39 protein-coding genes, 2 tRNA genes and 2 pseudogenes (1 of these 43 running past the window's edge) are annotated in these 57,671 nt (G+C 71.8%); 24 read left to right on the top strand and 19 right to left on the bottom strand.

All coding sequences use genetic code 11. The annotated features are described in order from the left end of the window. The 8 genes from JGS22_RS08455 to JGS22_RS08420 form a co-directional block, all read left to right on the top strand. On the top strand, positions 1-557 hold the 3' portion of the coding sequence (locus JGS22_RS08455) for a TIGR03084 family metal-binding protein (protein ID WP_211042206.1). The gene continues 217 nt to the left of window position 1, outside the view; the window shows 557 of its 774 coding nt (coding positions 218-774); its start codon lies off the left edge, out of view; it ends in the stop codon at positions 555-557. A gap of 112 nt (positions 558-669) precedes the next feature. Then, complete coding sequence (locus JGS22_RS08450) at positions 670-1,404, top strand: response regulator (RefSeq protein WP_211042200.1); 735 nt, start codon at positions 670-672, stop codon at positions 1,402-1,404. Positions 1,405-1,597: 193 nt separating this feature from the next. Beyond that, on the top strand, positions 1,598-2,524 hold the full coding sequence (locus JGS22_RS08445) for an ATP-binding cassette domain-containing protein (RefSeq protein WP_211042201.1): 927 nt from the start codon (positions 1,598-1,600) through the stop codon (positions 2,522-2,524). Beyond that, positions 2,521-3,333, top strand: a complete 813-nt coding sequence (locus JGS22_RS08440; protein ID WP_211042202.1) for an ABC transporter permease subunit — start codon at positions 2,521-2,523, stop codon at positions 3,331-3,333. Before JGS22_RS08445 ends, JGS22_RS08440 begins: the two co-directional genes overlap by 4 nt. Before the next feature lie 351 nt (positions 3,334-3,684). Next, positions 3,685-6,177: an HAD-IC family P-type ATPase gene (locus JGS22_RS08435; RefSeq protein WP_211042203.1), complete on the top strand. Its 2,493-nt coding sequence runs from the start codon at positions 3,685-3,687 to the stop codon at positions 6,175-6,177. 433 nt (positions 6,178-6,610) lie between these two features. Beyond that, entirely contained in the window at positions 6,611-9,274 is a 2,664-nt protein-coding gene (locus JGS22_RS08430; RefSeq protein ID WP_211042204.1) for a sensor histidine kinase, read from the top strand. Beyond that, positions 9,271-9,963, top strand: a complete 693-nt coding sequence (locus tag JGS22_RS08425; protein WP_211042205.1) for a response regulator — start codon at positions 9,271-9,273, stop codon at positions 9,961-9,963. Before JGS22_RS08430 ends, JGS22_RS08425 begins: the two co-directional genes overlap by 4 nt. 252 nt (positions 9,964-10,215) lie before the next feature. Next, on the top strand, positions 10,216-10,512 hold the full coding sequence (locus JGS22_RS08420; protein WP_236073082.1) for an SCO4225 family membrane protein: 297 nt from the start codon (positions 10,216-10,218) through the stop codon (positions 10,510-10,512). Between the two features lie 53 nt (positions 10,513-10,565). Here JGS22_RS08420 and JGS22_RS08415 read toward each other — a convergent pair whose 3' ends face one another. Then, complete coding sequence (locus tag JGS22_RS08415) at positions 10,566-11,045, bottom strand: SRPBCC family protein (RefSeq protein WP_211041515.1); 480 nt, start codon at positions 11,043-11,045, stop codon at positions 10,566-10,568. A 32-nt stretch (positions 11,046-11,077) separates the two neighbouring features. Further along, on the bottom strand, positions 11,078-13,471 hold the full coding sequence (locus JGS22_RS08410) for an ATP-binding cassette domain-containing protein (RefSeq protein WP_211041516.1): 2,394 nt from the start codon (positions 13,469-13,471) through the stop codon (positions 11,078-11,080). Between the two features lie 472 nt (positions 13,472-13,943). On the opposite strand from JGS22_RS08410, the gene JGS22_RS08405 reads away from it, so the two are divergent. After that, entirely contained in the window at positions 13,944-14,573 is a 630-nt protein-coding gene (locus tag JGS22_RS08405; protein WP_211041517.1) for a TetR/AcrR family transcriptional regulator, read from the top strand. A 592-nt stretch (positions 14,574-15,165) separates the two neighbouring features. On the opposite strand, the gene JGS22_RS08400 is transcribed toward JGS22_RS08405, so the two are convergent. Beyond that, positions 15,166-15,699 carry a hypothetical protein gene (locus JGS22_RS08400; protein ID WP_211041518.1) on the bottom strand — a complete coding sequence of 178 codons (534 nt, stop codon included), beginning with the start codon at positions 15,697-15,699 and terminating at the stop codon, positions 15,166-15,168. A 374-nt stretch (positions 15,700-16,073) separates the two neighbouring features. Then, a complete protein-coding gene (locus JGS22_RS08395) occupies positions 16,074-16,733 on the bottom strand; it encodes a Tat pathway signal sequence domain protein (RefSeq protein WP_211041519.1) in 660 nt (219 codons plus the stop codon). A 277-nt stretch (positions 16,734-17,010) separates the two neighbouring features. Here JGS22_RS08395 and JGS22_RS08390 point away from each other — a divergent pair, with 277 nt between their 5' ends. Beyond that, complete coding sequence (locus tag JGS22_RS08390; RefSeq protein WP_211041520.1) at positions 17,011-17,829, top strand: TetR/AcrR family transcriptional regulator; 819 nt, start codon at positions 17,011-17,013, stop codon at positions 17,827-17,829. Positions 17,830-18,090: 261 nt separating this feature from the next. Here the strand turns inward: JGS22_RS08390 and JGS22_RS08385 are convergent, their stop codons facing one another. Beyond that, complete coding sequence (locus JGS22_RS08385) at positions 18,091-19,077, bottom strand: peptidoglycan DD-metalloendopeptidase family protein (RefSeq protein ID WP_211041521.1); 987 nt, start codon at positions 19,075-19,077, stop codon at positions 18,091-18,093. Between the two features lie 445 nt (positions 19,078-19,522). Next, positions 19,523-20,797, bottom strand: a complete 1,275-nt coding sequence (locus JGS22_RS08380) for a hypothetical protein (protein ID WP_211041522.1) — start codon at positions 20,795-20,797, stop codon at positions 19,523-19,525. Positions 20,798-21,707: 910 nt separating this feature from the next. Between JGS22_RS08380 and JGS22_RS08375 the strand changes: the two genes are divergently transcribed. Together JGS22_RS08375 and JGS22_RS08370 are read left to right on the top strand one after the other, a co-directional pair. After that, positions 21,708-23,711, top strand: coding sequence for a serine/threonine-protein kinase (locus JGS22_RS08375; protein ID WP_211041523.1), 2,004 nt, complete (start codon positions 21,708-21,710; stop codon positions 23,709-23,711). A 103-nt stretch (positions 23,712-23,814) separates the two neighbouring features. Beyond that, positions 23,815-23,994, top strand: coding sequence for a hypothetical protein (locus JGS22_RS08370; RefSeq protein ID WP_211041524.1), 180 nt, complete (start codon positions 23,815-23,817; stop codon positions 23,992-23,994). Positions 23,995-24,797: 803 nt separating this feature from the next. On the opposite strand, the gene JGS22_RS08365 is transcribed toward JGS22_RS08370, so the two are convergent. Together JGS22_RS08365 and JGS22_RS08360 are read right to left on the bottom strand one after the other, a co-directional pair. Beyond that, positions 24,798-24,870: transfer RNA gene (locus JGS22_RS08365), tRNA-Arg, on the bottom strand. Between the two features lie 279 nt (positions 24,871-25,149). Then, positions 25,150-25,241: transfer RNA gene (locus JGS22_RS08360), tRNA-Ser, on the bottom strand. Positions 25,242-25,470: 229 nt separating this feature from the next. Here JGS22_RS08360 and JGS22_RS08355 point away from each other — a divergent pair. Both JGS22_RS08355 and JGS22_RS08350 read left to right on the top strand, forming a co-directional pair. Then, a complete protein-coding gene (locus JGS22_RS08355) occupies positions 25,471-25,962 on the top strand; it encodes an SSI family serine proteinase inhibitor (protein WP_308405574.1) in 492 nt (163 codons plus the stop codon). Positions 25,963-26,812: 850 nt separating this feature from the next. Continuing rightward, positions 26,813-31,123, top strand: coding sequence for a PAS domain-containing protein (locus tag JGS22_RS08350; RefSeq protein WP_216814895.1), 4,311 nt, complete (start codon positions 26,813-26,815; stop codon positions 31,121-31,123). Between the two features lie 309 nt (positions 31,124-31,432). On the opposite strand, the gene JGS22_RS08345 is transcribed toward JGS22_RS08350, so the two are convergent. Both JGS22_RS08345 and JGS22_RS08340 read right to left on the bottom strand, forming a co-directional pair. Beyond that, positions 31,433-33,085, bottom strand: coding sequence for a long-chain fatty acid--CoA ligase (locus tag JGS22_RS08345; RefSeq protein ID WP_211041081.1), 1,653 nt, complete (start codon positions 33,083-33,085; stop codon positions 31,433-31,435). Positions 33,086-33,145: 60 nt separating this feature from the next. Then, positions 33,146-33,754: a hypothetical protein gene (locus tag JGS22_RS08340; RefSeq protein ID WP_211041080.1), complete on the bottom strand. Its 609-nt coding sequence runs from the start codon at positions 33,752-33,754 to the stop codon at positions 33,146-33,148. Between the two features lie 290 nt (positions 33,755-34,044). Between JGS22_RS08340 and JGS22_RS08335 the strand changes: the two genes are divergently transcribed. Next, the gene (locus tag JGS22_RS08335; RefSeq protein ID WP_308405573.1) at positions 34,045-34,278 is read left to right on the top strand and encodes a hypothetical protein; all 234 of its coding nucleotides are present in this window, start codon (positions 34,045-34,047) and stop codon (positions 34,276-34,278) included. A 60-nt stretch (positions 34,279-34,338) separates the two neighbouring features. On the opposite strand, the gene JGS22_RS08330 is transcribed toward JGS22_RS08335, so the two are convergent. Together JGS22_RS08330 and JGS22_RS08325 are read right to left on the bottom strand one after the other, a co-directional pair. Continuing rightward, positions 34,339-34,539: a DUF397 domain-containing protein gene (locus tag JGS22_RS08330; RefSeq protein WP_211041079.1), complete on the bottom strand. Its 201-nt coding sequence runs from the start codon at positions 34,537-34,539 to the stop codon at positions 34,339-34,341. Next, a complete protein-coding gene (locus JGS22_RS08325) occupies positions 34,526-35,410 on the bottom strand; it encodes a helix-turn-helix domain-containing protein (RefSeq protein ID WP_211041078.1) in 885 nt (294 codons plus the stop codon). Before JGS22_RS08325 ends, JGS22_RS08330 begins: the two co-directional genes overlap by 14 nt. Before the next feature lie 1,151 nt (positions 35,411-36,561). Between JGS22_RS08325 and JGS22_RS08320 the strand changes: the two genes are divergently transcribed. The 3 genes from JGS22_RS08320 (at position 36,562) to JGS22_RS08310 (ending at position 38,701) form a co-directional block, all read left to right on the top strand. Next, a complete protein-coding gene (locus tag JGS22_RS08320; RefSeq protein WP_211041077.1) occupies positions 36,562-37,674 on the top strand; it encodes a radical SAM protein in 1,113 nt (370 codons plus the stop codon). A 6-nt stretch (positions 37,675-37,680) separates the two neighbouring features. After that, entirely contained in the window at positions 37,681-37,821 is a 141-nt protein-coding gene (locus JGS22_RS08315) for a hypothetical protein (protein ID WP_211041076.1), read from the top strand. Positions 37,822-37,897: 76 nt separating this feature from the next. Next, entirely contained in the window at positions 37,898-38,701 is an 804-nt protein-coding gene (locus JGS22_RS08310) for an aminoglycoside phosphotransferase (protein ID WP_211041075.1), read from the top strand. Positions 38,702-38,786: 85 nt separating this feature from the next. Here the strand turns inward: JGS22_RS08310 and JGS22_RS08305 are convergent. The 5 genes and pseudogenes from JGS22_RS08305 to JGS22_RS08285 all read right to left on the bottom strand — a co-directional run. Then, a pseudogene (locus JGS22_RS08305) lies at positions 38,787-39,011 on the bottom strand (AMP-binding protein); the annotation flags it as partial. A 382-nt stretch (positions 39,012-39,393) separates the two neighbouring features. Beyond that, on the bottom strand, positions 39,394-39,960 hold the full coding sequence (locus JGS22_RS08300; RefSeq protein ID WP_211041074.1) for a SigE family RNA polymerase sigma factor: 567 nt from the start codon (positions 39,958-39,960) through the stop codon (positions 39,394-39,396). 527 nt (positions 39,961-40,487) lie between these two features. Next, positions 40,488-40,805, bottom strand: a complete 318-nt coding sequence (locus JGS22_RS08295) for a hypothetical protein (RefSeq protein WP_211041073.1) — start codon at positions 40,803-40,805, stop codon at positions 40,488-40,490. Positions 40,806-41,053: 248 nt separating this feature from the next. Continuing rightward, a complete protein-coding gene (locus tag JGS22_RS08290; protein ID WP_211041072.1) occupies positions 41,054-42,232 on the bottom strand; it encodes a Cmx/CmrA family chloramphenicol efflux MFS transporter in 1,179 nt (392 codons plus the stop codon). 486 nt (positions 42,233-42,718) lie between these two features. After that, a complete protein-coding gene (locus JGS22_RS08285) occupies positions 42,719-43,693 on the bottom strand; it encodes a hypothetical protein (RefSeq protein WP_211041071.1) in 975 nt (324 codons plus the stop codon). Positions 43,694-45,162: 1,469 nt separating this feature from the next. Here JGS22_RS08285 and JGS22_RS08280 point away from each other — a divergent pair. Beyond that, entirely contained in the window at positions 45,163-46,758 is a 1,596-nt protein-coding gene (locus JGS22_RS08280) for an NsdA family TPR-like regulatory protein (RefSeq protein WP_216814894.1), read from the top strand. A 62-nt stretch (positions 46,759-46,820) separates the two neighbouring features. On the opposite strand, the pseudogene JGS22_RS27345 reads toward JGS22_RS08280, so the two are convergent. Further along, a pseudogene (locus JGS22_RS27345) lies at positions 46,821-47,018 on the bottom strand (MFS transporter); the annotation flags it as partial. Positions 47,019-47,214: 196 nt separating this feature from the next. On the opposite strand from JGS22_RS27345, the gene lhgD reads away from it, so the two are divergent. Next, on the top strand, positions 47,215-48,507 hold the full coding sequence (lhgD, locus tag JGS22_RS08270; protein WP_211042194.1) for an L-2-hydroxyglutarate dehydrogenase: 1,293 nt from the start codon (positions 47,215-47,217) through the stop codon (positions 48,505-48,507). Positions 48,508-48,868: 361 nt separating this feature from the next. On the opposite strand, the gene JGS22_RS08265 is transcribed toward lhgD, so the two are convergent. Next, positions 48,869-49,990 carry a multicopper oxidase domain-containing protein gene (locus tag JGS22_RS08265; RefSeq protein WP_211042195.1) on the bottom strand — a complete coding sequence of 374 codons (1,122 nt, stop codon included), beginning with the start codon at positions 49,988-49,990 and terminating at the stop codon, positions 48,869-48,871. Between the two features lie 355 nt (positions 49,991-50,345). Here JGS22_RS08265 and JGS22_RS08260 point away from each other — a divergent pair, with 355 nt between their 5' ends. From JGS22_RS08260 to JGS22_RS08245, 4 genes are all read left to right on the top strand, one after another. Continuing rightward, the gene (locus tag JGS22_RS08260) at positions 50,346-52,802 is read left to right on the top strand and encodes a ThuA domain-containing protein (protein ID WP_211042196.1); all 2,457 of its coding nucleotides are present in this window, start codon (positions 50,346-50,348) and stop codon (positions 52,800-52,802) included. Next, a complete protein-coding gene (locus JGS22_RS08255) occupies positions 52,802-55,078 on the top strand; it encodes an OmpL47-type beta-barrel domain-containing protein (RefSeq protein ID WP_211042197.1) in 2,277 nt (758 codons plus the stop codon). Before JGS22_RS08260 ends, JGS22_RS08255 begins: the two co-directional genes overlap by 1 nt. Positions 55,079-55,384: 306 nt before the next feature. Beyond that, the gene (gene trmB, locus JGS22_RS08250; RefSeq protein ID WP_211042198.1) at positions 55,385-56,116 is read left to right on the top strand and encodes a tRNA (guanosine(46)-N7)-methyltransferase TrmB; all 732 of its coding nucleotides are present in this window, start codon (positions 55,385-55,387) and stop codon (positions 56,114-56,116) included. Between the two features lie 208 nt (positions 56,117-56,324). After that, positions 56,325-57,671: PrsW family intramembrane metalloprotease (locus JGS22_RS08245; protein ID WP_308405571.1), on the top strand; the 1,347-nt coding region annotated here is incomplete at its 3' end.

The raw sequence follows: 57,671 nt of genomic DNA, 5'->3' as shown, positions 1-57,671 counted from the left end.
TGGAGGGGTACGTCGACCGTGCCGCTGCGGAGGCTGCCGAGCGCGCGGATCTCGCCGACCACTGGCGCGCGACCAGATCGGCGCTGGCGGAGGCACTCGCCGGGGTGCCTTCCGGCACCAAACTGCCGTGGTTCGGGCCGCCGATGAGCGCGATGTCGATGGCGACGGCGCGGCTGATGGAGACCTGGGCGCACGGCCAGGACGTGGCGGACGCACTGGGTGTGGTCCGCACACCGACCAACCGGCTGCGCAATGTCGCCCACCTCGGCGTCCGGACAAGGGACTTCGCGCACACGGTCAACGGCCGGACTGCCCCCGATGAGCCGTTCCGGGTCGAACTGCTGGGTCCCGACGGGCAGTTGTGGACCTGGGGCCCGGAGGAGGCCGGCCAGAGGGTGACCGGACCGGCGCTCGACTTCTGCCTGCTGGTCACCCGCAGGCGTCACCGCGACGACCTCGCGATGGTCGCACACGGCGAACAGGCCGACGCCTGGCTCGACTTCGCGCAGGCGTTCGCCGGCCCGCCGGGCGAGGGACGCAAGCCGTCGGCGCCCTGAAGGAGAGGCACCGCGACGCCTGCCCGGGAGCATGTACGGCCGCCGCCGACCCGCAGCCCGCGTCCCCGCGATCCCCCGTGTGCGGGGTCGGTCGCGCCGTACGCTGTGCCGCATGACCGAGCAGGAGCCGCCGGGGCCCGAGGCCGCCGAGGCTGTCGAGGCGAAACGCGTGCGGATCGTACTGGCCGACGACCAGACGGTGGTGCGGGCCGGCTTCCGGGCGTTGCTCGAACTGACCGAGGACCTGGTGGTCGTCGCCGAGGCCGCGGACGGCGTGCAGTCCGTCGAGGCGGTACGGATGACCCGGCCCGATCTGGTGCTGATGGACATCCGGATGCCCGGTATCGACGGGTTGGAAGCGACCCGCAGAATCGCCGCGGACCCCGCGCTGGACGGGGTCCGGGTGCTGATACTGACCACCTTCGAGATCGACTCGTACGTCTTCGAGGCGCTGCGGAGCGGGGCGGCGGGCTTTCTGCTCAAGGATGTCGAGCCCGACGAGCTGCGTGCGGCGATCCGTACGGTCTCGGCCGGTCAGGGGCTGCTGGCGCCGGCGGTGACGCGCAGAACGATCGAGGAGTTCGCCAGGCTCGCGGCGCCGGAAGCGGCCGGCGCCGAACGGCTCGGTGCGCTCACCGACCGTGAACGCGAGGTGATGGCGCTGGTGGCGGCCGGGCTGACCAACGAGGAGATCGGCCGTGAGCTGCTGATGAGCCAGTACACCGCCAAGACCCATGTCCACCGGGCGATGACCAAGCTCGGCGCCCGGGACCGTGCGCAGCTGGTGGTGTTCGCGTACGAGACGGGGCTGGTACGGGCCGGAGGACGGGGCGGCGCACCCGCCTGAGGCGGGCGTCGTGGCCGCCGCCGCAGAGCCGGACCGCCGGCCGCGCCACCGACCGCCACTGGTCGCCACCGGCCGCCTCCGGTCGCCGCCGGCCGCCTCCCGTGCCGGGCCGGGCCGAGGTACGTCGTGGGGTGTAGTGCTCGACTCCCGTTGGCGGATGGCAGGAGCGGCGGGCGCTTCTAGCTTCGGAAGCATGATCGAAGCAAGAGAACTCACCAAACGCTACGGCGACCACGTCGCCGTCGACCGACTGACGTTCCACGTGAAACCAGGCCGCGTCACCGGCTTCCTCGGCCCGAACGGAGCCGGGAAGACGACCACGATGCGGCTGATCCTGGGCCTGGACGCTCCCACTTCCGGCGGCGTGACGGTCGGCGGGGTGCCGTACTCCGGGCTGCCCTCGCCGCTGCGTACGGTCGGTTCGCTGCTGGGCGCCGGAGAGGTGCACGGCGGACGGTCCGCCCAGCGGCATCTGCTCGGCCTCGCGGTCAGCAACGGCATCGCGCGCGACCGGGTCGACGAGGTGCTGGAGCTGGTGGGGCTGCCCGCCGACACCGCCCGTCGGCGGGTCCGCGGCTTCTCGCTCGGCATGGGGCAGCGGCTCGGCATCGCCGCCGCGCTCCTCGGCGACCCCGAGGTGCTGATCCTCGACGAACCGGTCAACGGACTGGACACCGAGGGCATCCGCTGGATGCGCGATCTGCTGAAGTCCCTTGCCGCGCAGGGCCGTACGGTCTTCCTCTCCAGCCACCTCATGAGCGAGATGGAGCTCACCGCGGACCATCTGATCGTCGTCGGCCGGGGACGGCTGTTGGCGGACACCACGATGCGGGACTTCATCGAGACGCATTCGCAGGGCCATGTGCTGGTCCGAACGCCCGAGCCGGAGGGTCTGCGCTCGCTGGTGGAGGGGCGGGGCGCGCGGTGGCGGCCGGAGCCGCGCGGCGGCTGGCGCGTCGAGGGGCTGAGCGCGGACGTCATCGGCGATCTCGCCCGCCGGCACGGCCACGCGATCCATGAACTCACCCCGCGCCACTCCTCGTTGGAGGACGTCTACACGGAGCTGGCCCAACCCGCCGCGCGCTACCGCGCCCGGCCCGAGAAGGAGGTTGCCCGATGAGAGGGGACACCAGGACGGACAGGACGGAGCTGAGGGCCGAGCCCCGGCCGCCCGCGGGGAGAGCCGGTTTCCGGCAGGCGATCGGCCATGAGTGGATCAAGTTCACCAGTGTCCGTTCGACGCTGTGGACCGCGGTGGCTGCCGGCACGGTGACCGCCCTCGGCGCGGTGTTCGTCGCTCTCAGCGAGAGCCTGCAGCCCGACGACACCGTGCTGGGCGGCAGTCTCACGCTGGCCGTCGTCGGACAGATGCTGGCGGCCGTGTTCGGTGTGCTCGTCGTCAGCGGCGAGTACGCCAGCGGCACGATCCGTACGACGCTCACCGCCTGTCCGCGCCGCGGCACGGTGGTGGCGGCCAAGACGACGCTGGTGGCGTCGGTGCTGTACGCGGTGGGGCTGATCTCGTGCACGGCCGCATATCTGCTGGGAGACGCACTGCTGCCGAGCGGGACGTACGCGCAGGGCGAGCCGCTGCCCGCGCTCTTCGGCGCTGCGGCGTCGTTCGCCGTCTCCGGGCTGCTGGGGCTGGCGATCGGCCTGCTGGTGCGTCACTCGGCGGGTGCGGTGACCGCGGCCGTGGCGGTGCTGCTCCTGCCGTCGCTCCTCGGCCCGCTCTTCGGCGACTTCCAGGGCTGGGTGGCGGGCGTCTCGCCGACCGCCGCGCTGGAGAAGGTGATCCAGACCTCCGACGCCGGCGCGGAGGTGGTCGGCAGTCTCGGCGCCGGCGCGTCGCTCCTGCTGGTCGCCGGTTACACGGTGGGCGTACTGCTGGTGGCCGGTACGGCGTTCCGGCTGCGCGACGTGCACTGAGCCGCACGGGCCTGCACCGAGGTCGCGGGTGTGCGCTGAGCCGCACGCCCCTGGTCCGGGCTTCACGGGGCGTTCCGCGACGGACGTGGGCGCCCCGGCGTCGCGCCTGTCACCGGCGTCGCGCCCGTCACAGGTCGCACGTCGCGCGCGGGGTGCGCAACCGTTGCCGCCCGTGCCGCGTCCCCAGCCGGGAGCGGGCCGGAGCCCGCCGGAGCGGGTGTTCTCACTTTCGTCAGACCCGACGGGCGACGAAGGTGAATGGTGCGATCGGCCCCGCACGCTCTACGGTCAGCCGGGTGGGTCCTCCCGGGGCCCTACAGGACGGTTGCGCGAGCGCGGAGGGCATCACGCATGAGTGAACGGTTGGACACGATCGACGAGTCGGCGGACTCGTCGGCCGGACAGGAGTCCGGGGGTGCCCATCACGCCTCGCGAGGAGTCGGTCTGACCTCCGCGGAAGTCGCCGCACGGGTCGCCGCCGGGCAGGTCAACGACGTACCGCCGCGGTCCAGCCGCAGCGTCGGCGAGATCGTGCGGGCGAACGTCTTCACCCGTATCAACGCGATCATCGGCGTCCTCTTCGTCATCATCATGATCGTCGGCCCGATCCAGGACGGCCTCTTCGGCGGTGTGATCGTCGCCAACATCCTGATCGGCATCTTCCAGGAGGTGCGCGCCAAGCGGACCCTGGACGAGTTGGCCATCGTCGGCGAGACCCGTCCGTCGGTCCGGCGCGACGGGGAGGTCGTCGAGATCAGCCCGTCCGAGGTGGTGCTCGGCGACGTCATCGAGCTCGGGCCGGGCGACAAGATCGTCGTCGACGGTCAGGCGGTCTTCACCGACAACCTGGAGGTCGACGAGTCGCTGCTGACCGGCGAGGCCGATCCGGTCGTCAAGGAGCCCGGCGACCCGGTGATGTCCGGCAGCTTCGTCGTCGCCGGTGGGGGCGCGTTCGCCGCGACCCGGGTGGGCAAGGACGCGTACGCCGCGCAGCTCGCCGAGGAGGCCAAGCGCTTCACGCTGGTCAACTCCGAGCTGCGGCAGGGCATCAGCACGATCCTGAAGTACGTCACGTACGTCATCATTCCGGCCGGAATCGCCCTGATCATCAGCCAGTTGGCGATCAACGACGGCGATCTGCCGGAGGCCGTGCGCCGGATGGTCGCGGGTCTGGTGCCGATGGTGCCCGAGGGCCTGGTGCTGCTCACCTCGATCGCCTTCGCGGTCGGAGTCGTACGGCTGGGCCGCAAGCAGTGCCTGGTCCAGGAGCTGCCGGCGATCGAGGGCCTGGCCCGGGTCGACACCGTCTGCCTGGACAAGACCGGCACGCTCACCGAGGCCTCGATGGACGTCGAGACCGTGCACCGGCTGGGCGACGCGCCCGCCGACATCGACGTGGACGCGGTGCTCGGCGCGCTCGGCAGCGCGGACGAGCGTCCCAACGCCAGCCTCCAGGCCATCATCGACCGCTACCCGGCCCCTGCCGGCTGGTCGGTGGTCGGCGGCGCCCCGTTCTCCTCGGCGCGCAAGTGGAGCGGCGCCACCGTGCGCACCGCCGCGGGCGGGACCGAGACCTGGCTGCTGGGCGCACCCGACGTGCTGCTGCCCGCCGGCCACGCCTCGCTGGCCGAGGTCGACGAGTACGGCGCCAAGGGGCTGCGGGTCCTGCTGCTGGCCCGCTGCTCCGCCGAGCTGGACGCGCTGCTCGCCGAGCCGGCGACCGCGACGGCGGCGGCCACCCCGGTCGCGCTGGTCGTGATCAAGCAGCGCATCCGCCCCGAGGCCTCGGAGACGCTGCGGTACTTCGCCGACCAGGGCGTGGACACCAAGGTCATCTCCGGGGACAACGCGCTCTCCGTCGGCGCCGTCGCCCGCGGCCTCGAGCTCCCCGGCGCCGAGCACCCGGTGGACGCCCGCGGCCTGCCCGACGGTGCGCGCGAGCCGGACCGGCTCGCCGACGAGGTCGAGGGCAACACGATCTTCGGCCGCGTCGGTCCGCAGCAGAAGCGGGACATGGTGCACGCGCTCCAGTCGCGCGGCCACACGGTGGCGATGACCGGTGACGGCGTCAACGACGTGCTTGCGCTCAAGGACGCGGACATCGCGGTCGCGATGGGCTCCGGCAGTCCGGCCTCGCGCGGCGTCGCCCAGATCGTGCTGCTGAACAACAGCTTCGCCACCCTCCCGTCGGTGGTCGCCGAGGGCCGCCGGGTGATCGGCAACATCGAGCGGGTCGCCAACCTCTTCCTCACCAAGACGGTGTACGGAGCGCTGCTCGCGATCATCGTGGTGTTCGCGCAGACCCCGTACCCCTTCCTGCCGCGGCATCTGACCCTGATCGGTTCGCTGACGATCGGGATTCCGGCCTTCTTCCTGGCGCTCGCCCCGAACAAGGAGCGGGCGAAGTCCAACTTCGTGGGCCGGGTGCTGAGGTTCGCGATCCCCGCGGGCAGCCTCGCGGCCGTCGCCACCACCGTGTCGTATCTGATGGCGCGGTCGGTGTACGACGACAACCTGGAGGCGGAGACCTCCATCGCCTGTCTGACGCTGTTCCTGGTCGCGCTCTGGGCGCTGGCGATCATCTCCCGCCCGTACACCTGGTGGCGGGTGCTGCTGGTCGGCACCATGGCGCTGTCGTTCGCGACCGTGCTCACCGTGCCGTTCCTCCAGGACTTCTTCCAGATCAGCCTGGTCGGCACCCAGGCGCCCTGGACCGCGGTCGGTGTCGCCGTCGTGGCCGGTGTGACCCTGGAGGTCTTCTGGTACGTACTGCGTCGCCGGGCCCGGTCCGAGGAGTCCGCGGCCGGGACCTCGGCGGGGGAGAAGCTCGGCGCGGCGGCGTAACACGCGGTGCCGACAGGGCGGTTGACGCCCGTCGGCCCCGTCGGCCCCGTCGGCCCCGTCGGGCCGACGGGCGCAGCGCGGGGCGGGTCTTCGGGCCCGCCCCGCCGCCGTCCCCGCCGTCCCCTGCGTCCCCGGCGTCCCCGGCGTACACGGCGTACACGGCGGGGCGGTGGGCGTACGGGCGGTCGAGGCGTATGGGGACAAGGGCGTACGGGAGCCGAGGCGTACGGGCGTCGAGGTGTCAGCCACACCGGCGTCGGGTGGCGGCAGGCCGGCTGCCGCGGTGGCGGCGCGGCCGGCGACGGGCGCTGTCCCGCGCGGTGCTTCGGCCTGTCGGACGAGGCCGGCCTCGAACCAGCGATAGAGAGCCGCCGCCCCGATATCGCCCCACAGCCCGAGCCGTACGGAGCGGGCCCGGACCTAGCCTGGCCACGTGAAACGCGACGACGACCGGTTGCTGCCGGCTCTCCTGCTCTGCCTCCAGGCCCTGGTGTGGCCGGGCGGATCGCTGCTGCGCGGAACGGCGCCGTCCGCCTCGGCGCTGCTGGTGGCGCTGCTGGTCGCGGCAACCGTGACGGCCGCGCTCACGGTGCGCCGCTCTCGGCCCGTGCTCGCGCTGCTGCCGGCCGTCGCCGCCTGTGCGCTGGGCGCCGGGGCGCTGCCCACCGGTGGCACCGCGGTACTGGGCACGGCCGGACTCGCGCTCGCGCTGTTCACCGTGGCGACGGAACGGGACACCTTCACCGCGGTGCTGTGCGCAGCCGCGCTCTCCGGCTGGCAGTTCGTCCACGGCGTGAGTCTGCACGGGATCAGCGACCGCCACGGGCTCGACCTCGTCCTGACCGCGCTGCTCCACGCCGGCGCCTGCGGCACCGGTCTGCTGGTACGACGCAACCGGCGGGCCCGCGCGGCGGCCGAACTCCGTCTGGAACAAGCCGAGTCGGAGCGCCACCGGCTCCCGGCAGCCGAACGACGGCGGATGGAACGGGAGTTGCACGACGTCAGCGCGCACCATCTGACCGCTGTCGTCGTCACTGCCGGCGCGGCGCTCAGCCTGGGCGACCGACGCCCCGAACTCGCCGGTGAGGCACTGGAGTTCGCCGCCGGTACGGGTCGTACGGTCACCGCCGCCCTCACGGCCGTACGCTCGCCCGCGGCGTCGGCGGACGAACTCCCCACCCCGCGCGAGCGGTTGCTCGACCTCGTCACGGGCTTCGGCCGGCTGGGCGGGATCATCGAGCACGAGATCGACGCACTGCCCGCCGGCGCGGTCGCCGACGCGGCGTACGGCATCGTCCGCGAGGCGCTGACCAACGTGGCCCGCCACGCACCCGGCGCCCCCACCACGGTGGTCTGCCGGTACGGCGAGGCGCAGACCGAGGTGCGGATCACCAACGCCGCACCGCCCGCCGGCGCAACCGCGCACGCGGCGGGGCTGGGCGGCGGACGCGGGCAGGGATCGCTGCGTTCGCGGGCGCGGGAGGCCGGCGGCACGCTGCGGACCGGGCCCGGCCCGGACGGCGGTTGGGAGGTCCGCGCCGAACTCCCGGGCCACGAGGCCGCGTTGGTGGAGCGGACGGAACCCGTCGGCCACCGGGTCGCGCAGCTGGTCGCGGCCCTCGGCCTGTGCACCCAGCCGCTGCTGTCGACGCTGGTGCTCAGCACGGCGCGGACGCCGGCCGAGCCGAGCGGCGGCTGGCAGGTTCCGGCCGGGGTGCTGTTCGCGCTGCTCGCAGCCGCGCAGGCGGTCGCCCTGCTGTGGCTGCGCCGTTCGCCGCGCACGGCGCTCCTCGCGCTCCTCGCGCTGGTGCCGCTGTGGCCGGTCGCGATGGCCTTGGGGCACTGGTCCGGGCCGGTGCTGCTGCCGCCGCTGCTCAGCGCCGTCGCCACCTGTGCGGCGCTCGTCGGCCGGGAACGCCCCCGCCCCGACGGCACCGCCGCGGGGCCCGGCGGCCGGTTCGGTGTCGCCGGTGTCGCCGAACCGGACGGGCTGATCGCGCCGGCGGGCTGCGCGGCGGTGCACGCCGCGGCGGCGGTCGCCGCGGTGCTCGGACGCGGTACGGCGCTGCCGCTCTGGGCGGTGGTCGCGGGGTGCGTGGCCGGAGCCGTGCTGCTTGTCGGCGCCGCCGAGACGGCGGGTCTGTGGCGCGGTAGACGGACACACGACGCCGAGGACGCGCGCGCGGCGCGTATCGACGACTGGACCGAGGCGGCCGTACGCGACGCCTGGGCCGAACGCCGCCGCATCACCGCCGGATTGGAGACGACCGTGCTCGCACGCACCGCCGACATGGCCGCCGAGGCCGAAGCCGGGCGGCTCGAAGCGACCGCCGAACGGGCCCGCGAGGCGCTGGCGGCGATGCGCGCCCTGCTCGACTCCGTCCACGGCGACGACACCCCCGGCGACGCCCGCCCCTCGGGCGAAGCACGCCCCTTGAGTGCGGCCCGCCCCTTGGGTGACGCCCCCACAGCTCGCGACGCGCCCTCGGGCGGGGACGCGCACGACGGTGATACGACCCCGGCCGGCGATACGCATGCGCCCGGCGAAACGCGAGACGGCTCCGGCGCGACGCAGAGCAGTGCTGACGCGCACCTCTCCGGCGGCGCGCGGGGCTCCGGCGGCGTCGCCGCGCCGTGCCGCGAGGGCGCGGCGGACGCCGGTGCTCCCCGCCGTCCGCAGCCGACGGTCGACGCCCTCGATCTGCTCGCCCGGCAGACCCGCGCCACCGGCCGCGACGTACGGATCCGGCTGACGCCGCGCGTACCGCAGCGCCTGCCCGCAGCCGTCGACCTCGCGGCGTACCACCTCACCGAGACGCTGCTCTCGGCCACTGCGGCGCAGCGGCCGGCCGCCGTCACTACGGTCGAACTCGACGCGGACGAAGCAGAGTTGACGATCACGGCGACCGGAGCGGCGGGTGCCGACCGGCCCGCGGCGGCAGCGCGGCTGGCGGCCCGTGTCGACGCGCTCGGTGGCACACTGACGGCCGGATTCGACGGCTCACCGGGAGCGTTCCGCATCTCGCTGCCGCTCGGCGACGGCGCGGCGGGCCGCGAGCCGGGCACGGAGCGGGACGACGACAGGAGGAACCGGTGAGTCTGAGGGTGCTGGTAGTCGACGACCAGGGCGTGGTCCGGGCGGGGTTCGCCGCGGTGATCGACGCCGAGGAGGACATGTGCGTCGTGGGCGAGGCCGCCGACGGTGCCGCGGCGGTGCACCTCGCGCGCGAACTCGCGCCCGACGTGGTCGTCATGGACGTCCGGATGCCGGAGGTCGACGGGATCGCCGCCACCCGCATCATCACCGCCGTGCCGAACGGCCCCCGCGTACTGGTGCTGACCACGTTCGACCTCGACTCGTACGTCTTCGACGCACTGCGCGCGGGAGCCTCCGGCTTTCTGCTGAAGGACGTCCACGCGGCCGAACTCCTGCGCGGGATCCGGGTGGTGGCGGTCGGCGAGAGCGTACTGGCGCCGTCCGCCACCCGTCGGCTGATCGGCCACTATGCGGCGCAGCCGGAGTCCGGGCGCTCCCGCCCGTACGAGCGGACGCGTCCCGAGTCGGCGAACCTCACCGAACGCGAACGCCATGTGCTCGGCCTGCTCGCCACCGGACTGAGCAACGCCGAGATCGGTGGTCGGCTCGGCATCGCCGTCGGCACCGTGAAAACCCATGTCAACGCACTGCTGCGCAAGCTCGGGGTGCGCGACCGGGTCCAGGCGACGATCCACGCCTACGACCTGGGCCTCGTGCGCCCCAACCCGCCCGGCCCGCACGCCACTTGACCGCGCCGCCCCCGTACGGCACCTGCGCCGCCCCCGTACGGGTGCCGCACCGCCCCCGTACGGCACCTGCGCCGCCCCTGTACGGGTGCCGCACCGCCCCTGTACGGCGGAGTGGTGTGCGGTACGGCGACCGGATCCCGTACGGCACACGGCAGTTGGACGGTTGCTCGGGCCGCCCATCCCGAGCCGCCCGGCTCAGAACCGCCCGGCTCGGATCCGCCGGACGTGACCCGACCAATGAGGAGTTCCGCCATGAACCGCATCGCCACCCGAGTACGCCAGTTCCTCACCGACCCGGTGGCGCTCGGCTATCTGGCCCTGGTCGCCGCCCTGGTGGTCTGGGCGCTGACGGTGACCGGTCTCGACGACTCCGGGGAATCGATGGCGGGGGTCGTGCCCGTCCTGGCGACCGCGCCCTTCGGTTTCGTCCTGGTCGTGCTGCCCGATCACGCCGCGTCGTTCCTGGTGGCAGTGGCGATCGGCGGGGTCGTCAACGCCCTTGTCATCGGCTGGTGTTCGCAGACCCTGCGCAACAGGCGCAACGGCTGACAAGCGCTGAAGTCCCGACGCACCGCCCGCCCGGCCAGACGCGGGCCCCCCGGTCACTCGCCCGGCTGGGCGTCCCGCGCGAGGTACGCGGCGAGGTGCGACAGCGACGAGGAGAGCCCGGCCGCGTGGTCCTCCGCGGAGATGCCGGACGGCACGTTCTCGGCGCGGATCTCCATCAGGGCGCCGCCGTCGACGGGCGTCAGCTCCCAGGTCATCGTCATCGTGCCGCTGTACGCGGGGTCGTCCGAGACGAAGTCGATCGCCTGCACCACCCGTCGGCCCGGCACGAGTTCGACGAACCGGGACTCCACCACGTCCTGGCCATCGCCGGACTTGGCGTTGCCCTCGTCGTCGCCCAGGTAGGTGAGGACCATCCGGAAGGAACCGCCCGGCCGCGGGTCGAAGTGCTCGAACCGTCCGTGCATCCCCTCCGGCGGCAGCCACTGTGTCAGCGCGTCCGCGTCCACCAGCGCCGCGTACACCCGCCCGCTGTCCGCCGGCACCCACTTCTGTGCCCGATCCGTCCGCTTCATGCTGTCACCCTCATTTCGTCATCGTGTGTCGGTCACTGCTCGTCCCGCCGGTCCACGTACTCGCGCAGATGCTGCGCGGTGAGCGTTTTGCCGTGGTCGACCAGGTCGGCCGGGGTGCCGGTGAAGACGACCTCGCCGCCATCGTGCCCGCCGCCGGGGCCGAGGTCGATGATCCAGTCGGCGTGCGCCATCACGGCCTGGTGGTGCTCGATGACGATGACCGAGTTGCCCGCGTCGACCAACTGGTCCATCAGCGCGAGGAGTTGGTCGACGTCGGCGAGGTGGAGGCCGGTCGTCGGCTCGTCCAGGACGTAGGTGGCCGCCTTCTCCGCCATGTGGATGGCGAGCTTGAGGCGCTGGCGCTCGCCGCCGGACAGGGTGGTGAGCGGCTGGCCGAGACGTATGTAGCCCAGACCCACGTCGACCAGCCGGCCGAGGATCTTGTGCGCCTGGCCGCCGGGGAAGAAGTCGTGCGCCTCGGCGGTCGACATCTCCAGCACCTCGTGGATGTTCCTGCCGCGCAGCCGGTGGGTCAGCACCTCCGGGGTGAAGCGCTTGCCCTCGCACTCCTCGCAGCGCGACGCCACACCGGCCGTCATCGCCAGATCGGTGTGGACGAGCCCGATACCGCCGCACTTCGCGCAGGCGCCCTCGGAATTGGCGCTGAAGAGGGACGCCTTGACGCCGTTCTCCTTGGCGAAGGCGTTGCGGATCGAGGTGAGCAGCCCGGTGTACGTGGCCGGGTTGCTGCGGCGCGAGCCGCGGATCGGTGTCTGGTCGGCGACCACCACACCCTCCCGGCCCGGCAGTGAGCCGTGTATCAGGGAGGACTTGCCCGAGCCGGCCACTCCGGTGACCACCGTGAGCACCCCCAGCGGGATGTCGACGTCGACGTTTCGCAGGTTGTGCCTGCTCGCTCCGGTGATCGAGAGCTTGCCGCGCGGCTCCCGCACGGTCTCCTTGGGCCGTACGCGGTGCTCCAGATGCTGACCGGTCAGGGTGCCGGAGGCGCGCAGGCCGGCGACGTCGCCGGTGTAGCAGATCTCGCCGCCGGCGGTCCCCGCGCCGGGTCCCAGGTCGACGACGTGGTCGGCGATCGTGATGACCTCCGGCTTGTGCTCCACGACCAGCACGGTGTTGCCCTTGTCGCGGATGCGCAGCAGCAGGTCGTTCATCTGCCGGATGTCGTGCGGGTGCAGACCGACGGTCGGCTCGTCGAAGACGTACGTGACGTCGGTGATGCTGGAACCGAGGTGCCGCACCATCTTCACGCGCTGTGCCTCGCCGCCGGAGAGGGTGCCCGACGGGCGGTCCAGGCTGAGGTAACCGAGCCCGATCTCGACCAGGGAGTCCAGCAGTTCGCGCAGGTTGGACAGGAGCGGGCCGGTGTCGCCCGGCTCGATGCCGCGCAGGAAGGCGGCGAGGTCGTTGATCTGCATCCGGGAGCAGTCGGCGATGTTGCGGCCGTCGATCCGCGCGGAGAGCGCGGCCGGGCTGAGTCGGCTGCCGCCGCAGCTGCCGCAGGTCGCGAAGACCACGGCCCGGTCGACGAAGGCGCGGATGTGCGCCTGCATCGCCTCCCGGTCCTTGCTCAGGTAGGTGCGCTGGATCTTGGGGACCAGGCCCTCGTAGCTCAGATTGCTCTTGCCGACCTTCACCTTGGTGGCGGGCAGATGCATCAGCGCGTGCCACTCCTCGGCCGTGAAGTCGGCGAGCCTGGTGTCGGGGTCGTAGAACCCCGAGCTCGCGCAGACCTGCCACTGCCAGGAGTCGACCGCGTAACCGGGAGCGGTGATCGCGCCCTGGTTCAGGGAGAGTTCGCGGTCGACGAGCTCGTCGAGGTCAATGGTGGAGACCTCGCCGATGCCCTCACAGTCCGGGCACATCCCGTCGGGGGTGTTGAAACTGAAGTGGAAGGAGGGGCCGACATACGGGCTGCCGAGGCGGCTGAAGATGATCCGCAGCATCGTGTAGGCGTCCGTCACCGTGCCGACCGTGGAACGGGAGTTGGGCGTCATCCGCTCCTGGTCGACGATGATCGCGGCGCTCAGGTTGTGCAGCCCGTCCACGTCGGGGCGGCCCAGGCTCGGCATGAACGACTGGATGAACGCGGTGTACGTCTCGTTGATCAGCCGCTGCGACTCGGCGGCGATGGTGCCGAAGACGAGCGAGGACTTGCCCGAGCCGGAGACCCCGGTGAAGACGGTGAGCCGACGCTTGGGCAGGTCGACGGAGACGTTGCGCAGGTTGTTCTCGCGCGCGCCGCGGACCTGGATGACGGCGTGCTGGTCGGCAGTGGTGGGGATCGCGAGCGCGGGTGGCAGCGCGGCGGGGGCCTCCACCGCGCTCCCGGCGGCTGGGGAGTCGTGGCCGGCGGCTGTGGGCCCGGCCGTGGTGCGGTCGGAAGCCGGAGGTTCGGCGGGCATGGGTACGTCCTTCTCTGCGGGGCCGAGCCGGTGCGCGAGGAGCGGTGACAGCGACCAATGCGGCGGGAGCGACAGCGGAAAACGACTGGGGAAGACGGACCTGGAGGACGACTGGGTGCGACGGCTGAACGGGATGGGGGAGGGTCGAACGAACCGTAGGACACAGCACTGACAATCGGGCCGGGCGCGGGGCGGCGGCGGTTCGCCGGACCACTCGGTCGGAGAGGGACCAGTTGGTCTGTTACGTTCGGTCGGGCCTCGGCGGCCTGTCGGCCCCGGTCGGGACACGGCTCCGGGGCGAGCGCCGCCGCCACCCGCCGGGTCACCGGTGACGGCAGTGATCACCACCCGCGTCGCCGGGTCCGGACCCGGACCCGGACCCGTACCGGACCCGTACCGGACACGGACACGGACACGGACCCGTACCGGACCCGGACCCGTACCGGCATCGGACTCACGACAGGAGAACGCCTTGCCCCGCCCCACCCGCGCCGAGGTCGATGCCGAGATCATCGAGGCCGCCGCCGAACTCTTCCGCGCCCAGGGCTACTTGGGCACCTCCGTCCAGCAGGTGGCCGACCGGGTCGGCTACTCGAAGACCGGTCTGCTGCACCGCTTCCCCTCCAAGGAACGGCTGCTCGCCGCCGTCCTCGCTCCTCCGCTGGCGGAGTTCGCGGCGCTCCGGGCGACCTGGGCGGCTCTGCCGCCGGGGCCCGAGCGGCGGATGCGGGCCTCTGCGGATCTGGTGGACCTCGCGCTGCGGCACCGCGCCAGCGTTGGCCTGGTGCTCGACTCCGGCCTGCCGATGCTGCGCACCGAACTGCGTGCGGAGAGCGGCGTACTGACCGAGCTGGACGACCACCGCACGGAGACGCTCGCCGAGTTCAGCACGTCAGGTGAATCGGCGGCCGGTTCCTCGGCGGACACCTCGGGCTCCGCGTCCGGCGCCGCCGCGCTGCCGGAGGACGGTTCGGTGGCGGCCCAGTTGGCCGTGATGGGGCTGGTGCACACCGTCGCCTGCCGCCAGGAGCCGGCCGAGGTGCTGCGGGCACCGCTGCTCCGGGCGTTCCGCGCCGCCTGCGGCGTACGACCGGCGGCCTGAACCCCCGGCCCGTACCGCCGTACCCATACCGCCGGGCCCGCCCCGAGACGTCCGGCCCCGTCGGCCCCGCGCAACCCTCCGCACGGGCCGACGCCCACGGCGCCAACGCAGCGTACGACGCCGCGACTTGCCGCGCCCGCCGGATCAACACGCGCTTCCGCGTGATGACTTGCGCTGCCCAGAGCTGGTCGCGGTCCGCCTGGCGTGTCGGCCGAACCCCACCCGTACGGGCGCGACTTGCCCCACATGTCGGCCCGACGCCGCTCGTGCAGGGGCGACTCGTCGCAGACGTCGGCTCAACGCCCAGCCCCGCGCGGCGACTTGCGCCTTCGGGCTGCCGCGCCGAGCTGTGGGCTGCTTGTACCTGCCGGCCCGGCCCCGCTCGGGCCGGGGCGATTTGCCGACACGGCTCAAGGCGGGCCGTCGCGCGATGACGTGCCGAGGCTCGACGCCGTGCACGCAGCCCCGACTTCGCCCGCACGTTGCCTCAACGGCACATGCTCCGAGCCGACTTGCCTCATGTGCCGACTCAACACGGCGTCAGACACCGGACTTCGACCCGGCCGGTGGCGGGGACACCGCCGCTTCGGGGCTACTTGACCGATGCCTTGCAGCTGCTGTCCCCGGGGTCGTTGTCCGCGTTGTCCGAGACCGTCTTCCCGTCGACCTTGATCACGCAGCGAGCGGGCACCAGCTTGCCGTCGGGCTCCTGGACCGAGGGCGGCGTCAGCGTGACCGCCCGGCCGACCTCGGTCTCCGCGCCCCTCAGCGCGAGCGTCTCGGTCTTCGTCCACGGCAGCTTCTTGACCGTCTCGGTCTTCATTTCGTTCGTCATGTAGATGACGGCGCCGAGGACCGTTCCCTCGCCGCTCACTTCGAGGGTGACCTCGCGGGTCTCCCCGTCCGCGTCCCCGGAGCCGTCGGAGCCCTTGTCCTGCGAAGCCCCGTCGTCCGAACTGCCGGAGTCCGAACTGCTGTCGTCCGAGCCGCCGTTCGGGTCGGACGACTCCGAGGACGCCGTGTCCTTCTTTGCGCCGTCCTCGCTGTCGCCCCCGTCGCTGCCGCAGCCGGTCAGTACCAGTGCGACCGCTGTCGCGAGGACGGCCCCGTTCGCGGTTCTCCGCATGTCGTGATCCCCCTTGGTGGTGCCCTTTCGCGGCGCTCGTGCCGCGTTCGTCCGTCGAGGATAGCCAGGCGCGTACTGCCCCCGACGCCGAGGCGTGTACGGGCCCGACTACCGGGCGAGCCGGCCTTGCGCCGGCGCCCGGGCGCACCGGCTGGCTCACCGGCCCGCGTGCGGACGTGGCGACGCCCGGTACACCTCGGCCCACCCGGGAGGGCCATGCGTACCGGGCGTCGCGCGTGCGCCGCCGGCGTCGGTTGCGTCGGTCACCGGTGGCCGCTCCTGGTCGTCGAACGCCCGACGGATACGGCGGTTCGGTGCCTTGTGCTCGGTGCGAACCGGTCAGCGGCTCCTCGTCAACCTGCCTGTGGCGCGGGTCAGTTGACGAAGACCGGGCTGCCGCCCGCGGTCTCGTTCTGGATCGGGCTGTAGGTGGCGGTGAAGTAGCCCGGCGAGAAGCAGTTGCTCGGGCCCTCGCTGCGGGTGAACTCCTGCTTGCTGAAGGCGATGCTGTTGTCGGCGTTGTCCGCGCTGCCGTTGATGCCGGTCGACTCGTACACGCAGGTGATCTTGCCGATGAGGGTGTCCAGTTCGGCGCTGATCTTCATCGGTTCGCCGCTGATGGTGACGGGGTTTCCCTCGCCGCTGTCGACGCCCAGGGTGTACGGCAGGTTGTCGATGGTGATGGCGACGCTGGTGACGCCGAGGATGTTGGCGGTGCAGTCGGTCAGCGTCAGCGAGTCGAGGGAGCCGGTGGCGGTGCCGGGGGCGGTGGGGTTGTCCCCGACGGTGGCCTTGAATCCGGAAGTCGCACAGGTGACGCCGGTGCTGCCGTCCGCGCTGTCGAAGAACGTCGCGTTGGTGCCCTCCGCGAGGCCGGCGGAGAGGACGTCACCGACCGCCACCGCGGTCCCGCCCGCGCTGTCGTTGGTCAGGACGGTGCCGTCCAGGGCGGTTGCGGAGCCCGCCGAGGCGAAGAGCGCGGCGGCGACGCCGACGCTGAGCGCCGCGGAACGGAGTGCGGTTGATCTGCGCATGACATGACCTCTCGTTGGGGGTGCCGAGGCTGGTTTCTCCGACGGAGGCTGACCGTCGGAGGTCGCACAGGGTGGCGCCGTACTGGAGGGTCCTGCAGTCGGGTCCCCGCGGATTCCGGCCGGAGGCTGGTCGTCGGGGGCGAACAGGTCTTGACTGTCAGGAGCGGTGGCCGGCTTGAGGGAGTCACCGGACGCACATCGGGATGTTGCCCGGGAGTAAAGAACTCCTGAGGTTTGTAACCCGGGGTGGGAGCGCCGTCAAGGGGGAGCGCAAGAAATGACTGCCGACCGAGAGGACCGCAACGAGCAGCCGCAGACCGGCGGTTGCGTGCTCGTACCGGGTGCCAGACCGGGGCGCGACCCCGCTCGGGCGATCAAACGCGGGCCCAGCGGACTGGCCCCCGAGTCCGTCGCCGCCACCCAGCGCGACCGCCTCTACGACGGCCTCGTCCACACCGTCGCTGCCAAGGGTTACGAGGGGGCCCGGGTCACCGACATCTGCCGGGCGGCGGGAGTCACCCGACCGGTGTTCTACGAGCTCTTCCCCGGCAAGGAGGACGCTTTCCTCGCCGCCTACCGCCACGGCACCGACCTGCTGCTGAACCATATGAGCGCCGCGTACGACGCCGCTTCCGACGCCGCCGCCCACCGTGACGGCACCACGGGTGACGGCGCCACGGGCGGCGGCACAGCCGGCGGCTGCGCCAACTCACCCTGGCAGGACGGGATCTGTGCCGCGCTCGCCGCGCTCCTCGACGTACTCGCCCAGGTGCCGGTCTTCGCGACGATGGCCATCGTGGAGATCGACGCCGCGGGGCCGGCCGCCCGCACGGCGCGTGCGCGACTGCTGCGCCGGTTCCACCGGTTCTTCCATCAGGCGCCCGTGCCACCGCCGCCGGTCGACGCCGGACAGCTGCGGTCGGCGGTCGTCGGCGGGGTCTACAGCACGGTGCACGAGTACGTCGCCGCTGGTCGGGCCGACCAACTCACTGATCAGCTCGGGCAGTTGAGCTACTGCGTGCTGGTGCCCCATCTCGGCCCGACGGAGACGGCGGACTACCTCCGCCGTCGCGGGACGCCGGGGTTCGCGCGGTAAAGCCGTGGCGAGGAACGGAGTTTCCACAGCCGGTGCAACGGTTGCGGAAACTCTCGGAAACCTCTTTCGGCAGGGCCCGGGAGTAGGGCACGGCACGGGGTGCGGCACCGGTTCCGTGTGCCCCGTCGGAACCCGAACCGTCACCGGCAACTCCGCCGGTACGGAGCCTCGCTCGCGCCCGTCTCACACCCGCCCATCCACACCACGCCCCTCGGTCGCGGCAGCCGCCGCGAACCGAGGGGCGTTGACCGATCCGGTGGCTCAGGCGACGAGGGCCTGCCAGGTGAGCGGCCCGGCCTCACCGTCGACCACCAACCGGTTCGCGCCCTGGAAGGTGCGAACCGCCGTGGTGCTCACGCCACCGAACTCGCCGTCGACCACCAGCCCCGCGCCGCGCTTGTTCAGCACGACCTGCAGGCCCTTCACATGGTCGCCCTTCGCGCCCTGCCGCAGGGTGTACACGAGCACCGGCCAGGTGAGCGGGCCGACCTGGCCGTCCGCCACCAGGCCCTTGCTCTTCTGGAACGCCTTCACCGCGTCGCTGGACACCTTCCCGTAGGCGCCGTCGACCACCAGCCCGGCACCGCGCTGGTTCATCAACGACTGGACCGCGCGCACCCGTTGGCCGGAGGCGCCGGGGTTGAGCCGGCACCAGCCGCCGCGCAGGTCCACCCCGCGCGCACTCATGAACGGCACCGGGTCGACGACCGCTCCCAGCCCGCCGGTGTGGGTCTCGAAGTGCAGGTGGGGGCCGGTGACGTTGCCGGTCGCCCCCATCGTGCCGATGGGTCGTCCCGCGACGACCTTGGCGCCCTGTGAGACCGAGAACGAGTTCAGGTGGCCGTAGTAGGTGTACGTGCCGCCGCCGTGGTCGATCACGATGCCGTTGCCGGTCCGGCCGGGCAGTACGCCCACGCCGCGCCGGATCACGGTGCCCGCGGCAGCCGCGTACAGCGCGGTGCCCACCGGGTTGGAGATGTCCTGTCCGGCGTGCTTGGCGTTGCCCCTGGGGGCGCCGAAGTGCCCGCCGTTGGGGAAGGAGCCGCGGGCAGGGTCGCACCAGGCGCCGTTCAGCGACAGCGTGCTCGCCGCCTGCGCCAAGCGCGGTGCCCCGACGAGGGCGAGGCCCAGCCCGGCGCCGGCACCCGCCAGCAACCCGCGTCTGGACAGGCGGCGCCCGGACGAGGTGCGTCCGGGAGGCTCGGCCTCGGGCTGGATGTCCGTGGGCTCTCCGTGGTGTTCACACATGGTTCGACTCCTGTGCCGGCGCGGGCTCTTGGGGTGCTGGGAACGAAGTACGCGCTGTGAACGGGGCGTTGGGCAGCGTGCTACGCGCGTCGACCCCGCGCTTCGCGCTCCTCGGGATGCTCGCTACCCCCAAGTCCCCGCTCTGCACCGCCGATCGGCGACGGAAGCGCATTTAAGTACCGCTGACCGTGCCGCTGACCGCTACCGCCATCGCCTGCCGTGAGCGCCACCGCTGCCGCGACAGCCGTCGCACACCCGTACGTTCTGCCGCCGCCCGAGGACCGCCCCCAGGCGGCGGGCGGGTGAAGCCCAGCCCGCCGAACGCCAGTTGGAGCCGGCCGCCCTCCGGCCGCCCACCCGTCGAGCCTCCCGGCCCGCCGCGGGCAACACCGGCCCGTCCGGCGCAAGCGGGCAGGCGCGCGCCCCAGTCGGCGGGCGGGTGTCACTACCCGCCCGGCAGCTCCAGGCGAACGACCGTTGCGCGCGTGGGAGTTGTACCGGCACTGCCGTTCGGTGCGAGCACCGCTCCCGCGGCCAGGATGGTGGTCGTGCCGGGCACCCGGCAGGCGACGTTCCAGTTCATCTGCTGCTTGCCGCGACGCCCGCCGGGGGAGGGAGAGCCGCCTTCGGCGGGTCCGGGCACCTCGGGCGGCCAGGCGACACGGTGGAGCTTGCCGTCCGCGGTGAGATGGCGCCCGTGGTCCAGGAGCAGACCGCCGCGACCGTCGGTGACGGTCGTCCTGGTGGCAACGGCGCGGTTCAGACGGGGCAGTTTGCTCTTGGACCAGCCCGTTCCGTCCCCCGTCAGGAGGATCGTCTCCGCCTCGGGCTCGTCCTCCGCCTCGCCGTGGTTGAAGTCGTGCCGCCCCAGTGCCCACAGCCGGTCGTCGTCGGCGACGACCGCGTCCAGCCCGGCGCTCGCCTCGGGCGGTACCGGATCGGGGAAGCGGTACGCGGGCATCTCCACGGGGCTCCACCCGCCGTCGCCCCAACGTGCGCTCGCGGGCTGGGGATAGCACTCGCCGTCCTCGCACTCGGGCGCCGTCCGCCCCACCGCCCACACCTTCGGGGTGCCGCCGTCGGACGAGGGGATCACGGCCAGGTCGGTGGCGGTGAACGTCAGCGCGGGGGCCTGCCAGCCCGAGCCGGACCAGTGCCGGACCTCGCCGTCGACCACCAGCCACAGGAGATCCGACTCCGCCGCGGCCAGTGGGATGTCGGCGCCGGAGAAGTCGGGGCGGGCCGGCTTGCCCGCGGCGGTCGGGGGCAGCGCCCGCCAGGCGTCGCCGTCCCACCGGTGCGCGTGCAGCTCGCCCTCCTTCGACCGGGCGACGAGCCACACCCCGTCGCCTCGGCCGGCCGCGGCCAGCCCGAAGTGCCCGTCGCCCGGCGGGAGTTCGTCGGGAAGCTCGTGCTCCCGCCACTTCCTGCCGTCCCAGTGGTCCAGGAAGAGACGCATGCGCGCCGGATTGTCGGAGGAGAGCCCGCGTACGCCCAGCGCCCAGATGTCCTCACGGGAGGTGGCGGCGAGTGAGACGTACTCACTGTCCCAGCCCTCGGTGAGGCGGAGGTGGTCCCAGGCTCTGCCCGGTTCGGCGGAGGGCTTGCTCGGAGGATCTTCTTCCTTGCCGCTGTCTCCCGCGCAACCCGCCAGCGAGGCGGTACCGGCGACAGCGGCCAGGCCCAGCAGGGCCCGGCGGGACACGTGGCCTTTACTCATGCGCGCCGACAGTAGCCGACCGACGAAACACCAAACTCCCAAATCGCGGCATACTGCCCGTCGTTCGTCACGAACGTCCACACCGCAGACACACCGGGCCGGGTGGCCACGGCACGAACCCGTGCGTGAGCAGACCTCACCGCGACCCCGCCGCACCGCCGCTCGGCCGTCGAACGCCGTGCCGCCGCCCGGCCCACCAGCACGCAAGCGGTCGTCTCCGTCGCCGTACGCGTACGCCGTCGTCTCCGTCAGCGCGCACGCAGCCCTCCGCTCCGTCACCGCGCACGCAGCTCGCCGCTCCGTCAGCGCGAGGGCGGAGCCGTTCGGCGTCAGACCCGGCGTCACGACTTTCACATCCTCGGCTACGCGGGGTACGCGGAAGGAGGACGGCGTTCGAGACGGGTGACGAACTCGCGGCGTAGGGTGAGCTCGCCGTCATCAGGTCGACGGCCCACGGGAGTTGGGGCGCGGGGGAGAATTCCGGCCGGTTCGGCGGACGCGCCTGACGGGGCGTCCGGTCGGCACGGTCCGGCGACGAGGCGTTCGAGGGCATACCCGCCGCGACGGCGGAGACGCCGCCCGAACGCGAGGAGAACGGTACGCGGGGGCCCGAGGGTTGCCCGCTCCGGGAAGTGGGGTGGGGACGAATGCAGGGCGATGACCGCTTCGACGGTTGGCGCGAGTACGGCAGCGGGTCGGACGGCCGGGTTCCGGCCGATGGACTCCCGGCCGATGGACTCCCTGACGCCGGAGCGCCGGACGTCGCGGCCACCACCGAGCCCGAATCGGAGAGCGGGCCGGACTCCGGGCCACCCCCGCGTGGCTCCGCCGAACCGCCGGAGGACCGCCCGCCCCACCCGCGGTCATCGACGACCGGTACGAGCTGCTGTCAATCATCGGCCGGGGCGGCATGGGGCAGGTCTGGCGCGCCTACGACCGACGGCTGCGCCGCTTCGTGGCGATCAAGGGACTCCTCCACCCGAGCGCGGTGACCGCGACCACGCGCTCGGCCGCGGTGCACCGGGCACGGCGCGAGGCGGAGGCGATCGCCAGGATCGACCACCGGAACGTGGTGACGGTGCACGACCAGGTCGAGACCGCGGACCAGGTCTGGATCGTCATGAAGCTGGTCGAAATGCGGTCCCTCGCCGACCTGTTGGCCGCAGAGGAGACCCTCGCCGTGCCGCGGGTGGCGAAAATCGGACTCCAGGTCCTCAACGGACTGTGCGCGGTGCACGGCGCCTCGGTCGTCCACCGGGACGTCAAGCCGGGCAACATCCTCATCGGGGACACCGGCCAGGTGATCCTGGTGGACTTCGGCATCGCCACCTTCGACGGCGCGTCCCGGGTGACGGGAAACCACGTCATCGGCACCCCTCCGTACCTCGCGCCCGAGCTCTACACCGCCGCCGCCACCGGCCACACCCGTGTCTCCGACCTGTGGGCGCTGGGCGTCACGCTGTACGAAGCCGCCGAGGGACGACGGCCGTTCGCGGGCCGCTCGGAGTGGGAGGTGCAGACCTCCGTCAGGGAGAACCCGAACCCGCCCTACCGTTACGCCGGCCCCCTCGCGCCAGTCATCCGGGGGCTGCTCGACCCGGACCCGGACCGGCGCCTGGACGCGCCGACGGCCCAACTGCTGCTGCGCGAGGTCCTCGGCGCCCCCGGCCCCTCCCCGCTGCCGATGAGCATCACCCCCGCGGCGCCGGACGCGCGGCGAGAGGAAGCGGCCACCACCTCCCCGCCCACGCCGCCCGCCGAGCCGGACCGTGCACCCGCCGAGGCACTCGAACCACCGGAATCGGTGGAGCCGGCGGATCCGTCCCGGGCCGAGGCGCGACCCCCGACACCGGCAACTCCCGTCCCCGCGTCATCGTCGCCCTCCCCGGGAGCGGACGCGGCTGCTTCCGACTCCGCGCCTCCCACACCGCCGAACGGCAGTCGACGAGGGCTGCGAATCGCGGCGATCGCACTCGCCGGTGTACTGCTCGCCGCGACCGGCTGGGTCGTCTCCAACCTGGACCAGTCCGACGGCCAAGGAGGTGCCGAGGATGCCGCCGCCGCCGACGACGCAAAGAGCCAGGAGAAACCAGAGAAGCCAGAGAAGCCAAAGAAGCCAAAGAAGCGCTTGATCGACACGACCGAGCGTCTGATCATCGGCGTCAAGAGCGACCAGCCCGGCCTGAGTGAATATATCGCCGCGCAAGGCAAATTCGAGGGGTTCGACGTTGACATCGGCTACGCGATCGCCGAGAAGATGGGCTACTCGAAGGACAAAGTCGATTTCAGCGAGGTAACGACCCGAAACCGGAGCAGCGAGCTCCATGCGAAGCGGGTGCACCTGGTCATTGCCTCCTACAGCATCCCCGAAGAGGGCTCCACCACCTCCTCCGAATCCGACAGGTACAAGGTTGATTTCGCGGGCCCCTATTACTCTGCCGGTCGCGCTTTCCTCGTTCAAAAAACGAGCAACTTCGGTGACCCCAGCGACCTGCAGAACAACCCCGACGCGAAGGTGTGCACCGCCCACGGCTCGACCTACCAGAATCTCTCCCAATTTGGCTACTCCATGGCCAAGCACCTGCCCGCCACCTACCAGACCTGCCTAAATAGGCTCGATGATCCCGCCTCCTCGGTCTCTGCGGTCGCATCCGACGACGTCATCCTCGCTGGGTACGAGAAGGATAATCCTGGGAAATTTCGTCGGCTGCCCAACCTTGATGGCACCGAGGACTACGGCGTGGCAGTGCGTAAAGGGGAGATGGAACTCAAGGAAGAAGTCTGCAGGGCCCTCGAGTCCATCCTGACGGAGAAGAATGGGGAAGAGTGGAAAGACATTTACGCTGACCACCTGGCCGGTTTGCTGCGTACAAAATCTGCGCCTGGCCGCCCCACTCTGACTGAGTGCCGCTGACCCCTCACGGATGCGGAGAGAGGCTTTCCTCCGACCGGGCCCCGACACCTTCCCCGGATACGGATGGGCGCCAACTCTCGGTGGCGCCCGGGAGCAACCCGCCGTGACCAACTCGCGATCGGCGGGCCGCATCGAACTGCGGCCCGCCGAACTGCCGGGCTCGCTCGGCTTCTTCGTCACGGCGCTCGAACGGCCCACCTCAACTCGCAGCGGGCAGGCAGCCGACGGTGCCCCCGACCTGACCGATCGGCAAGCTGATCAGTGCGACGGATGGCGGCGCTGAGTTCGAAGCTCCCGCCGACGCCCGCACGCAGGGTTCACAAAGCGGGAGGGGGACAGCAAGACGGCATGAGCTTCTTGGCAGACGCCTCGTTGCAGGCTTTCGGATCGCTTGCCGGGACTGTGGCGGGCGGGGCCATCACGATTCTCGTCGCGAGATGGCAGACGAAGAGGACGATCGAATCGCAGATGGCTCTGATGGCGACGGAGCAACGGGCCAACATCCAATGGGAGCTGACGAGTCGAAGCCGTGTGCGTTCCGCGGAAGCGGCACAGATTCTTCTGGAACGGCTGGCCGACCTCTACGCGTGGCTCCCCTCGCTTCCCGACGTCTCAGCGGAGAGGCCGCACCTGAGCGCACACGCACGCGATCGATGCTCGGGGGCGATGGAATCCGTGCGCCGCGGAATGACCACCGATCTCCTGGGTATCAGTGACGACGAAGTGCGTTGTCGGTACCGCGAGTTGGTGAGGCTGGTTTACGACGCAGGATGGCGTGCAGCGGGCAACGAAAATCGCGAACGCCGGATACGCGACGTGAAAGGGTACTTGGCTACGTACAGCACACCCTGGCGTCGGTCATCGACGAGCAGCCCCTCCCGGCGCACGCCGAGCCTCCGGATCTTGAACGTTCCGACGGCGAGCCGTGGCGCCCGCCCGCGGTACCTCCGCATTGGGGAGACCCGGCCGACAACAGCTGACGCCACGGCGGCGCACCAAAATCCCCCGGTCGGCTGTCGCACCTCGCTGCTGTGTGGCACGAGAGAGGCCCCTTGGGGGCAATTCCAAGGGGCCTCTCATCTGCTGCGCGCTCGGCAGGATTCGAACCTGCAACCTTCTGATCCGTAGTCAGATGCTCTATCCGTTAAGCTACGAGCGCTTGTGCTTCCCTGGCCGTCTGGGCGGCCGGTCGGCGTTGCGTGGACAACATTACATGACCTGCGCCGCGAGGCGAAATCCGTTTGTCGGACCAGTGCTGAGCTGCGAAAACGAGCTTCGGGGGGTCTGCGGGAAGCGGTTGCGCGGGTGGCGGCGGCGTCCTCGCCCGGGCGGCTTCGGGTCGCCCGACAGCGCGGGGCGAGCCGGGCGCCCGCGGACCGGACGCACGCGAAAGCCCCGGCACATGCGTACCGGGGCTTCGGTGATCGGTGAGATCGAGCGGAGGCTGAGGGATTTGAACCCTCGATCAGGGGGTTACCCCGAAACCGCATTAGCAGTGCGGCGCCATAGACCAGACTAGGCGAAGCCTCCACACGCCTCGCGAGGCGAAGCGTGGACAGATGATGGCACAGGGCATGACCCGGTGACCAATCGCGGTACACGTTACCGGGCGACGAGCCCGGCGGGCAAAAGCTTTCGCACGTGCGTACGCCTGCCCCCACCTGCGTGTACGTCGGCACCGGGGTGGCGGCGGACAAGTTGCGCAACGGGTGGCGGGAAGCAGCGTTAGTAGGTGGTGGGGGTACGAACCACGTACCCCGTGACGCTGAAACCGGGAGTCCTCATGCTGCGCCGTATCGCCACCGTCGTGACCGTGACCGCCGCGCTGTCCGCTGTCGCGGGTTCCGCGCTGGCCTGCCCGTCGCCCCACGGGCCGATTGAGAAGGCGGGTGGCGCGCTGCCGACCGCGGGCACCCTGACCGTGGTCTACCAGGAGGACGCGGAGGCCAGGACCGAGCGGTTCGAGCTGAAGTGCGGTCCGGCGGGTCGTGCGGCGGGCAGCCACCCGTCGGCGTCCCGGGCGTGCGCGGCGGTGGACCAGGCGGTGCGCGGCCCGAAGAGCCCGTGGGAGCCGATCTCCAAGGACGCGGTGTGCACCCAGCGGTACGGCGGGCCGCAGACGGCGCGGGTGACCGGGACTTGGGCGGGCCGCGAGGTGTCCGCCGACTTCGAGCGCACCAACGGTTGCGAGATCGCGCGCTGGGACACCCTGACCCCGGCGCTGCCCCGGATCGGCGCCAACCCCAGCTGACCGTGCGCGGTCGCGGGCGCCCTCGCCGGTGACCTTCGAGGGCGCCCGCGAGGGCACCGGTGGGTCTGGCGGGCGGGCGGGCCGAACGGGCCAACTGCGGCGACCCGCCCGACGGTTGGGCCGACGTACGCGGCGTATGTGACGTACGCGGTGTATGTGACGTACGTGACGCACGGGCGCACGTGACGCACGGCCGGCACGGCGACGGCCCGCCGGGTCGGACCGCCGTGCGATGAGGGTCCCGGCCTCTCCCCGCGGGGCGGTGGAAGGTGTGGGGAACAGGGGCCGGGGAGTGGAGGGGTTGGGAGCAGGGGGCGTCACGGGAGTAGGTGCCCGCGCTTCGGGCAGGTGATCGACGCAGTGCCGTGACGGCCGGACAGGTGCCGGCCGCCACGGCACTGTCACGAGGTCCGGTACTCGTCGCGTCGGTCCCGCCGTGCGGGCTGAACAGGCCGCGTCGATCAGCCCGCGCCGAACAGTGGTGCTCCGGCAACGGTGCACCCCGCGTGCCTGACGGCGCGTGCCTGACGGCGCGTGCCGAGCGGTGCGCGCAGAGTGGTGCGCGGCGGTCGGCCGGGGCGGTGCGACAGGTGTCGGACCCCGTGGATCAGTAACAACTCGGCAAGGAAACACGGTTGCGGAATCCGACATTCCGCAACCGTTGGTAGAACGACCGTGGCCAAATGTCCGGCCTGGGTGCGTGCGGCTGCTTCCTCCCCGGTGTCACCGGTACCGGTACGCATCTGCCGTCCCCGGGACAAGCGCTGCCCGTAGACTCCACTCTGGTGATGAGCCCGGGGTAGAGGCAGACTGGCCGGGTACCACGTGGTCAGCAAGGAGGAACGCCGTCGTGAGCAGCAGGCCATCCCGAGGCGCTGCTCGCCTCGCCGCCATACTCGACGCCCTGCCCGATGCGCTGTTGCTCGTCAACGCCAACGGCACGGTCGTCAACGCCAACAGCATCGCCCTCGATGTCTTCGAGACACCCGGTACGGCGCTGATCGGTCGCGGGCTGCTCGATCTCGTGCCCGCGTTCGACTCCAAGCGCATCCCGGGGTCCATGCGTCGCCCCGACGACCGCATCGAGGAGCGTCAACCGCCGACCCGGATGGTCGCGCGGCGCACCGACGGCAGTGAGTTCCCGGTTGAGGTGACCAGCGCCAACCTCGAGGACGGACGCACCACCTACGAGTCGTCCTTCGAGGCCGCCTACGCCGATCACGGCGGTTACGGCGGCAACGAGCTGCTGATGCTCGTCGTGCGCGACCTCAGCGGCACCCTGGACACCGAGGCCGAACTGGCCCGGCAGCAGCGGCAGACGGAGATGATCCTGCGCGCCGCCGCCGAGGGCGTGGTGGGCACCGACACCGAGGGCCGCGTCGTCCTGGTGAACCCGGCCGCCGCGCAGATCCTCGGCTACCGGGCCAGCGATCTCGGCGGTCAGGCCCTGCACCCGCTGGTGCACCACACTCGCGCGGACGGTACGCCGCAGCCGTACGAGGAGACGCCGCTGGCGGACACGCTGCGCTCCAGCCGCAAGCACCGGGTGCGCGGCCAGGTGCTGTGGTCCAAGAAGGGCGAGCGGGTGCCGGTGGACATGACCACCGCCCCGGTCCGCGACGGTGATCAACTCGTCGGCGCGGTGCTGACGTTCACCGACCGTCGGGCCACGGACGCGCTGGAGGCGCGGCACGCGCAGCTGTTGTCGGTGGTCGACGAGGCACTGCGCGGCCCGCTGGAGGAGCTGCGCGGGGAGCTGGCCGGTCTGGCGGCGGACCCCGCCGGGCAGCTGTGGCCCGAGGCCAACCAGATCCTGCACCACCTCTCCGCCGGCTACGCGCGGATGACCACCCTGATCGACAACGTGGTGCGGTACCAGCGGCTGGACTCGGGCCGCGAGAAGCTCGACCTCAAGCAGGTCTCGCTGGACACGGTGATCGCGAACGGCGTGGAGAGCGCCGTCGAGCTGATCGGCCCGGGCCGCGCGCAGTTCGCGGTGCACGCGCCGCCGATACAGGCCGTGGTGGACCCCGACCGGCTGGCGCTGGCGATCGCGCACCTGGTCGCGGACGTCGCCGGCGTCGACGTCACCGGCAACTCCACGGTCGCCGGGGGCCCGCAGGACTCGACGATCGTCGTCGCCGCGGCCAAGCGCGGTGGCAGCGGGCGCGGCGAGGAGGCGACCGGGGAGTCGGTCGTACGGATCGAGGTGCGCGGCCCGCACAGCGGCGGCAACCCGGTGCATCTGCCGATCGCGCGCGGCGTGGTCGCCCTGCACGGGGGCGTGCTCCAGACGCACGAAGTCCCGGGCGGCGGAAGCGCGTACGTGCTCGAAGTGCCGCTCGGCGAGGTGAGCGACGAGCCGGTGGCGAGCCTGCCGAAGCGTCCCGCCCGGGGCGCGCTGCCGGCTCCGGGGCCGGCGCCGCAGGGCGAGCCGACCCAGGGCACGGGCAGCATGGCGTTCGGCAACGAGACGGCCGTGATGCCGAGGTCCGCCCGCCCTGTGCGCGGGAGGCCGGAGGCGCTGGCGCTGCCGGCCGGCAGCGAGCAGGCGCCGCAGCACCCCGGCAGTCCGGCACTGCCTCCGGGCAGCGGTGGGCCCGGCCCGCAGGCGCAGTCCGGGGGAGTCGAGCACCAGCAGTCGGCGGGACCGGAGCAGTCGGGCGGGCCGGTGGCCGCGCGGCAGGGTGCGCCGGAGGAGTTCGGCGCCGGGACGGAGTTCGGCAGCGGGGAGGTCCCCGGGCCGCGTACGGAGGGCGAGTCGGCGACGTCCGCCGGTCGGCGCTCGCGGCGGACGCTGCGACCCGTCGACGGGCGCGCTGCGGGTGAGTCGGTGCCGTCCGAGCAGGTGCCGTCCGAGCCCGCGAACCGGTTCGCACGTCCCGGGCAGCCGCAGCCCGGGCAGGCTCCGCGACTGCCGGGCGGATACCCGCAGGCCGGGCAGCCGCAGCCGGCCGGCGTCGATTCGTCGGCGGTGACGCAGGAGGAGCAGGAGGCTCAGGAAGCCGCAGAGGCGCAGGACGCTCCGGTGGCGGTACCGCACGCCTGGGGCGCCGACGCGCAGATCCCACAGCAGGTTCAGCCCGGCACCGGACGCCGCGGACGGCGGGCGAAGCCCAGCACCGGTAGCGATGAGCAGCAGGGCGTACCTCAGGCCGGCCGGTCGCCGTTCGCGCTGCCGCCCGCCGCGGCGGACCGTACGGACGACTCCGAGGGCGGCCAACAGGCGCCCGCCCACGGCGAGTCGGCGTCGGGCGAGTACCCCGCGCCGCCCCAGCGCCCGACGGGCCGGCGGCGCAAGCCGAGCCCGGCCGCAGCGGACCAGCCCGTACCGCCGGAGCAGCCCGTACCGCCGGAGCAGGCCGTACTGCCGGAGCAGGCGGGCTCTCCGGAGCAGCCGGCCGGCGAGGCCGAACAGCTGATGCGTCCCGAGGACATGGACCCCCGCGCCGCGGGCCACACGGTCGTCGCGCGCAGTCCGATCCTGGGCGGAGCGGTGCCCCCGTCGAGCGAGCAGCCGCAGCCCAAGCCGCTGCCGATGCCGGGCGCACCGCCGACGGCCGAGCACAGCGCGGTGAGCGTGCGCACCCTCGGGCAGGGGCACCCGTACGCGGCGCAGGTGCAGGCCCAGGTCGAGGCGCGGGCGGCCGAGGAGGCCCAACAGCCGGGCCACGTACCCGAGTCCGGGATGCGGCCGGAGCTGCCGCCGGGGGCGATGCCCGACAGCGCTCCGCAGTCGGCCGCCCCCGTCCGGCCGCAACCGCCCGGCCGGCAGCCCCAGCCGCAGCAGCCCGAGCAGCCTCAGCCGTCCGGGGAGCCGCAGCAGCCGGTGCAGCCCCAGCAGTCCGGGGAGCAGCCTTCGGGACAGCTTCAGCCGCAGCAGCCGTCCGGTCAGCATCCGCTGCCCCAGCACACGCCTCCGGGCGGTACGGGTCGGCGTCGCAAGCTCGCGGCGCCCCCGCAGCAGGACGACCGCGGTGAGACGGCTCCGGCGGGCTCGGCGGCACCGGCCGGTGACCCCCGTCGGGCGCTCCAGCCGCCCCGTCGGCAGCCCGCGGTCGGGCAGCCCGGCGCCCCGCAGCCGGGCGCGCACCAGCCCGTCACCCAACAGCCGGGCGCCGCGCAGCAGTCGGGCCGGCAGGGGAGCCGTTACGAGCTGCCGCCGGCGCCGCAGCCTGTTCCGCCGGCCGGGCAGATGCCGCAGGGGCAGGCCGGCCATCCGGCTTCCGACGCTCAGGCGGTGCCCTCCGGACACACCTCCCGGCAGCTGGGCAGCATGAGCGGACGGGCGGACGCGGCGCGGCAGTTCACCGTCGCCGCACCGGACGCGGAGGCCGCCGAGGGGCCCGAGCTGTTGGACGGCCCGAACGGCGCCGCCGCGATGGCCGACCCCGCGATGACGATGCCGCTGCGCCCGATCGACGTGGACGACGAGTTGCCGCCGGAGCCGTTGGACAACCCGCGCCGGCTGCTCGTCTGGCCGGAGCCGGACGTCACCACCCAGCAGGCGCTCACCGACCGCGGGTACCGGCCCGTGCTGGTGCACTCCCGCGAGGAGGTGGACGCGCAGATCGCCGCGTATCCCGCCGCGCTCTTCGTCGACCCGCTCACCGGGCCCATCACGCGTACCGCCCTGCAGTCGCTGCGGCAGGCGGCGGTGGCCGCCGAGGTGCCGGTACTGGTCACCGCCGGGCTGGGACAGGCGACCAGAGAGGCCGCGTACGGGGCCGATCCGGCCGTGCTCCTCAAGGCACTCGCACCGCGCGACAGCGAGCAGCACCCGCCGCGGGTCCTGTTGGTGGAGGGCGAACCGGTCATCGCCCAGGCGTTCGCCGCGACGCTGGAGCGGCGCGGGATGCAGGTCGCGCACGCGCCGTCGGACGGGCACGCGGCCGAGGTCGCGGCACAGATCAGGCCGAACCTGGTGGTGATGGATCTGGCGCAGATCCGTCGCCGCCGTGCCGGAGTGATCGACTGGCTGCGGGTCAACGGCCTGCTGAACCGCACCCCGTTCGTCGTCTACACCTCGGCCGGGATGGACCGCGAGCAGCTGGCCGGACTGGCGGCGGGCGAAACGGTGCTGTTCCTGGCCGAGCGCTCGACCAGCGTCGAGGTGCAGAGCCAACTCGTGGATCTGCTCGCCAAGATCGGCACCAGCTGACCCGGCGCCACCGGCAGCCGGCACCGCGTGCGCGTCCCGCGTGCGCGACCCGCGTGCGCGCTGCGTGGGCGCTGCGTGGCGGTGACCTCGGCGCGGTGCAGTGCGTGACGCGTGCGCCGTGCGCGCCGCGAGCTCCGTACGGGGCCGGGTACGGGTCGCCGGTGGCGCATGCCGGTGGCACGGCGGCGGTACGACCGTCCGCCCGGGACGGCGGCGGGTACGGCGACACGGCGTGAACGCGCCCGCCCCGGGCGCCGATCGACTCGGCACCCGGGATGGGCGGCAGCGCGCGCGTCCGCGCCGCGGCGGCTACAGGGTGGTGACGTTCAGCGCCCCGTCCGCGTACTGGGCGCGCAGCACCTTCTTGTCGAACTTGCCCACGCTCGTCTTCGGAACGGCCGGGATGACCGTCCAGCGCTCCGGCACCTGCCAGCGTGCGACCCGTTCCGCGAGGTACTCGCGCAGCTCCGGGTACGTCGCCTCCGCACCCTCGGCGAGCACCACCGTGGCGAGCGGGCGCTCCCCCCACTTCTCGTCCGGCACTGCGACCACGGCCGCCTCGGCGACGGCGGGGTGCGCCATGAGGTGGTTCTCCAGCTCCACGGACGAGATCCACTCGCCACCGGACTTGATGACGTCCTTGGCGCGGTCGGTGAGCGTCAGATAGCCGTTCGGCGAGATCGTGCCGACGTCGCCGGTGCGCAGCCAGCCGTCCTCGCTGAACTTGTCGAGCGGGCGCAGTGGTTCGGTGGAACCGGCGCCGCCGTAGTAGGCCGCGGCGATCCAGGGGCCGCGCACCTCCAGCTCACCGGCGGTCCGGCCGTCCCAGGGTGCGAAGGTGCCGTCCGGGGAGGCGAGTCGGACCTCGACGGAGGCGGGCAGCCGGCCCTGGGTGAACCGGTACTCCCACGCCTCCTCCTCGCCGACGCCCGGCGGCGCGTGCGAGACGGTGCCCAGCGGGGAGGTCTCGGTCATGCCCCAGGCGTGGACGACGGTGATGTCGTACCGCTCCTTGAAGGCGCGCATCAGGCTGGGCGGGCAGGCGGAGCCGCCGATGACGACCCGGCCGAGGGAGGAGACGTCCCGCTCCGTTGCGTCGAGTTCGGTGAGCAGACCCTGCCAGATCGTCGGAACCGCCGCGGCCAGCGTGGGACGCACCTTCTCGATCATCTCGGCGATCGGACCCGGCTGGAGGAAGCGGTCGGTCATCAGCATGCCGGCGCCGGACATGAAGCAGGCGTGCGGCAGCCCCCAGGCGTTGACGTGGAACATCGGCACCACCGGCAGCGCGAGATCGGCGCTGCCGAGGCCGAACGCCTCCGCGCTGTTGACGTGCATCGCGTGCAGATAGATCGAACGGTGGCTGAAAAGCACGCCCTTGGGGTCGCCTGTCGTACCCGAGGTGTAGCAGAGGGCCGCGCCCGCGCGCTCGTCGATCTCCGGCCACTCGTAGCGGGTCGGCTGCTCGGCCAGCAGCTCCTCGTAGTCGTGCACCTCGACGGTCGCGCTGTCCAGCGCGAGCCGGTCGCCCTCGCCGACCACGACGACGTGCTCGACGCTCGGGAGCCTGGGCAGCAGCGGGGCGAGCAGCGGCAGCAGCGTGCCGTTGACCAGGACGACCCGGTCGGCCGCGTGCCCGACGATCCAGACCAACTGCTCCGGCGGCAGGCGGAGGTTGAGGGTGTGCAGCACGGCGCCCATGGAGGGGATGGCGAGGTACGCCTCGACGTGCTCGGCGTTGTTCCACATCATCGTGCCCAAAACACTTCCGGGCTCGACTCCGAGCTTGTCACGTAGTGCGTGGGCGAGCTGCGCGGCGCGGTCGCCGATCTCGGCGAACGTACGGCGGTGCGGCTCCGCTTCGCCTGTCCACGTCGTCACTTGGGCCTGTCCGTGGACCTTACGGCCGTGCTCGAGGATGCGGCTCACTGCCAGTGGCACGTCTTGCATGGTCGACTGCACTTCGGGACCTCCCGGGTTGTGACGTGCCGCGATTGTGGCCCCGTGCCGCGCGGTATGTCACTACCCTGCAGTAGGCGTCGGCGGCTCGGCCCACGGGTCCGGCTCCCACACGGGATGAATCTGAATCTCTACGTTCTCGGAGCCTGCGCCGTGGCGGATCAGGGCTACGAGTCGAATCAGCTTCCGCAGGATCGCGTTACGCGCCCTTGTGTCGAGCGTTGGCCACTCCTCAACGATTCCTACGACCAGCGGTACAAACTCGGCGCGGTTCGGTAGCGGTTCGGCGTTCGGGATGCTGTCGAGGGTGGCTTGTGCCTCTGCCCGTTTGCGACGGATTACGTCGGCGGCTTCCTCGTACTCCCCTGGTGCCCAGTCGTCCGGGTCGGCCGCGTGCTCGGCGCGTAGGTGCGCGAGGGCTTGGCGCTGCTTGTCGACTTCTGCCTGTGCGCGTGCGCGTGCGCGTGCACGCATGTTCGCTGCCTGCTCATCGGCGGGGCTGCGTTCCGGGGCGAGTTCGGTTGGTGGGGCATCGTCGATGCCGGGGGCGGCCTCGCGCTCGAGCCACTTGTGTACTTCGCGTTCTACGATGTGGCGCGGTACGAGTACGCCCTCGCAGGCGAGGGCGCCGGCTTTGGCTCGCAGGCTGCACCGGTAGGCCCAGCCAGGCACGTTAACGCCGTTGCGGCGGGGTGGCGTCGTGCTGGTCGAGTAGTCCGCGGGCGACGTGGCTCAGGGCGAGCTCGTATCCGGCGCGGTGGCATCACACGCGTGATGAACTCTCCAGCCGCGCAACGCTTCCTGCCCACATGGCTGCGCAAGAACGAGCAGCCCGCCGGAGGCGGTAAGGAGTGACTGCCCCGACCCCGTCCGATCCGGCCGCCGTCGCCATCGAGCTCGAGCGCATCCGCCGAACGATCTAGGTCGGGTTCACCCGAACCGACGGCGCCCTCGCGCTGTTGGTGCAGCGACACGACCAGTCCGAACAGCACCTCGCCGAACAGCGCCGACAGCTCGACGACCACGACAGCCGCCTCGACACCGTCGAACGCGGCGAAGCCGAACGCCAGAAGCGAGCTGAGCAACGTCTCGAGGCTCTGGAACGGGCCAGATGGCCGCTGCCATCTCTTGCCGCCGTCGTGGCCCTACACCTAGTCGGCGTTGCCGTTTCACTCTGGACCGTCGTTACCCGCTGATAACAGCGCGCCCCGCCCCGGCTGAGCGCCGGTGGCGGGGCGCGCTTTCGTCGTTTCAGGTCAGAGTCGACCGTCGCGGACCGCGTCCGTGAAGGCAAACCAGGCCGCCGCAGAGAGGATCAGTGCTCCGCCCTCCGGCCGCTTCGAGTCCCGCACGGGGACAGCCCCGATGATCCCCGATGCCACCTCGACACAGTTCTGATTGGCGTTGCTGTAGCTCGACTTCTGCCACCGGGCCCCGGTGAGGTCAATCCTGTCCATAGCTCCTTGCCACCTCGGTCATAAGGCGTCGTGACGCCTCCTCGTCGTGCGCCGCTTCCCAGATCCCGCGGAACGCCTTGTCGTACGCCTCCAACTCGCTTGGCTTGTCAAGGTACAAGCTGCCTGTGTACCCGTCTGCGTAGACGGTCGGCGGCTCGGTGTCGGTCCCGTCGCCCGTCGTCGGAAACCGCAGGATGACGAACGCGCCTGTAGCCACCCCAGGGTGCGGCCCGGCCGAGAGCGGCACGACTCGGATCATGACATTCGACTGCATCGACGCTTCGACCAGGTGCTCACACTGAGCACGCATGACGCTTGGGGAGCCGGCTGGACGACGCAGAGCGGTTTCACTGAGGACGAGCGAGAGGGTTGGTGGTGCAGTCTGCCGAGTAAGGAGCGTCTGACGCTCGACTCGGAGTCGCACCCGTCGTTCGATCTCCTCCTCGTCCTCGTCGCTCAACGTCTGAATCACGGCTCGCGCGTAGTCCGGGGTCTGGAGCAGCCCGGGAACGAGGTCGCTCTCATACGTCGCCAAGCTGGCCGCTGCGCCTTCGAGACCGATGTATACGTCGAAACCTTCCGGGATTACGTCGCCGTAAGAGTGCCACCAGCCGCGCGCCTTCGTCTCCTTGGCGAGGCCCATCAGGGCTGCTGACAACGCCTCAGGAGCGCCGTAGACCTGACACATCAACGCTACGTCGTGACTGCGCAGACTCGTCTGCCCGGTCTCGATGCGCCACATCTTCGCTTCGGACCACTCCAGTTGCTGCGCAGCAGCCTTAACCGTGAGGCGTGCCTTGTTGCGCAACTCGCGCAGATGCCGCCCCAGTTGACGCCGCGGCACGGTCGAGCCAGTCGCCTTCTCCGCCATCCCTACCCCTTCCCTCACTCATTATGAAGCACCTCGATCACTCGAAATGAAAGCAGCGAAACGACGTACTTGCAATGCAGGTAGCTGATTTGAGTGCTCGGAGCGAATTCTTGAAATGAAGTCTTGCAGATTCGCGGAACGTGACGGCACTCTTACTCATGTGCACCCCCAACGGCTCCCGCGCCGACGGTTGGTGACGCCACGTCATCGCAAGAGGGCCTGGAGGGCTTCGTGGGCTACCGAGTTGGTGTGTGGGTCCTGGACCGACGCACACAGAACGTCGGGCAAGTGATCGCCACCGGCCCGCGGCTGCTTCGCCTGCGACCGAGTAGGGGGCCCGAATGGGCCTGCCCGCACCGCGACGCGGCCCTCGCGACGGCTACCGAGATCGCAGCTGCTCGACCCATGGAGAAGTCATGAACATCCCCCGCCGATTCATGCCCGCCTGCGGCATCGCCGGTCCCCTGCTCCTGCTCATGATCGGTTTCGGGTTCGGTGCCCTGGCGATGGTGGCGCTAACTCAAGCGGTCTGACCGACCTTCGAGCTGCAACCTACGCGGCGTCCGAGATAGCTGAATACCTCCCGTTCCGGGAGCACCCGAAGGAGACGCGACCTTGCCCACCTTGCCCGCTCCTGTACCCGGCGCCGGCTTCCTCGCCAGAACGGTCACGGCAGTGTGGATCGATTCCACGACTATCGGTGCGGTGCCGTGGCTGCTCATAAGTCACCCAGAGCCGGACCAGTGGCGCGGCGAGACACCCGAGTCTGTCGAGCACGACCTCGCAGCCCTCGCGGCGCATCTTCGCCTGTCCGTCGCGACTGACCCCCCTCCCCGACATCGGCGAGCGGCTACTCATGCGGGGAAGCGTGACGGTACTGGAGTACGGACACCCCAAGTTTCTGTTGCTGATCCCGAACGTGCCGCCGCGTTGGCGACAAGCAGCGCGCCATACCGGCGCCGTAGTGGCCGTCGGTCTTGACCCTCTGTCGCCGGGGTCGGAGCAAGACGCAACGACGAGTTACACCCGCCGCGCAGGCGAGGCGGGCCGCCTGCTGACTGGCAGGGTCCGCGTTCGATAACGCCCCTCCGCACACCACCCATGGCGACCGAACCGGGTCAGGGTCGCACCGCCCAAGCAAAGGAATCGATATGCACGAGCTGATCGTCGCACCGTTCCTGAACGAGTTCCTTGTCGTACGGCCCGGCAACAGCGCCGGACTGAAGATCCCGCAGCACCGATATCTCGAAGTCCAACAAGCCACCCAGCAGGACGAGCAGGTGCCTAAGTGGCTGACCGGCCCTGCACTGAAGCAGTGGGGCTTAGACCTCGCCGGCCGCAACGCCAGCAGTGCCCTGCTCGTGCGGTCACCCTCGCCTTACGGCTACGCGCGAGCGTCGTACGAGATCAACAAGGGCTGCGACTACGACTGTCCACACTGCTACCTCGGGCAGAAGAAGTTCGAGGGTCTGAGCTGGGAGAGCAAGGCCCGGTTGCTCGACATCATGCACGCGGCCGGTGTTGTCTGGCTCCAGATCACCGGCGGTGAGCCGCTGATCGACCGCCATTTCGCGGCCGTGTACTCCCGTGCGCACGACCTCGGCATGATGGTCGCCATCAGCTCGAACGGCTCGCAGCTCCATAAGCCGCTGATCCTCGACACGCTCACCAAGCGCCCCCCGTACCGGATCACGCTCAGCGTGTACGGCGGCACAGCGGAGACGTACGACGGGTTCACTCGCAACCGCGGGGCGTTCGACCGCTTCACCCGCGGCCTGGCCGCCGCCCGCGAGGCAGCGTTGCCCGTGCGGCTGAATCTGATCGTCTCTGCGGACAACGCGCACGAGCTCGACGCCATGAAGGCGCTCGCCGGCCGGTACGGCTTCCCGCACCAGACCTACACCAACATGTCGCCGACCATCGACGGCAGCGGCGAGCCCCTGCCCACGCAGGCCGCCGACTACCTCAAGCAGCGGAAGCCTTTCACCGGCTGCAACGCCGGACACACCTTCTTCCACTCGGACCCGTTCGGGCATGCCTCGATCTGCAAAGTGGGTCGAGACCCCTACATCGACCTCATGGCCGAAGGAGTGGAGGGCCTGCGCCGACTCGGCGGCATCGCCGATTCCCTCATGCTTCGCACCGGTGGTTGCTCCGGCTGTCAGCTCTCCGGCACCTGCTGGACGTGCCGACCGCTGGCCAAGCTCTACCAGGAGGCGAAGGCACCACTGAACGCCTACTGCCAGCACGCAGAGAGGAGGTGAACGCAGATGCCAGCCGTAGCCGTAGAGATCGCTCCCCGCCCGGCCGAGTCCGGCACCGTGGACGAGATCGAGGTCGTGGCCGATCTCGACACGGTCGTCGAGACCGTAATGTGCTCGTGTAGCGCCGGAGACGACCAGCCGTACTAGTCCGCACCTGCACGTCACATCGCACCGCCCCGGCCCTCCAGTCGGGGCGGTGTGCTGTCCACTGGAAGACCTCACCATGTCCATGCGCCGTAGCAACTGGCACGACCTTCCGCCGGCTGCCCGCGCCGCCGTCGAGCACCACGTCGGCCCCGTCAAGGAAGCCATGACGGTCCCGGCCGGGGCGAACTCAGGGATTGCCGCCCTGGTCCACGCCTCCGACGGCGCGGTGTTCATCAAGGGCGTGCCCGTCGACCACCCGCAGGCCCGTACCCAGGACCGCGAGGCCGCCATCAACCCTCACCTCCCGGCCGCGTGCCCCCGCCTGCTCGGGCGAGTGCGTGCCGCGGGCTGGGACCTGATCGTGTACGAACACCTCGACGCCCGGCACGCCACCTACGCCCCCGGCTCGCTCGACCTCCCGGCCGTCGCCGACGCCATCGAGGAACTGCAAGCCGTGCGCTGCCCCGACGGGCTACACGTCAAGGACGCTGCTCAGCGATGGGCGACGTACGCGGACGATGCCGACACGGCGCCACTCCAAGGTGATGCTCTGCTGCACACCGATCTTGCACCGCACAACGTGCTCATCACGGACCGCGCGCACCTGATCGATTGGGCGTGGCCCACCCGCGGCGCCGCGTGGATCGACCCCGCCGTTCTCGTACTTCGGCTCATGGAGGCCGGCCACAGCGCCCGGGAAGCGGACATCTTCGCTCGTCGTTTCCCGTCGTGGTCGACGGTGCCGCGGCACGCCGTCGAGGTCTTCAGCGTGGCCAACGCGCGCACGTGGGAGGAGATCGCCCGCCACGACCCGCAGCACTGGAAGAAACGCATGGCGCAGCTCGCGCACGCTTGGGTGGACTACTGGCGGGTGGGCTGAGGCACGACCGAAACCAGCGGTGCCCCTGGCAATGCCAGGGGCACCGAGCGGAACACGCAAGTCACGCCGAGAGTGTTTTACACCGGTTGTTCCACATCAGGGTGCCGACGCGGTCGCCCTCGCTCACCCCGAGCCGCTCGCGCAGCGCATGGGCGAGCTGCGCGGCACGTGCGCCGGTCTCGGCGAAGGTGCGGCGGTGCGGTTCCTCCCCGCCGGTCCAGGTGATGATCTCCGCGTCCGCGTGCACCCGCTCGCCGTGGGTGAGGATCCGGCTCACGTTCAGTGGTACGTCCTGCATCGTGCTCAGCACGTGGGGCCTCCCGGGCGTTCTGTCGAGTCGCGCGCACTCACCGGCGCAGCGCCCGTCACGAGCGGCCCGGCGACTCGCCGCGATGCCCGCACGACACGCTGCCCGTGGCGGGCAGCCTGCCACCGACCAGGCGAAGTGTCACGTGGTCGGGCACAACCGGAGGCCGGTGCGCACCCTCGGCGGCCCCGTGCCGTGCGCCGCACAGCCCCGCCGTGCGTGCAGGAGTACCGCGGCAGTGCGGCAGCAGTGCCGCAACCGTGCGCGCCCCGGCGGTGCCTCGCGCGCAGCCGTGCCGTGGCGCCGGCGCGTACTGCCGGGGCTTCCGGGAGCGCGGACCGAGGGGAGGCGCGGGGCGCTTCCGGGCGTCGCGGGCCGAGGGGCCTCAGGCGGCTTCGACGGTCTCGGGGGCCGTGGTGGTGGCGGCGTCCAGCTGGGCGTCGTTGCGGAGCTTGGCCAGCGCGCGCGAGACGGCGCTCTTGACCGTGCCGATCGAGACACCCAGCACCTCGGCGGTCTGCGCCTCGCTCAGGTCCTCGTAGTACCGCAGTACCACCATCGCCCGCTGCCGCGCGGGCAGCTTCAGCACCGCGCGCCACAGGGCGTCGCGCACGGCCTGCTGCTCGGCGGGGTCGGGGCCGGGCTGCGGCTCGGGTTCGGGAAGCTCGTCGCACACGTACTCCTCGACGCGGCGCTTGCGCCACTGCGAGGTACGGGTGTTGAGCAGGGCGCGGCGCACGTAGCCGTCCAGGGCGCGGTGGTCCTCGATGCGCTCCCAGGCGAGGTAGGTCTTGGTCAGCGCCGTCTGGAGAAGGTCCTCGGCATCGCTCGGATTTGCGGTGAGCGAACGCGCGGTACGCAGCAGCACCGGTCCGCGCGCCTGCACATACGTGGTGAACGTCAGCGGCGTCACGAGGGGCGTCACGGTGGCGGAAGTCCCAGGCGTGGTCATGCACTCAACCTAGAAGCGGGCTCCCCACCAGGGGATCGCCCGGAAGTCCCGAACGGTCTCCGCCTCAGGTTGTACGACGCGTACCCCTCCCACCTCCCTCAGGGGGAGGAGCACCAATACCGAAGTCAGGGCTCGTCAGGGGCGTATCAGGGTTGCCGGCCGGGCAGGCAGCCCCGGTGTCCCGCGCCGGTTGGGGCAGCCGTGACGGGAGGGGCGTACGGGGTCTGTGGACGGCGTACGCGCAGGGTCCGGCGATCGGCTTTGCCGGGGTCGTCGCGGCCGGGTCGGCGGACCGTCGGGGAGCGTACCGGACGTCGGCTGCCGACTGCGACCGAACCGACGCGACGGGTGACGGGCAGGGGCGGTTGACGTGCGAGGCGGCCTTCGGCGAGGCGGGACGCCTCGGGGGTACGGGAGGGCGCCGGCCGGGACGGGAACGCGACCGGGTGGCCGCGTCCTGCTGGACGCGGCCACCCGGCGTGACCCTTCCCCGGCGTCCGCCGCCCCGAGGGCGGACGCCGCTCGACTCACCAGAGCGGACTGAAAACGATGGTGGTGTTGTCCTGGTCGATGACCGTGACCCCCGAGCCGATCACATTGGCGCTGTTGGCCTGATTGTTGGCGGTGTTGCTCGAACCGGGAGCGGTGGCGAGCTGCTGGTTGGTGATGGCGTTGCCCGCGCTGTCGTCACCGAATCCGCTGCCGGACGTGCTGACGACGGTGGCCCGGGAGTCGTCCGCCGCGATGGCGCCGTTGTCGGCGTGCGCCACTCCTGTGAACATCGCCGCGGCCAGCGGTACTGCGGCGACCGCGGCGATCACACGGGCGGTACGGGTACGTGCCATAGGGGTCCTCCAGAACAACTCGGCTGATCCGCGGGGAGGTTGGCCCTTCGGCCGGCTCCCCGCGGGCGGTGCGACGTCGCGCCACCAAGCTGCCCGTCGCCCGCACCGACAATCGCCGCGCAGGCCTGATTCGCCCGCAGGTATGACGATCCGTCGCCAAACCTGCGCGTACGTTCCCACCCGCCCGTGCGGACGCGGGTACCGGCGGGGGCCGGTCGGTGGTCGACTCCCGCCGGTCGCGGGCGGGTTCAGCGCGGGGCTGCGGGCGTGCGCTCGGCGGTGAGCAGCGGACGGAGGGCGAGAGCGATGACCGACGCGAGCGCCACCAGCGCGGCGCTCAGCCACATCGGCCCCAGGCTCCCGGCCTCCGTGCGGAGCGTCGCGGCGGCGAGGAGGGGGCCCGCGGCGGCGCCCGCGTTGAGCGCCACGGTCGCGTAGGAGCCGGCCATGGTGGGCGCGTCCGCGGCCTCGTGGAGGACCCGGGCGATCAACGTACTGCCGAGCGCGAAGGAGAGTGCGCCGAGCGCGAGGACCAGGACGCAGAGTGCGGCGGGGCGGTCCGCGAGCACCGCCAGGGCCGACCAGCCGATCACCAGGAGCGGACCGGCGACGGCGAAGAGCTGCCACGGCCGTCGGTCGGAGTACCGCCCGGCGACGTGGACGCCGAGGAAGGAACCGGCGCCGAAGAGCACCAGGACGACCGGGACCCACGGTTCACCCAGGTCCGCGGTGTCGGTCACGACGGGGGCGAGGAAGGTGAAGCTGCCGAACGTCGCCGCGTTCACCACCGCGCCGAGCAGCATCACCAGTACGGGCCGGCCCTGGCGCAGCACCGCCAGCTCCGTGCCCAACTCGGGCCGGTGGCCGCCGCGTTCGTACGCACCTGTGGCCGGGACACCCCGCAGGATGCCGAGTGCCGCGGGGAGGCAGAGCAGGGCGACCGCCCAGAACGGCGCCCGCCAGTCGAGCCAGGTGCCCAGCAGCGCTCCGCCGGGCACACCGGCGACGGTCGCCGCGGTCGTACCGGAGAGCAGCACCGCGAGCGCCCTGCCCTTGCGGTCGGGTGCGACCAGGGCGGTGGCGGTGGTGAGCGCGACCGCGAGGAACCCGGCGTTCGCCAGTGCGGCGACCACCCGGGTGGCGAGCAGCACGGCGAAGTCGGAGGTGAGCGCACCCACCACGTGCGCGGCGGCGAAGGCGACGGTGAAGCCGAACAGGCAGGCTCTGCGCGGCCAGTTGCGGGCGAGTGCGGCCACCAGCGGTGCGCCGACGATCATGCCGACCGCGAAGGCGGAGGTGAGCCCGCCGGCGCTGCCGACGGTGGTGCCGAGATCGGCGGCGATGTCCGGCAGCAGACCGGCGAGCATGAACTCCGAGGTGCCCATGGCGAATACGGCCATGGCGAGCAGGTAGAGCGGAAGCGGCATCGAGTGCTCCGAGGTGTACGAGACACGGGAAGACGGAAAGGGGGTCTTCTCGTCACCGCGGTCAGCCCGTGTGCACGGAGTCGGGCGCCCGTCGACCTGCGCGCCCACGCGGCGCGGGTGCTCGGGCGGCTCGGGCGGCTCCGGTGCTGAGGCGGCGCGCGCGCACGCGCCGCGGGGGCGCGGGCACGGGCCCGTGGGGCCGGTGGCGCGCGCCGCTCGGCGGTGTCCCGGGCTCAACGGCCGTGCGGAGCGCGGGCGTTGCGGCTCGGTCCGGCGGCTCGGTCCGGGGGGCTCGGGGCTCAGCAGTACAGGGGGCTGACGGCGTGACCGAAAGCCCCCGCTCTGTCCGACTCGGGACTCGACATGGGCCGCACGCTACCCGAGCCCCCGTAGGCCCGGCAGCCCGTTTTCCCCGCGCGGCCGGCGGGCAGGCGGGCAGGCGGGCGCGCGGCCGGCGGGCCCGGCGAACCTGCCCGCCGCGCGGGGTCACTTCTTGACCCGGATCTCCTGGCGCACCTTCACCGTGGTGTCGGCGAACTCCTCCACCGAGGGCGCCTCCGAGCCGTTCCTGTCCTCCCACACGACCAGTACGAGCGTGCCGGCGTCGCCCCAGACGTAGTAGGTCGCCGTGCTGTCGGAGTCGCCGCCCCGACCGCACTTCATGGAGTCGCCGTCGAAGCCGTCCGGGGACTGCTCGGCGGCGGCGCCGTACTCCGCCAGCGACGCGGCGAGGGTGTCGACGCTGCCCTCGACGTCCTTGATCCTGCCCTCGACGCCGACGAACCCGAGCTCGATGTCGTCCGAGTCCTCGTAGGTCGCGGCGACGGTCTTGCCGTCGTCGGCGAGCTGCGGGCTGGTCGGGCCGCCGTCCTGGCGCGGGGTGTCGGAGTGCTTGTACCGGCCGTCCAGCAGGGATCCCGGCTTGGTCAGGCCGTACGAGAGCGGATCGCCGCCCTGGTCGGCCCCGTCCTTGTCGTCGGAGCCGCCGTCCTGCTCGCCGCCTGCGCTGCTGCTGCCGCCCTTGGCGGTGTCGCCGTCACCGCCCTCGTCGCTGCTGACGACGAGGAAGACACCGCCGGCGACGAGCGCGAGCGCCAGCACCACAGCGGCGACGATGCCGATCGTCCTGCCCTTGCCGCCGCTGCCCGGCGGTGGCGGCGGCACCTGCCCTGGCTGTCCGTACGCGCCGTACGCGCCGGGCTGGCCCGGCTGGCCCGGCTGGCCCGGCTGTCCGTACGCGCCGGGCCGGCCGGTGTACGGCCCGGGAGGCTGCCCGCCGTACGGAGCGCCCTGCGGCGGCCCGCCGAACTGCCCCTGCGCGGGCGGCGGTTGCTGCCCGTACCCCGGCTGGCCGGGCTGTCCGCCGTACCCGGGCTGGCCGGGCTGACCCGGTTGGCCGGGCGGCGGGCCCTGCGGCGGACCGCCGTACGGGCCGTTCGGCGGCGGTTGCTGGAAACTCATTGGCGCACCGACTCAATCAACTCGTCGTCATCCAAGCGGCCAACCATCGTTGCACGCGCCCCTGGTCGGGGAACGCCCGCTTCCACTTCCCTCTCGGCGCCCGCGTGTTCACCGCGCGGCCGGGGTCCGCAGCGCGTCCCGCCCTCCCGGCGCGCCGCTCGCCGAAGCCGATGCCCGCCCGTGGCCGGTGGCGAAGGACGGCTTCGGGGTCACCGAATCCGCTGCCGCCTGCCGCCTGCCGCCTGCCGCCTGCCGCCTGCCGCCTGCCGCCTGCCGCTCGCCGGCAGCTCAGTCCGTCCGGCGGTCGCGTCGACGGGGCAGTAGGTTCAGCCGCGACGCCAACGCCGCCACCTGCGCGATTCGTTCGGCGACACGTGCGAACCCCGGGCTGCGGGGACGCGCAGGCGGTCCGTGCCGGTCGTGGGCCTCCTCGCGGAGTGCGTGGTCGCGGGCCCCGGGGCGGACGCTCCTGTTCCGGCTCTCCCGCAGCTCCGAATCGGTCGGCGGCCGGCTCGCGTGGGACGGAGAGCGCGACATGACCGGAATGTGACCCACTATCAAACAGTGATATCCAGCCAAGTTGCCTGGACAAGTTCGACTCGCAGGGGAGACGACCGAGACGGTCGCGGCCACTGCGACGCAGGGTGACGAAGAGGCGCTCGGCACGGCCTTCCGCCCCCGCCGCGACGGGAGTTGAACGGTCCGCGTAAGGACGGTACAGGGCGTCTTCACGTCCGTACGCGGACCGGGCTCTGTGTGGTGCGCACCGCGGGGCAGGCCGAGCCGCCCCCCGCCCCGTACGACTCGGCGCGCCCCTCGGAGCGGGCGCCGCACGCGGCGCCCGGCGACGGCCGCAGGTCGGTGGCCGCTCCGCGACTGCCCCGCCGGGCACTCGGCTGACCTGCGGTGACGGTACGCAGGACGAGCTGCGGCGGCACTCCGACTCGTGGTCGTCCGCGTGGGGCCCCTGCAAAGTCCGGGAGGCACAGCCACCTCCCGGACCCTGTCCACTGCCCGCGGGGATGTGGGGCAGTGGCATTTCCCCCAGCCCGACGTGCCACGCGACGGGCTGACCCACGCACAATCCATCGAAGCCGCTCCTGTCCAGCCGAAACAGAGCGCACAGGCAGGCGCACGGCCACACGCTGGGTGCACATCTGTCCAGCGCCGGTGCACACGGCTGCACGCCGGTGCCGGGGGCGCACACCCCGCCGCACCCGCGGTCGGCGAGCAGGCCGGAAACCGTCGCCGAGCAGCCAACTCCCGTACGGCGCAAGCGATATGAGCGTGACGCGCGGGGCGCACCGCAGGCACCTCCGCTCCGCACATGCGTACGGGCATGAATCCCGCCAACCGACGACCGGCCCCTTAACGGTCGGGATCCGGCGAACTACGCTGAGTTCACGAATGCCCCGAGCATTTTCCAAAGGACGCTGCGGGGCGGCCGTCGGTGTGTGTCAGGGGTGCGCATGTCCAGGGAGCCACGCGGGCCGCATGAGAAGCGCGGACCGAACGAGAAGCTCGGTGCCGTCCTCGTCCTTGCGGGTATCAGCAACGCCGGACTCGCCCGGCGTGTCAACGATTTGGGAGCTCAGCGCGGGCTGACTCTCCGCTACGACAAGACGTCCGTGGCGCGGTGGGTGTCGAAGGGGATGGTGCCGCAGGGCGCGGCTCCCCATCTGATCGCCGCCGCCATCGGCAGCAAGCTGGGGCGTCCCGTGCCGCTGCACGAGATCGGTCTGGCCGACGCCGACCCGGCGCCGGAGATCGGTCTGGGCTTCCCGCGCGACGTGGGGGAGGCCGTGCGTTCGGCGACCGACCTCTACCGTCTCGACCTCGCCGGCCGGCGCAGCAGCAGTGGCGGTGTGTGGCAGTCGCTGGCCGGCTCGTTCTCGGTGAGCGCCTACGCGACGCCGACCTCACGCTGGTTGATCAGCCCGGTCGACAGCTCGGTCGCGCGCGAGGAGCCGAAGCAGGGCGCGGAGGACTCCGGCCAGGCCGCGAGAACGCAGGGCGCGGACGGTCCGGAGGCGGACGTTCCCGCCCCCCGGGGTGCGCAGAACGGCGGCTCGCAGCCGCAGAACGTCGAGAACGCGCCCTACCCGCGCGGTGGCCGCGAACGCCGCCGGAGCACGGAGCGCGGCACGCTCCGGGTGGGGCACAGCGATGTGGCCAAGCTCCGCGAGGCGGCGCAGGAGGCCAGGCGCTGGGACTCCAAGTACGGCGGCGGCGACTGGCGTTCGTCGATGGTGCCCGAATGCCTCCGGGTGGACGCCACCCCGCTGCTGCTCGGCGCCTACACCGACGAGGTCGGCCGCGGACTCTTCGGCGCCTCCGCCGAACTCACCAGGCTGGCCGGCTGGATGGCCTTCGACACCGGCCAGCAGGAGGCCGCGCAGCGGTACTACATCCAGGCGCTGCGCCTGTCCCGGGCGGCGGCGGACGTCCCGCTGGGCGGATACGTGCTCGCCTCCATGTCGCTCCAGGCGACCTACCGCGGCTTCGCCGACGAGGGCGTGGACCTGGCGCAGGCGGCGATCGAGCGCAACCGCCGAGTGGCCTCGGCCCGGGTGCGGAGCTTCTTCCATCTGGTGGAGGCACGCGCCCACGCCAGGGCGGACGACGCGGCTTCCTGCGGCACCGCCCTGTCGGCCGCGGAGAGTTGGCTGGAGCGCGCTCGCGACGGCGACCAGGACCCGCCGTGGCTGGACTTCTACTCCTACGACCGGCTGGCCGCCGACGCCGCCGAGTGTTACCGCGACCTGAAGGCGCCGCGCCAGATGCTGCGCTTCACCCAGCAGGCGCTCTCCCGGCCGACCGAGGAGTACGTGCGTTCCCACGGGCTGCGGCTGGTGGTGTCGGCGGTGGCGGAGTTGGAGTCCGGCGATCTGGACGCGGCGTGCGCCGCGGGTGCGCGCGCGCTGGAGGTGGCGGGAAAGATCTCGTCCGCCCGGACCAGGGAGTACGTGCGCGATCTGCTCCAGCGGCTGGAGCCCTACGGCGACAACCCGCAGGTGATGGAGTTGCGCGAGCAGGCCCGCCCGCTGCTGGCCACCTCGGCCTGACCCCGCGCGCGTCGCCCCGCGCCGCCTCGACCGCGAGCCCGCGCGGGACCGGGTCCGCGGGCGGCCTGCTCGCGCAACTCCATCACCTGCGGGTTGTCGCCGTAGGGCTCCAGCCGCTGGAGCAGATCGCGCACGTACTCCCTGGTCCGGGCGGACGAGATCTTTCCCGCCACCTCCAGCGCGCGCGCACCCGCGGCGCACGCCGCGTCCAGATCGCCGGACTCCAACTCCGCCACCGCCGACACCACCAGCCGCAGCCCGGGCCGCGCCCGGGTCAGGGCGTACGCCGTTGCGAGCCCGACGATGCCGGCGCCGACCACCAGCACATCCGCGTCGTACGCGGGCGAGTGCCGCCGCCCGGGACAGGCGCAGCGCCTGGATGTAGTACCGCTGCGCGGCCTCCTGCTGGCCGGTGTCAGTGGCGGCGGCCATGATGGACGTGTGGCGGCAGGACGGATGAGCGGAGAAGCACGGAGCGGCGTTCCGGCGAGTGCCGGGGCCCCCGGGCGGCGGCACTCGCCCGCGTACGACGCGGATGTGCTGGTGGTCGGCGCCGGCATCGTCGGGCTCGCAACGGCGTACGCCCTGACCCGGGCGCGGCCCGGGCTGCGGGTGACGGTGCTGGAGAAGGAGGCGGGCCCCGCCCTGCACCAGACCGGGCGCAACAGCGGCGTGATCCACAGCGGGGTCTACTACCGTCCCGGTTCGCTCAAGGCGCGGTTCGCGGTGCGCGGCGCCCGGGAGATGGTCGAGTTCTGCGCGGAGCGCGGCATCCCGCACGAGGTCACCGGCAAGCTCGTCGTGGCGACCGACCGCACCGAGCTGCCCCGGCTGCACGCGCTCGCCCAGCGCGGCCGGGAGAACGGCATCCCGGTCCGGGAGCTCGGGCCGGCGCAGATGCGCGAGCGGGAGCCGCACATCACCGGGCTCGCGGCGATCGAGGTGGCGTCCACCGGAATCTGCGACTTCGGCGCGGTGGCGGGGGAGTTGGCGCGGTCGGCCGAGGCGGCCGGCGCCCGGCTCCGGTACGGGGCCGAGGTGCGGGAGATCGACCGCCGCGAGAGCGTCGGGGTCGCGGTGCGAACGGCTTCGCCCGGGCAGAAGGACGACGGTACGGGCCCGGTGCTGCGCGCCCGCGCCCTGGTGAACTGCGCGGGGCTGGGCTGCGACCGGATCGCCGCCCTGGCCGGGGACGAGCCGAGCGCGCGGATCGTGCCGTTCCGCGGCGAGTACTACCACCTGCGCGAGGAGCGGGCGGAGCTGGTGCGCGGGCTGGTCTATCCGGTGCCGGACCCCGCGTTCCCCTTTCTCGGTGTGCACCTCACCCGTGGTATCGACGGCCGGGTGCACCTCGGGCCGAACGCCGTGCCCGCGCTGGCCCGCGAGGGCTACGACCGGCGTACGGTGAGCGCGTCCGACCTCGTGGAGAGCCTGCGCCGGCCAGGGGCGTGGCAGCTCGCCCGGCGGCACTGGCGGTACGGGGCGGGGGAGTTGAGACGTTCGCTGTCGCGGCGGGCGTTCACCGAGGCCGTGCGCAGGCTTCTGCCCGAGGTGACCGAGGCGGATCTGCGGCCCGCTCCTGCTGGGGTGCGGGCTCAGGCAGTGCTGCGGGACGGGACGCTGGTGGACGATTTCCTCATCGAGGAGGGCCCGCACACCGTGCATGTGCTCAACGCGCCCTCGCCCGCCGCGACCGCCTCGCTGCCGATCGGGAGGGCGGTCGCCGAGCGGGTGCTCGCGCAGCTGTGACCCGGAGCCGGTCGCCCGCCGGCCCTCGCCGCCGCCGGAAGGGGTCAACGCCCCCGGTGCGTCGGCGAGTTGGGTCGCGGCCGGCCTGCTCCCGCCCGGCCGCGCGGTACGACGTACCGGCCGGTGGCCGCCCCGAAGCACCGACCGACGCGCGTCCCGCCGGCCCGGCGCCGGGCCGGTCGCCTGACCGGCCGGTCTGTCGCGCGCCCGCACACGCCGTACGTCGCAGCAACCGCCCCGATTCCGCCCGCCGCGACCGGCAGCGACCCCGCGCCCGCCCGCTCCGCCGCGCTCCGGCAGCACCCCGTCCGCCGCTCGTCGCAGCGACCGCTGCCGGCCCGCCGGTGTCCGGGCGCTCGGCTCAGTGGTGCATGTGCGCGTGCCCGCCGTCGTCCGAGGAGCCGTCGGCAGTACCGCCCGAGGCCCCGTCCGACGCCTTGTCCGACGACGCCTTGTCCGCGCCGCCCTGCCCCTTCTTCGCGCCGCCGCCGTGCGGGTGGTCGGGGTTGTCCGGGTCCCAGCCCGGGATCGTGCCGTCCTCCTTGGCGATCAGCAGATGTCCCGCCATCCCCATGTCGGAGTGGCTCTGCACGTGGCAGTGGTACATCCACGCTCCCGCGCCGACGCCCTCGCCGGCGAGGATCTGGAAGCCGAAGGACTCGGCGGGTCCGCAGATCTTGGTGTCGATGATGCGGCTGGGGTCGTCGGGCCCGGTGAGGATGCCGGTGCGGTTGTCGGCCCAGCGGTGACCGTGCACATGGAAGGTGTGGTAGAGCTCGCTGTGCGTGATGGAGACGATCTCCAGCCGCTCGCCGACGGTCGCCTCGAAGTCGGGCGCCTGCTTCTTGTTGTTGGTGAGCATGTCGTTGAAGACGACGGTGAAGGTCTTGTCGGGCAGCGGGTCGCCCTCGCGGCGGACGACGAGCGGGCCGTAGAGGCCGTTGCGGATGCCGCCGGTGCCGTGGTCGGTGCCGACGACGTGGTCGTGGTAGTTCCAGTAGCCGGCGCTGCCCTCGCGCCAGGTGCCGTCCGCGCGCTCGCCCGGTTTGTGGGTGCGCCAGGTGTAGGTGCGCTTCTCACCCGGTTCGATGTGGCTGTTGTTCATCCGGGTGCCGTCGCTGGTGATCTCGTAGTCGACGCCGTGGACGTGCAGGCTCGCCGCGACGTCCATGGTGTTCTCGACCTCGATGTGGAGGGTGTCGCCCTCGACCAGCTCGATCAGCGGGCCGGGGATGGAGGCTTTGCCCTTCTCCAGCCCGTAGCCCATCTGCCCGTCGTCCAACTTCTCGATGTACAGGCTCATTCGGCGGGTCTCGTTCTTGGCCGTTGCGACTTTTCCCTTGGCCAAGGCCTTCGGCGGGGGCGCCGCGGCCGACATCGATGTCACGCCGACGACGGCCGCCGCGCTTCCGAAGAGGAAGCGCCGGTTGAATCCGCGCCTGCCGAACCTGTTCGCCCCGGTCTGCCCCTGGTCTGTGCCCATCCGTCGAACTCCCGTTGTACGTCGCACGGTTGACGCCCCTCTGGCCTCGTGGGCGACAGCTGTCACGAGATTGGCGGGGCCATGCCGCCCCACGGATCGACGACAACGTAGCGAGAGGATCTTCGTTTATCCATAGTAAGGACAAAGTTCGTTGAATTGCGGTCATACCTCTTGGCGAGTGAGTAAAAGCGGTCTAGCTTCGTCCGCGCTGACGCACGTGAGCGAACCAGGAGTGGGTGACCGAATGCGGCTGACACCACGACAACGGCCAAGCGCGGCTTGGCGGTTGGCGAGAAGCACGGACCGAGTACGACCCCGACCACGTACCAGCACCTCAGCGGGGTTCCGACCTCGTATGCGGTCGAGCACCAAAGTCAGGGCCTGGGCGGCGACGCTGCTGTCCGGGGCGATGCTCACCGGTGTGCTCGGTTCGCCGGCCAATGCGGGACCGCCCCCGGACTCGCGACTGACAACGATGTCGCTGCCAACTCCCCCCGGCGGCGACGATGTTGCGGTCCTGGTTTTTTACGGCTCGGACAGCGAGGAGTCCCCGGTCGTCAACGCCGGGATCGAGGCCATCGAGAAGATCGGGCTCTCCGGTCCGGCGCTGGAGCGCTTCCGGATCGAGGCCACCGACGACGCCTCCGTCTTCACCGACGAGGACCGCCTGGGCACCTACAACGCCGTGGTCTTCCTCACCGGTGGCGGCGATGTCCTGGACGGCGAGCAGGAGTTGGGCCTGGAGGCGTACATGGAGGCCGGGGGCGGCTTCCTCGGCATCCACGACGCGGCCCGCACCGAGCCCTACTCCGACTGGTTCGGCGAGCTGATCGGCGCCCGTCCCGAGGGCTCGGCCACCAGCGCGCAGACCGCCACCGTCGAGGTCGGCGACCGCAACCACCCGGCCACCGCCGAGCTCCCGCTGGAGTGGAAGCGGTCCGACAAATGGCTGAACTGGAAGGAAAACCCCTCCGGCGAGGTGCACACCGTCGCCCGGGTCCGCGAGAACAGCTACAAGCCGGGTGAGAACGCCAACGGCGCCGACCACCCGATCTCCTGGTGCCAGGACTACGAGGGCGGGCGCTCGTTCTACACCGCCATGGGCGGCACCGAGTCCAGCTACTCCGAGGCCGACTTCCGCACCCACCTGCGCGGCGCGCTGATGTGGACGACCCGGATCGCACGCGGCGACTGCCAGGCCACCGTCAACGCCAACTACGAGGCCAAGCGGCTGACCGAGCCCAACAAGCCCGGTGAGCACGACCAGATCGGTGAGCCGCACGGTCTCGCCACCGCGCCCGACGGCCGGATCTTCTACATCGGTCGCGGCGGTGCCGCAGCCGACGCCCCCGTGGTGACCGACTGGGAGGACCCGGAGGTCGGCAAGGGCCAGGGCGAGATCCACATCTGGGACCCGAAGGAGGAGAAGGCCTCCCTCGCCGGTGCGGTCACCGTCTTCGGCAACAAGGGCGGCGGTGACGAACTCACCAAGAACGAGGAGGGGTTGCTCGGCATCGCGCTCGACCCCCGCTTCGCCTCCAACAACTGGATCTACCTCCACTACACGCCGCACTCGGAGATCGACCGCGACAAGCGCATCGGTGAACGCCGCGTCTCGCGCTTCACCGTCGACCCGCGGACCAACAAGCTCGACCTCTCCTCGGAGAAGGTCCTGCTCGACTGGGACGTGCAGATCCACAGCTGCTGCCACGCCGGCGGCGGCATGGCGTGGGACTCCGACGACAACCTCTACATCGCCACCGGCGACACCAACTCCTCGCAGTTCAGCGACGGTTACTCGGGCAACAACCCGGAGCCGAACCACAAGGGCGTCTCCTTCGCCGACGCCCGCCGCACCTCCGGCAACACCAACAACCTCAACGGCAAGATCCTGCGCATCCACCCCGAGCAGGACGGCACGTACACCCTCCCGGAGGGCAACCTCTTCACGGGTGACGAGGCCGACGAGGGCGGCGGCAAGACCCGCGGCGAGATCTACGTGATGGGCGTGCGCAACCCCTCCCGGATCTCCGTCGACGCCAAGACCGACACGCTGTACGCCGGTTGGGTCGGTCCGGACGCCCCGGAGCCGAGCACGACCTGGGGCCCGGCCAAGTACGACACTTTCGCCGCGATCACCGAGCCGGGCAACCACGGCTGGCCGTTCTGCATGGGCAACAACCAGCCCTACCGCGACCGCGCCGCCGACGATCCGGAGAAGCCCGGCGACTGGTACGACTGTGACGCCCCGAAGAACGAGTCGCCCAACAACGACGGGCTCGTCAACCTGCCGCCCATCACCGGCAACACCATCTGGTACTCCCCGCAGGGCGGTGGCCCCGACTTCCCGCGCGACGAGGACGGCGTCCCCTCCTACGACATGGACGAGCAGAAGTTCCTGCTGCCCTGGCTCAAGGGCGGCGGCCAGGCCGCGATGAACGGACCGGTCTACCGCTTCGACTCCGACAGCAACAGCGGCGACAAGTGGCCGGCCTACTGGGACGGCAAGTGGTTCGTCGGAGACCTCTACGACTCCGACCAGCCGCGGCACGCGGTCGTCACCGACCCGAAGACCGTCGGCAAGGGCGGACTGCCCGTGCACGCCGAGTCGTTGAAGAAGATCGTCCCGGTCGGTGACGGCAAGATCCGCAACCTCATGGACTGGAAGTTCGCGCCCGACGGGTCGCTGTACGTCCTGGACTACGGCCGCGGCTTCTTCACCTCGGACAAGGAGTCCGCGCTCTGGCGGATCACCTACACCGGCGGCGCGCCGACTCCGGCCGCCGGCGACCTCGTCAGGAAGGGGGACTGATGCGTCCACCCAGCATCCGGCCCGGACACACCGGCCGCGCAGGCCGGCGACGGGGCGCACTGCCCCGATTCCACCTGTGGACGGCCCTGGCGGCGGCCGTGCTGATGCTCGTCGGACTGGTGCCCTCCGCGGCGATGGCGGCCATACAGCCGTCCGCGCCGCAGGGCGGTGGTCCGTCCGCCCAGCAGACGCTGACCTGGACCGCGGACGACAGCGTCACCGACTACAAGACGGCTCCGACGACCGCGGTCGCGGGCGAGACGGAGATCGTCTTCGAGAACAGTGAGGCGACCGGCAACACCACCAACATGCCGCACACCCTCACCTTCGACACCTCCAACTCCGACTACAACAACGACGTCTCGCTCAACATCCTCGCCAACCCCAGCGACTCCAACGGCGGCAAGCACACGGCCACGGTCACCCTGACCCCCGGCACGTACCGCTACTACTGCACGATCCCCGGCCACGGGCAGATGCAGGGCACGCTGGAGGTCACCGAGGACGGCGGCGGCGAGGACACCACGCCGCCCGAGGTCACCGCCAGGGTCGACGGCACCCAGAACGAGGCCGGCGACTACGTCGGCTCCGCGACGGTCGCCCTCAACGCGACGGACGAGGGTTCCGGCGTGGAGAAGGTGGAGTACGCGCTCGGCGAGGACGGCGAATGGCAGCCGTACACCGACCCGTTCGTGATCGACGAGGTCGGTGACCACGTCGTGCGCCACCGCGCCACCGACAAGGCGGGCAACACCTCGGAGGAAGGAAGCGAGAAGCTCAAGGTCGTCTCGCCGCCCACCGACGACACCGAGGCGCCCGAGACCTCGGCCACCGTCAGCGGCGAGAAGGACGAGGACGGCAACTACCTCGGCATGGCGACGGTGACGGTCACCGCCTCCGACGAGGGCTCCGGCGTCAACACCATCGAGTACGCGCTCGGCGACGACGGCGCGTGGCAGCGGTACGAGGCACCGGTGATGGTCCACGAGGTGGGCGACCACAAGGTCCGCTACCGCGCGACCGACAAGGCGGGCAACCAGTCCGAGGCGGCGAGCGAGTCGTTCACGATCGTCGAGCCGCCGGCCGAGGACACCACCCCGCCCGAGGTGACCGCGAAGGTCGAGGGCGAGAAGAACTCCAGCGGCGCCTACCTCTCCAGCGCGACGGTGAACCTCACCGCGAAGGACGAGGAGTCGGGTGTCGCCAAGACCGAGTACTCGCTCGACTCCGGTCCGTACCTGGAGTACAAGGACTCGGTCATCGTCGACCGCATCGGCCGTCACACCGTGGCGTACCGGGCGACCGACGAGGCGGGCAACACCTCCGAGGCCAAGAGCGTCTCGTTCACCATCGCGCGCGGCGGCGGCGTACCGGCGCCCAACTGCGCCGAGTTCGACGAGCGGGGCACCGTCTTCGTCGGCGAGATCGACACCGGCATCCCCAACCGCATCACCGACAACCGGTGCCGGATCAACGAGCGGATCGAGGACGAGAAGGACTGGTCCTCCCAGGCGCTCTTCCTCAAGCACGTGAAGGAGGCGCTGGACAAGCTGCTGAAGGAGAAGGTGATCGACCAGCGCGAGCACGACGCCATCAGCAAGGCGGCCAAGGACTCCGGGATCGGCACGCCGGGCAACACCGACGGCTACCGCAAGATCTTCGACGGCACCGAGGAGTCCCTCGCGCCGTGGGAGCAGGTCGGTGGCGGCGAGTTCCTCCTGAACGAGGAGGAGGGGGCGATCACCAGCAGCACGGAGACCGAGGGCATGGGCATGCTCTGGTTCACCGAGCGCCGCTACGACGACTTCTCGCTGAAGTTCCAGTGGCGCGACGACGCCCCTGCTGACGGTCATGCCAACGCCGGTGCGTTCGTCCGCTTCCCCAAGCCGCACGATCACCCGGAGGAGGAGCGGCCCGAGTGGGTCGCGATCAAGTACGGGCACGAGATCCAGATCAACGACAGCCCGACCGGCGACATGTACAAGACCGGTTCGGTCTACGGCTTCGACCGCGTCGGCCTCGCCGGCTCGGGCGTCACGCCGAAGGGCACCTGGAACGACTACGAGGTCCGGGTGGTGAACCAGAAGTACGAGATCTACCGCAACGGTGAACTGATCAACGAGTTCCAGAACAGCGGTGGTCAGAGCTTCGTCCCCGCCAGGGACGACGACCCCGGCACCGACGGCCGCCGGTTCGCCTCGGGGTACCTCGGACTCCAGGTGCACGGCACGACCGATGTGATCTCCTACCGCGACATCCGGGTCAAGCCGCTGTAGCCGGCAGCCCGACCCACGGCAGGAATCCCGCGCTGCCCGTCGTCTCCCCACCGGGAGGCGGCGGGCAGCGCCGCTGCGTCCGGAGGCGGTGTCCACAGACTCCCTTTGCGGAGCCCTGTGGATTCGGGCCTGTGAATTCAGCCTGTGGATACCGGCCTGTGGATACCGGCCTGTGGATTCGGGCCCTTGGAGGCACGGAGCGCGTCCCCCGCTGCTTCTCCGCCGGCGGAGAAGCACGCCCACGGCACACCGCCCGAACCCGCCCCGTAGAATCCGGTGACTGTGTCCGAGAACTCCGCTTCCCCGATGTTCGAGCCCGGTGCCGGGCCCGCCGCCAACCCCGCCGCGGGCCGGCTGCGCCCGATCCGTACCTTCGAGCCGCGCCGCAGCCGGGTGACCAAGGCCCAGGGAGAGGCGCTGCTGCGACTCTGGCCGACCTGGGGCTTGGACATCGACGGCTCGCGGGTGCTCGACCTCGACGAGCTCTTCGCCACCCTCCCCGCCGGCTCCCCGGTCGTGCTGGAAATCGGTTTCGGGATGGGCGAGGCCACCGTGCAGATGGCCGCCGCCGACCGGGAGACCGGGCTGCTCGCCGTGGACGTGCACACCCCCGGGCAGGGCAACCTGCTGCGGCTCGCCGACCTCCAGGGCCTGACCAACGTACGGGTGGCCAATGGAGACGCGCTGATCCTGCTGCGCGAGATGCTGCCGGAGCGCTGCCTGACCGGGTTGCGGATCTACTTCCCCGACCCCTGGCCCAAGAAGCGGCACAACAAGCGGCGGCTCGTCCAGACCCCGTTCCTCGACCTCGCCGCCACCCGGCTCGCGCCCGGCGCGGTACTGCACTGCGCGACCGACTGGGAGCCGTACGCGGAGCAGATGCTCGAAGTGCTCAGCGCCCACCCCGACTTCGAGAACACCCAGGAGGACGGCGGCTTCGCGGCCCGTCCCGAGCACCGTCCGCAGACCCGCTTCGAGGGGCAGGGGATCAGGAAGGGCCACAGGGTGCACGACCTGCTGTTCCGCCGCCGCCCGTAGCGTTTTGCCGCATTGCCGACCGCATTGCCGACCGCACTGCCGCGGTGCCTGCCGTACTGCCGCCGTGCCTGCCGTACTGCCGCCTGCGGTGCCGTCCGCGGTGCCGTCCGCGGTGCAGTCCGCGGTGCAGTCCCGCCGGGCCGCTCCCGCGGAAGTGCGGGCGGAGACCCTGGTGCCGTGAACGGCGCGTTCCTTTAGGGTCGATCACGTGCGCGACGACTCAGCACTGCCGGGGGAGCGCTCCTCCACGTCCTCCGCAGCGCCCGGTTTCCCGCACTCCGCTGCGGCCGACGCCGCGGCGCCGACACCACTGCCCGCGCACGCTCCGGCCGGCCCGCCCGACGAGCCGCCGGACACCTCCGCACCGGGCGGGGCCCAGGGCCGCGGTCGCTGGACCGCCTGGTGGTACAACCGCCGGGTGCGCGCCGCGGCGGTCGGCGGGGCGCTCGCCGTGTGCGGACTGGCGATCCTGCTCATCGTGCGCGCCGAGACCGGCACCGAGGGCTTTCTCATCGGGCTGCTGCTCGCCGTGGTCCCGGTGCCGCTGCTGATCACCGGGTTCCGCTGGCTGGACCGGATCGAGCCGACTCCCTGGCGGAGCCTGGCCTTTGCCTTCGCCTGGGGCGCCTGCACGGCCACCCTGGTCGCGGTGGTGGCGAACACCTTCGCCACCGAGTGGCTGACCAGCACCGTCATCACCAGCCCCGACACCGACGCGGACTTCGTGGGGGCGGTGTTCGTCGCCCCGATCACCGAGGAACTGGCCAAGGTCGCGGCCATACTGCTGCTCTTCCTGCACCGCCCGCGCCAGTTCACCGGCCTGCTGTCGGGGATCGTCGTCGCCGGGGTCGTCGCCACCGGCTTCGCCTTCACCGAGAACATCCTCTACATCGGCAGCGCCTACGGGGAGGACCAGGAGTACGGCGTCGACACGGTGTCGGCGACGGCGACCACCTTCTTCGTGCGCATCCTGATGTCGCCGTTCGCCCACCCGCTCTTCACCATCATGGCGGGGCTCGGCTTCGGACTCGCCGCCACCCGCGCCGCCGACCGCCGACTGCCGCGCGTGCTCTACCCGTTGCTCGGGCTGCTCGGTGCGATCGGGCTGCACGCGCTGTGGAACGGCACCGCCTCGCTGAACGGCTTCCTCTTCCTGGCCGCGTACGCGCTGCTGATGGCTCCGCTCTGCGGCGGGCTGATCTGGCTCTCCGTGCGTCAGCGCAACAAGCTGCTGCGCACGGTGCGTTCGGTGCTTCCGCACTACGCGGCCCAGGGCTGGCTCACACCGCAGGAGGCGTACGGGCTCGGCTCGATGAGCACGCGCTGGGCGGCCCGTGACGCGGCCCGCCGCGAACGCGGCAGCGCGGCGGCGAGGATCGTCGAGGAGTACCAGAACACCGCGACGGCGCTGGCACTGCTTCGTTCGCGTGCGGCGCTGATCGCAGTCGCGGAGTTCACCGAGCGCGAGGGCGCGCTGCTCGAACGGCTGCTGGAGCAGCGGCCGTTGGGCAGCCCGTACACGACCAGAGCCTCCCAGCCGCGCCCGCTCTACTAC

This window comes from Streptomyces tardus, from assembly GCF_018101125.2.
GTDB lineage: Bacteria > Actinomycetota > Actinomycetes > Streptomycetales > Streptomycetaceae > Streptomyces > Streptomyces tardus.
Note: the sequence above shows the minus strand (reverse complement) of the source record. Positions and strands in the feature narration are given on the sequence as shown.

Excerpts from the sequence above, each read along its gene's own strand:
- JGS22_RS08310 (WP_211041075.1), top strand. The coding sequence starts at position 37,898 with ATGTCCATGCGCCGTAGCAACTGGCACGACCTTCCGCCGGCTGCCCGC.
- JGS22_RS08450 (WP_211042200.1), top strand. The coding sequence starts at position 670 with ATGACCGAGCAGGAGCCGCCGGGGCCCGAGGCCGCCGAGGCTGTCGAG.
- JGS22_RS08300 (WP_211041074.1), bottom strand. The coding sequence starts at position 39,960 with ATGACCACGCCTGGGACTTCCGCCACCGTGACGCCCCTCGTGACGCCG.
- JGS22_RS08410 (WP_211041516.1), bottom strand. The coding sequence starts at position 13,471 with ATGCCCGCCGAACCTCCGGCTTCCGACCGCACCACGGCCGGGCCCACA.
- JGS22_RS08260 (WP_211042196.1), top strand. The coding sequence starts at position 50,346 with ATGCGGTCGAGCACCAAAGTCAGGGCCTGGGCGGCGACGCTGCTGTCC.
- JGS22_RS08385 (WP_211041521.1), bottom strand. The coding sequence starts at position 19,077 with ATGTGTGAACACCACGGAGAGCCCACGGACATCCAGCCCGAGGCCGAG.
- JGS22_RS08375 (WP_211041523.1), top strand. The coding sequence starts at position 21,708 with ATGGGGCAGGTCTGGCGCGCCTACGACCGACGGCTGCGCCGCTTCGTG.
- JGS22_RS08295 (WP_211041073.1), bottom strand. The coding sequence starts at position 40,805 with ATGGCACGTACCCGTACCGCCCGTGTGATCGCCGCGGTCGCCGCAGTA.
- JGS22_RS08325 (WP_211041078.1), bottom strand. The coding sequence starts at position 35,410 with ATGGCGGAGAAGGCGACTGGCTCGACCGTGCCGCGGCGTCAACTGGGG.
- JGS22_RS08390 (WP_211041520.1), top strand. The coding sequence starts at position 17,011 with ATGACTGCCGACCGAGAGGACCGCAACGAGCAGCCGCAGACCGGCGGT.
- JGS22_RS08320 (WP_211041077.1), top strand. The coding sequence starts at position 36,562 with ATGCACGAGCTGATCGTCGCACCGTTCCTGAACGAGTTCCTTGTCGTA.
- JGS22_RS08400 (WP_211041518.1), bottom strand. The coding sequence starts at position 15,699 with ATGCGGAGAACCGCGAACGGGGCCGTCCTCGCGACAGCGGTCGCACTG.
- JGS22_RS08380 (WP_211041522.1), bottom strand. The coding sequence starts at position 20,797 with ATGAGTAAAGGCCACGTGTCCCGCCGGGCCCTGCTGGGCCTGGCCGCT.
- JGS22_RS08285 (WP_211041071.1), bottom strand. The coding sequence starts at position 43,693 with ATGAGTTTCCAGCAACCGCCGCCGAACGGCCCGTACGGCGGTCCGCCG.
- JGS22_RS08315 (WP_211041076.1), top strand. The coding sequence starts at position 37,681 with ATGCCAGCCGTAGCCGTAGAGATCGCTCCCCGCCCGGCCGAGTCCGGC.
- JGS22_RS08290 (WP_211041072.1), bottom strand. The coding sequence starts at position 42,232 with ATGCCGCTTCCGCTCTACCTGCTCGCCATGGCCGTATTCGCCATGGGC.
- JGS22_RS08445 (WP_211042201.1), top strand. The coding sequence starts at position 1,598 with ATGATCGAAGCAAGAGAACTCACCAAACGCTACGGCGACCACGTCGCC.
- JGS22_RS08280 (WP_216814894.1), top strand. The coding sequence starts at position 45,163 with ATGTCCAGGGAGCCACGCGGGCCGCATGAGAAGCGCGGACCGAACGAG.
- JGS22_RS08415 (WP_211041515.1), bottom strand. The coding sequence starts at position 11,045 with ATGAAGCGGACGGATCGGGCACAGAAGTGGGTGCCGGCGGACAGCGGG.
- lhgD (WP_211042194.1), top strand. The coding sequence starts at position 47,215 with ATGAGCGGAGAAGCACGGAGCGGCGTTCCGGCGAGTGCCGGGGCCCCC.
- JGS22_RS08330 (WP_211041079.1), bottom strand. The coding sequence starts at position 34,539 with ATGGACAGGATTGACCTCACCGGGGCCCGGTGGCAGAAGTCGAGCTAC.
- JGS22_RS08435 (WP_211042203.1), top strand. The coding sequence starts at position 3,685 with ATGAGTGAACGGTTGGACACGATCGACGAGTCGGCGGACTCGTCGGCC.
- JGS22_RS08255 (WP_211042197.1), top strand. The coding sequence starts at position 52,802 with ATGCGTCCACCCAGCATCCGGCCCGGACACACCGGCCGCGCAGGCCGG.
- JGS22_RS08265 (WP_211042195.1), bottom strand. The coding sequence starts at position 49,990 with ATGGGCACAGACCAGGGGCAGACCGGGGCGAACAGGTTCGGCAGGCGC.
- JGS22_RS08440 (WP_211042202.1), top strand. The coding sequence starts at position 2,521 with ATGAGAGGGGACACCAGGACGGACAGGACGGAGCTGAGGGCCGAGCCC.
- trmB (WP_211042198.1), top strand. The coding sequence starts at position 55,385 with ATGTTCGAGCCCGGTGCCGGGCCCGCCGCCAACCCCGCCGCGGGCCGG.
- JGS22_RS08395 (WP_211041519.1), bottom strand. The coding sequence starts at position 16,733 with ATGCGCAGATCAACCGCACTCCGTTCCGCGGCGCTCAGCGTCGGCGTC.
- JGS22_RS08420 (WP_236073082.1), top strand. The coding sequence starts at position 10,216 with ATGAACCGCATCGCCACCCGAGTACGCCAGTTCCTCACCGACCCGGTG.